Genomic DNA, 57,671 nt, shown 5'->3' with positions numbered 1-57,671 from the left:
TGCGCCGGGCACGCAACGCCGGTCTGTCGTGGGCCGAGATCGGCACTCTGCTGGGTGTGTCCAAGCAGGCAATGCACAAGAAGTATCGGAAGATCGGATGAGCGACGGCACCTCACTGCGTCTCCCGCTGACCGACCTGCACGTGGTCGATCTCATCGGCGCGGATCTGCGCGCCGCGCACTACGATTCGGACGGCGTCGCCGCCCTGCTCGGCGAGCATGCGAATTCGGCTCTCGGCCGCGGCATCTGGTGGCCGGCGCTGCGTGCCACCCGACATGCGCCCCCCGAAGATCGCGCACTGGCGACCCTGATCAGGCTTTTCCTGCTCGGCTCCACCGAGAACCGCGACGCGGTGGCCGACGCGTTCCCGGCCACCGGGGCGCGCACGCTGATCGACAACGGCGTCGTCGAGGAGATCGCCGTCGGCGAGGTTCGCGCCGTCCTCGACATACGGCCCCACGCCGACGATGTCCGCGACTACCTCGTCGTCTCCGACCAGGATGCCGCGATGCGCAGCGGACCGGTTCGCCCCGACCATGTGCTCGGGATCGGCGGCGCGTCGATCTCGTTGGCGCGCGCCATCATTCGTGACCCGGTCGAGTCGGCGTTGGACATCGGCACCGGATGTGGCATCCAGTCGCTGCACCTCGGCACGCATGCGGAGCGCATCGTGGCCACCGACACCAACCCGCGCGCCCTGGCGCTGGCGGCGGCCACCGCCCGACTCAACGGCATGAGCTGGGATCTGCGCGCGGGTAGCCTCTTCGCACCCGTCGGCGACGAGCGTTTCGATCTCGTCGTCTCCAATCCGCCGTTCGTCGTCGGCGCCGGAAGCCAGGACTACGAGTATCGCGATTCGGGCATGGCCGGAGATGCGTTGTGCGCCCAGCTCATCCGGGAATTACCCGACCACCTGCGGCCGGGTGGCACCGCGCAACTACTCGCCAACTGGATCGTGCACGACGGCGCCGACTGGCGTGACCGCGTGGGCGGCTGGGTCGCCGACACCGGCCTCGACGGATGGGTGGTGCAGCGTGAACTCGCCGATCCGGTCGACTACATCTCGCTGTGGCTTTCCGACGCGGGCGAGGACCCCGACCAGGTGGCCGCCCGCGGCGCCGACTGGCTGGACTGGTTCGCCGCCGAGAACATCACCGGAATCGGCATGGGCGTCATCACCCTTCGCGATCGACGCGGCACTCGCAGCGCGCCCGACGTGGTGTGCGAGGAGATCACCGGCGCCGGCGAGGAGATGACCGGTCCGGAGGCCAAGGCATTTCTCGACCGCCGCACCTACCTTCGCGCTGTCAGCGACGCCGAACTGCTCGACGCCCGGCTGAGGACGGCGCCGGTGTTCCTCGAGTCGCAGTCGTTGCCGGGCGACGACGGCTGGCAGGAGATCGGGGCCTCGGTGCGGCGCCCGGGCGGCCCGGGAGCCGTACTCGGCGTCGACGAGGTGTCGCGCGCACTGCTCGCGGGCTGTCGCGGCGAGGTGCCGCTGTTGATGCTGATAGAACTCCTCGCCGGAGTGCATGACGTCGATGCCACCGCACTTTCCGATGCCGCACTGCCGGTGATCCGCGAAGCCATCGGTCGGGGCATCCTCTACGAAGTGCGCTGAGGGTTGGTGCGGTGAGGGGCACACCATCGGTACCACCGATGTCGGCACCAAGAGTTCACTGTGGCGTCGACGCCTCGTCGATCGGGCATGGTCTCGTGGGGAGGTTGCAGTCCACCGGATGCCCGGTTCGAGCCCGCGGCATCGTGCAGAGGGGTAGTTGATGGGTCCAGCGCGCCGCCGACCGATAGCCACGCTCGTCGTCACCCTGCTCGCCGCGATCGGGCTGCTCGTTCCCGGGCACGCCGCTGCGGCGCCGTCCACCTGCGCGTTCGCGCCCACCAAGGTCAGCGCCGACTCCGGCTTCGGTGCTGCGGAGAAGTCCGATCCCTTCGCCACGCCGGCACCGTCGGATCACATCGGCGTCCTGGACGCCTTCAGCACCCTCTCGCCGCTGGTCAAGCAGCAGAACCTGGCCGAGACGGTGATCACCAACAACACCGCGTCGCCGCCGGTCGCCGAGTACGCCGTCGACGACAACTACGCGATCGGGGGACCGGCGATCTTCAATGCGCTGGGCTCCCGACTCTCCCCGGCGTTCTACGACGCCCTGCAGGCCGGTCAGTTGCCGAAGACCTCGCAACTGCTGCTCGGTGAGAATGCGCTCGTGGGTGAGCGGGTCTCCACGTCGAAGGAGAAGAAGCACTTCGACTACAAGCGGCCGTTCGAGGTCGCGCCCGGCCTCATCCGGCATTACGGCGACGGTCGGCCCGACCTCTACGAGTCGGTCCGCGGTAGCGGGTCGTACCCCTCCGGGCACACCACGTGGGGATACACGCAGGCCTTCCTCATCGCCACCATGCTCCCCGAAGTCGGTCCGCAGGTGCTGGCCCGCGGGGCCGAATACGGGTATCACCGCATCGTGCTGGGCGTGCACTACCCGCTCGACGTGATCGGCGGCCGGATGATGGGCGAGGCCATCGCCAGTGAGGTGATCGCCGACCCGCACTTCGCCACTCTCCTCGCGCAGGCCCGCACCGAACTGCGCACCGTGCTCGCCGCCCGCGTCGGCGCGCCGATTGGCCGGATCGTGGCCTGCCAGCAGCCCTACGTCGGCACCGCGGACGCGCTGAGCAGCTACCGGCAGCGCTCGACGTATTCCTTCCTGCCGACCGGGCCGGTGACGCCCGTGCAGGTGCCCGCGGGTGCGGAAAATCTGATCCGCGCCGCCCATCCGGGCTGGTCCACCGCGCAGTTGCGGGACCTGCTCGCCCGCACCGCGCTGCCGGGCGGTTACCCGCTCGACAAGTCCGGTCCGCAGGGCGGCTGGCAGCGCCTCGACATCGCGCGAGCGTGGACCGCGGGCTGAACCGGGCAGGTCACGCGAACGTCAGGTCCAGCGCCCGCCGCAGATCGGCGATGAGATCGACGGCGTCCTCGAGTCCCACCGATAGCCGCAGGTGCCCGAGCCGGCGAAACGGTTCGGGATAGGCGGCCACTCGCGGCCCATCGGTGCCGACATGCACGATCAGCGATTCGTCGTGCCCCAGCGACACCGCCGAGGTGATGATGCGCAGGTGGGAGACGAACCGGTTCTGGGTGGCCGGGTCACCGTTGACCGCAAGGGCCATCATGCCGCCGAAACCACGTCCGCCGAACTGCTTGGTCGCCAGCTCATGTTGTGGATGCGTCGCCAGTCCCGGATAGGCGACGAAGGCGACGCGGGGGTCTGCGTCGAGGAACTCGGCCACCGCCTGCGCCGACGATTGGTGTTGCGCGAGCCGTAGCGGCAGTGTCACCGACCCGCGCTCGATGAGCCAGGCGTTGAAGGGCGAGATCACCCCGCCCACGTCGACCATCGCCTGCGATTTGATGTCAGAGATCAGGGCGCGGCGACCGATCACCGCGCCGCCCATCGCGTCGCCGTGCCCGTTGATGTACTTGGTCAGCGAATGCACCACCAGATCGGCACCGTGACGCAGCGGCCGGTAGAGCGGCGGGGGAGTGTAGGTCGAATCGACCATCAGCAGTGCGCCCGAGGAATGAGCGATGTCGGCGAGTGCACCGATGTCGGCGACCTTGGTGGTCGGATTGGCGATCGCCTCGGTGATCACCAGACGGGTCGTCGGGCGTAGCGCGCGGGCGACCGCCGCGGGATCGGCGACGTCGACGAACGTGGCATCGATGCCGTACTTGCGTGGTAGCAGCTCCGTCCACAGCTTCCAGGTGGCCTCGTAGGTGGTGTCGGAGACCACCACGTGGTCGCCCGATTGCAGCAGCGTGAAGAACACCGCGTGCAACGCGGCCACCCCGGACGCCAGCGCGACGGCATCCTCCCCGCCGTCCATCGTTGCCAGTTTGCGTTGCAGCGCAAGCTGATTGACGCCGGAGTTGCGGGTGTAGAGCAGGCTGTCGGTGCCCGACCAGTCGGCCTTCTCGGGCTCCGCGGACAGGTGATACGAGTTCGCCATCGTGATCGGTGTCCGGATCGACGGGCCGGAGTCGTCGTTGCCGCTGTGTACGGCGACCGTCATGTCGCCCGGTGATCCGGGTTCACTCATCGGCATGTCTCCTCCTCCGTGCGTACAAACGACGAGTGGCCCGGACTGGGTCCGGGCCACTCGCGAGTGTAATGCGCTACCGCGCAGGCGGTTTAACGCCTCAGGTGTACAGGTCGGCGATCGCCTGCTGGTAGGAGGAGTGGATGATGTTGCGCTTGAGCTTCATCGTCGGCGTGAGTTCCCCGGATTCGATGGTGAAGTCGGTGTCGAGCACGGCGAACTTCTTGATCGCCTCGGCCTTGGACACCTTGGAGTTGGCGTCGGCAACGGCGGTGTCGATCTCCGCGCGCAAGTTGTCGTTGGTGGCGAGATCGGCCAGTGACGTGTCCTCGGGCAGGTGATGACGCTCGAGCCATCCGGGCAGCGCCTCGGGGTCCAAGGTGATCAGAGCGGCGATGAACGGCTTGTTGTCGCCCACCACCAGACACTGGCTGACCAGTGGATGCGCCCGGATACTGTCCTCGAGCTGCGCGGGTGAGACGTTCTTGCCGCCGGCGGTGACGATCAGCTCCTTCTTGCGGCCGGTGATGAACAGGAACCCGTCGTCGAGATGGCCGATGTCGCCGGTGTGGAACCAGCCGTCACGAATGGCGTCGGCGGTGGCGTCCGGGTTGTGCCAGTACTCGGTGAACACCACCGGCCCCTTCAGGAGCACTTCGCCATCGTCGCCTATGCCGACGCTCATACCGGGGATCGGTCTGCCCACCGAGCCCACCTTGATGTGTGCCTCGTTGTTGGCGGTGACCGCTGCGGTGGTCTCCGACAGTCCGTACCCCTCGTACACGGGGATGCCGGCACCGCGGAAGAAGTGCCCGAGCCGCGCGCCGAGCGGAGCGCCACCGGAGATCGCGCCTTCGCAATTGCCGCCGAGCGCCTCGCGCAGCTTCTTGTAGACCAGGACATCGAACAGCGCGTGGCGGGCCTTGAGGAGCAGTCCGGGGCCGCCGGTGTCGAGTGACTTGCTGTACTCGATGGCGGTGTCGGAGGCCTTCTCGAAGATCGCTCCCTTGCCGCCGTCGTAGGCCTTCTGCTTGGCGGAGTTGTAGACCTTCTCGAACACCCGCGGTACCGACAGCACATAGTTCGGCTGGAACACCCCCAGGTCGGCGACCAGATTGGGGATGTCGCTGGTGTGTCCGAGCACCACCGAGTTCTCGATGCACGCGACGGCAACGACGCGGGCGAAGACATGCGCGAGCGGCAGGAACAGCAGGGTGGTCTTGCCTTCGGTGAGTCCGGGGCCGACGGCGTCGCGGGTGGCTGCGCATTCGGCCAGGAAATTGGCGTGGGTGAGCACCACGCCCTTGGGGCGCCCGGTGGTCCCCGATGTGTAGATCAGGGTTGCCGCATCCGACGACAACGCGTTCGCATGGCGCTGATCGAGTTCGGTGTCGGACACCTGGGCACCGCGCGCAGCGAGGTCGTCGACGGCGCCGTCGTCGATCACGAACGTGTCGCGCAGTTCGGGTGCGGCGTCGGTGACCTCGCGGAGCCGGTCGCGGTAGGTGTCGTCCTCGACGAACAGGACGGTGGTACCGGAATTCTCGAGGATGTATTGGACCTGGTCGGGCGCGGATGTTTCGTAGACCGCGACCGTCACGGCCCCGGTTCGCCAGATCGCGTAGTCGATGAGACTCCACTCGTAGCGAGTGGCCGACATGATCGCGACGCGATCGCCGGGCACCACACCCGAGGCGATGAGCCCCTTGGCCAGCGCATCCACCTCATCGGCGAACTGCTTGGACGTCACGGTGGTCCACTCTCCGGCCACTCGTCGACGCAGCGCCGGCAACGTCGGCCGCTGTTCTCGGTGCCGCAGGATCGCGTCGACCGTGGTGGCCTTCTCCTCGATCGTGAGGTTCGACGGGGTGGTGTATTCCTGCATGTCGCTCCTGATTCAGAACACGGCAAATGGGGCAAGCGGCAAAGCTTGCGTTTCGGGGGCAAGTGATACGAGACTACCAGCAGTAGTGGCGTGCATCACATTCTGGGGTCGTTGTCGCCTGCGCTCGATGCCACTGTGGGGCACCCCGCGGTTTACAGTTGTCTCGATGAATGCGATACCCACGCCATGACCGACTCACCCGTTGCCGACGCGTCGTCCACCGAGCCCGCCGCAACGCTGACCTTCGACGATCTCGACATCGACCCCCGTGTCCGTAGCGCCATCGCGGAGGTCGGCTACGAGACGCCGTCGCCGATCCAGGCCGCCACCATCCCGCCGCTGTCCGCGGGACGCGACGTGGTGGGGCTCGCGCAGACCGGCACCGGAAAGACCGCGGCCTTCGCGATCCCGATCCTGTCGCGGATCGACCCGTCGCAACGACGCCCGCAGGCCCTGGTGCTCGCGCCCACCCGTGAACTCGCGCTGCAGGTGGCCGAGGCGTTCGGCCGCTATTCCGCGCACATGCCCGAGGTGCGGGTGCTGCCCATCTACGGCGGTCAGAGCTACGGAGTGCAACTCGCCGGCCTCAAGCGCGGCGCGCAGGTGATCGTCGGCACCCCCGGCCGGGTGATCGATCACCTCGACAAGGGGACCCTCGACATCTCCGAACTCGATTTCCTCGTGCTCGACGAGGCCGACGAGATGCTGACCATGGGGTTTGCCGAGGATGTGGAACGGATCCTCGCCGAGACCCCCGACAGCAAGCAGGTGGCCCTGTTCTCGGCCACCATGCCCTCGGCGATCCGGCGCCTGGCTCAGCGCTACCTCCACGACGCGCAAGAGATCACGGTCAAGTCCAAGACCGCCACCGCCCAGAACATCACACAGCGCTATCTGCAGGTCTCCCACCAGCGCAAACTCGACGCCCTGACGCGCTTCCTCGAGGTCGAGACATTCGACGCGATGATCGTGTTCGTGCGCACCAAACAGGCCACCGAGGAACTCGCCGAGAAGTTGCGTGCCCGCGGGTTCTCCGCAGTCGCGATCAACGGCGACATGGTGCAGGCGCAACGCGAACGCACCATCAACCAGCTCAAGGATGGTTCGATCGACATCCTGGTGGCCACCGACGTCGCCGCACGCGGACTCGACGTCGACCGCATCTCGCACGTCGTGAACTACGACATCCCGCACGACACCGAGTCCTACGTCCACCGCATCGGCCGCACGGGCCGTGCCGGCCGTTCGGGAAATGCCCTGCTGTTCGTGTCCCCGCGCGAGCGTCACCTGCTGCGCGCCATCGAGCGGGCGACCCGCCAGCCGCTGACCGAGATCGGGCTGCCGTCGGTCGACGACGTCAACGCGCAGCGGGTGTCGCGCTTCGCCGACTCGATCACCGAGAACCTGGCGTCGGACAATCTCGACATGTTCCGGCAGCTGGTGGAGAACTACGCCCGCGACAACGATGTGGCGATGGCCGACATCGCCGCCGCGCTCGCGCTCGAGACCCGCGACGGCGGCTTCCTGATGGCTCCCGATCCGCCGGAGGGGCGTCGCGAGGAACGCCGTGAGCGCAAGCCGCGGGGCGCGGGAGGCGCTTTTGCGACCTATCGCATCGCGGTCGGCCGTAAACACAAGGTGTCTCCCGGCGCGATCGTCGGCGCCATCGCCAACGAAGGCGGGCTGACGCGGGGTGATTTCGGCAACATCAGCATCCGCGACGACTTCAGTTTGGTGGAGCTGCCCGAGAATCTCGATCGCGAGACGCTCGAGTCGCTGCTACACACCAGGATCGGCAAGAATCCGATCGACATCCGGCGCGACCAGGGCCCGCCGCGCGCTCGCGGCGGTAAACGCGGTGCTCAGGGGCAGCGCGGGTATGGACGCGAAGGCCACGGCAAACGCGGCGACACCTGGGGCAAGCGCAACACTCCCCACGTCGCCGGCCGCAGGCGCGGCTAGCGAACCGCCGCACCTCCGGCGGCGCGGCCACAGCGCGACGTGCGACGTGTGGTGCGGAGCTTTACAGATTGAGATAAATCCGTAACCTCGGTTGAGGGAAGACGGGCCGCGAGGCCGCAATCGGCTTCCCCACAACGTAAGTCGAGAAGCACGATCAGGGAATGGTGAGTCACCAGTGTCAGTGGTGAATTCGATGTCAGCAGCCGAAGTACTGGACCACTACGAGCACGGACGTGCCGTGGTTGTCGACGCGCGACCGCAGGTTGTGCGCCACCAGGGCAGCCTGCCCGGTGCGGTGGTCGTCGAGCCGACCGACGTGTGCGAGCGGCTGGCGCCGACGCCGTCCGGCACTTTTCCGGTGATCCGTGACCGCGACACCGAGATCGCCGTCGTCTCGGTGAACTCGCAGGCGCCGCGGATCGCCGAGCAGATCGCCGACCTCGGCTACACCAACGTGCACTACGTCGACGGCGGGTACCCGGCCCTGCGAGGCAACACCCCGCGGTGAGTCGCCGGCCGGCGACAATCGGCCCGACGGCCCCCTGACCGGTGCCTTGATAGCGTTGAGCATCCGGTATTCACCTCAGGAGGTTGTCCATCGATGTCCGACGACGCTCCTGACCCCTGCGTCACCGATACCCGTCGGGATCAGGTGACCCGGCTGCTGGACTTCCTGCGGGAGCTGGTGCGCTCGCGTTCGGTGTCGGTCAGCGACGTCGACGCGCACCCCGGCGTGCTGTGGGTGGGTCGGGCAACGCCGGTCGGTGTGCGTATGTCCGCTGCGGCCGGCCAGGTGGTCATCGAGCGTGCTGTCGACGACCCGGCATACGACGAGCTGGCCGTCCTGGTCGACGAACTGCACAGTTCTCCCGAAACCTACGAGCTGGTCTTGGCCAACGCCCTGGTGACCGTCGTCGACGCCGAGGACGACACAGACCACCGGGTCCGCGAGCACCTGCTCACCCAGGAACTGGTCGCCGACCGCGACGCCGAGACGGGAACGATCCGGCTCTCCCTCGGCGCCGGGTCGGTGCCGATGATCCACGACATGCACCTGTTGGCCTCACTCGACGGGGTCGACCTCGCCGACACCCTCAAGGTGCGGGGCCGGGTGGCGGGGCTCACCAACGTGCTGATTCCGCAGGCCGGCGAACTCATCGACGACTGGCAGCAGCGGGTCCATCCGGGAGCTCACCGGATCACCGTCGACATGCGCCCCGCGGTGGTGCTGCGCGAACGCGGCAGCATGGCGTCGCTGCGCTTCTACGACACGATCCTCGCCTCGCTGCGCGACACCGACATCCCGGTCCCGATCGGGCTGGCGCAGCTGGTGGCGCCGATCGAGGCCGACGAGCGGCTGGCGGCGTTGGCCGACGGCGACGCGATGCCCGCCGACCGTTTGGTGGCCGACGCGCTCTTCCCACTCCCGTCCAACGTCGAGCAGCGCGACGTGTTCGCCCAGCTCGGCGTCGACAGCGGTGTGGTGGTCGAGGGACCACCCGGAACCGGTAAGACCCAGACCATCGCGAACGTGCTCGCGGCGCTGCTCGCCAAGGGACAACGCGTGCTGGTCACCAGCGAGAAGGCCAATGCACTGCGGGTGCTGCGCGACATCCTGCCCCCGGAGTTGCGGGAACTCACCATCTCGATCGCCGATGTCGCGACCGACCGCCACGAGGCGATCGTCGGCGGGGTGGGGGCGATCGCCGAACGCAAGTCCACGTACTCCGCGCGTGTCGCGGAGGCCGAGATCGACGATCTCGACAGCAGGCGACGGCAGGCGCTCGACCGCAGAGAACGTGCACTGCGTGGCCTGTGGGACCTGCGGGCGGCCGAGACCGAGGTCCACGAATGGGTTGCCGGCGATTACCGGGGCACCGCCGCGCAGGTCGTGCGGCAGTGCAACGCCGACGCCGCCCGGTTCGACTGGCTGCCCGGCCCGCTCGACGGAGCCCTGCCGCCGCTCGACGACGCGGAGTTCGGCCGGCTTCTCGAACTGCTGCGTCGCACCGGCGGCAGCAGTGCCCGGCTCGCGCAACGCCTGCCGGCACTCGACGAATATCTCCCCGACACCGTCGAGATGGACGCGATCTGCGAACGGATCGCCAAGCGTCCCGCCGAACCCATGGTCGGCAGCGGATCGCTGCTGTCGATCCTCGCCGACGTCGACAGCGATCGGCTGCTCCGGATCAAGGCGACGTGCGATCAGCTCGCCATCGCCTGTGCCGAGGTGTCCGGCTTCCCGCCGATGATCGTCGACATGGCCGACCGTCTGCTCTCCGGTCAGGCGGCACACCTGTGGTCCCGGGTCACCGCACTGTCACCACTGATCGCCGACGCCGCGCAGCGTGATCGGTCCATCGGTGTGCACACCGTCGTGACCGAGGGCGGGCGGCCGGGAGTGTCCGCGGTGTTCGCCGCCGCCGCGGAGCATTTCGCCTCGGGCGGACGGTGGCGCGGCAGGCTGCTGCGTTCCGACGAGCAGCGCGCGGTGGAGGAATCCGGGGTCACCGCCACCGTCGACGGCCGTGCCGCCACCGATGCGACGTCGCTGGCGCTGGTCGCCGATCACCTCACCGTCCTCGACGCGGTGCACCAGGTGCACCGGGTGCTCGCCGACCTGCACGTGCAGGTGGACACCTCCGGTTCGCGGTCGGCGCAACTCGATCGCCTCGTCCGGCTCGACAGCCAGCTCGCCTGGGTCTCCGAACTGCTGTTCACCCGGGATCAGCTGGTGCGCGAACTGGAGGCCATCAGCCCCGGCGGACCGCGGCCCCGCACCGTCGGCGAGGTGACCGAGGTGGCGCATCAGGGTGCGGCGATCGCGGCCACCAACGATGCCGTGCTCGCCGAGCACGAACTCGCCGACCACGCCTACCGGCTGGCCACCGAACTCGAGCACGGGCCGTCACCGGAGGGAGACGCGCTGGTGGCGGCGCTGGCCAATGCCGACGCCGACGCGATCCGGACCGCGCGCCGCGCCCTGGTGACCGCCAGATCCGAGTTCGAGGATCAGGCGGGCCTTGACCTGCTGATGCTGCGGCTGCGCAGCAAGGCACCCGACTTCGCGGCACTTCTCGCCGACACCGCCGACAACCCGGAGTGGGGGGCGCGGCTGCGCGAGGTGGGTCCCGCATGGTCGTGGCGCCGGGCCAGGAGTTGGGTGGCGCAACGCAGCGATCCCGAGGCGCAGGCGCGGCTGTCGGCGGCCATCGACGAGGCCGACGTGGACATCGCGCAACTGACCACCAAGCTCGCCGCCGCTCGCGCCTGGCGTGCCTGTCTGGAACGCACCACGGTCGCGCAGGTGCAGGCGCTGCAGTCCTATCGCGACCACATGATCAACCTGGGCAAGGGATCGGGCAAGCACGCCAACAGGTTTCGTGCCGCGGCGCGCGATGCCATGGTGCAGGCGTCCTCGGCGGTACCGGCGTGGATCATGTCCACCGGCCAGGTTGCCGACATGCTTGCGCCGGAACCGAATTCGTTTGACGTGGTGATCGTCGACGAGGCCAGCCAGGCCGACATCACCAGCGCCTTCCTGCTGTGGCTGGCGCCGCGGGTGATCGTGGTCGGCGACGACAAACAGTGCGCACCCAGCGGGGTGACCGGCACCTCGCTCGACGAGGCGTTCGCCAAACTCGATTCCGCGTTGCCTGACCTGCCGCACTATCTGCGCGACGGACTGACGCCGAGGTCGAGCCTGTTCGCGTTGCTGCGCAGCCGATTCGGTCATCTGATCCGTTTGCGCGAACACTTCCGGTCGATGCCCGAGATCATCGAGTATTCGTCGCAACAGTTCTACCGCGGTTCCCCGCTGGTCCCGGTCCGGCAGTTCGGCGCCGACCGGCTCGAGCCGCTGCGCACCGTGCGGGTCGACGGGATCGCGACGGGATCGGGGCAGTCACTGACCAACGATGCCGAGGCCGAGGCGATCGCCGCGACAGTCGCCGACTGTCTCGCCGATCCCGCCTACGACGGCCTCGACGTCGGCGTGATCGCGCTGCAGGGCAGCAAACAGGTCGACGAGATCACGCGCCGACTGCGCGAGCGCGTCGGCGAACAGGTGTGGCGGCAGCGCCGTATCCGGGTTGGCACGCCACCGGACTTCCAGGGCGACGAGCGGCACGTGGTGTTCTTGTCGATGGTGGTGTCCGACCCCGACGCGGTCAACGCCCTCACCCGCGCGGAGTCACAGCGGCGCGTCAATGTCGCCGCGTCGAGGGCGATGGACCAGATGTGGCTGTTCCACTCCATCGCACTCGACGATCTCGGCCACAGCGACCTGCGTTTCTCGCTGCTGGGCTACATGCAGGCCAATCAGGGGCCGACCATCGAACCGATGCCGGTCGATGTGCCCGGCGACCGTCGCGTACCGCCGTTCGACAGCCTCTTCGAACAGCGCGTGTTCAACCATCTCGCCGCGCTCGGCTATCACGTGACACCGAAGGTTGTGGTCAACAATCGGACCATCGACCTCGTGGTGACCGGCTCGGACGGGCGGATGGCCGTCGAATGCGACGGAGACGAATTCACCACCACCGGGGCGCAGGCGCGCTCCGACCTGGAACGCGAACGCGAATTGCGCCGGTGCGGATGGGAATTCGCCCGCGTGCGTGAATCGGAGTTCGAACTCGACGCCGACACCGCGTTGGCCTCGGTGGTCCGCGCGCTCGAATCCCGCGGGGTCAAGCCGGGATCGGTGTCGGCGACGGCGTCGCGCGATGCGGTCGCGTGGGAGCCGATCGACCTGACCGTAGGGGAGTGATCGCGGGATCAGCGCTGCCGCGCGGCGGCGATCAGGGCGGGCAGGCCGACTGCCGCGGTGGTCCGGATGCTGTGTGTGGCCCTGGATGTGAGGACCGTCGGTTCCGGATTGATCTCGATCAACGGCACGCCGCGGTCGGCGGCTTGTTCGGGTAGCGCGGCGGCCGGGTACACCACGCCACTGGTGCCCACCACCACGATCACGTCGGCGAGGTCGAACACCCGTTGGGCCCGTTCCCAGGCATCCGCGGGCAACGGCTCACCGAACCAGACCACGCCGGGGCGCACCGGAGACAAGCACACCGGGCACAGCGGTGGCTCGGCCGGCGACTCGTCGGTGGCGGTGCCCGGATCGGCGTCGGTGCCCTCGTAGGGGAGTCCACAGCGCGAACACCGAGGTTCGAACAGGCTGCCGTGCAGGTGGCTGATCACCGAACTGCCCGCCCGTTCGTGCAGGTCGTCGACGTTCTGGGTGACGATCTGCACCGCGGTGTCGTGGCCGAACTCGGCGAGCGCGCGGTGACCCGCATTGGGGGCGACCTCACGTACCCGGCGGGCGCGCCACTGATACCAGCCCCAGACGAGGGCGGGGTCGGCGCGCCAGGCCGCCGGAGTGGCCAGACTTTCGGCCTCGAAGTTGCGCCACAGGCCGGTCTGGGCGTCACGGAAGGTCGGCACACCGCTTTCGGCGGACATCCCGGCGCCGGTGAACACGGTGACCCACTCGGCGTTCGCGAGGGCCGCGACGGCGCCCTCGGGTACCTCGACCCCGGCCGTCTCGCCGTGCTCGGCGATCACGGCGACTCCGGCGAGTTGGTCAGTGCCGATCGCAGCGCCGCCGCGGTGGCGTCGGGGTCGGGATCGCGTCGTACCACCAGTGTCCTGGCCAGACGCAGTTTGTCGCCCTGCTGGCGGGGGACGACGTGCAGGTGTGTGTGGAACACGGTCTGAAAGGCGGCGCGCCCGTCGTTGACCACGAGGTTGACGCCGTCGGCGGGCCGGTCGGATGCAAGCGGCGCGCGTCGCAGCGCCGCGGCGACACGTTGTCCGGCACGGAAGAGGGCTGCTCCTGTTTCCGGATCCAGGTCGGCCAGGCCCGACGAATGGGTGCGGGGAATCAGCAGCGTGTGGCCGCGCGCGACCGGGCGGATGTCGAGGAAGCCGATCACGGTCTCGTCCTCGTACACCTTCCGTGCCGGCGCCGACCCGTCGACGATCTGACAGAAGATGCATTCGGTCATCCCTGCACCCTATCGGGGGTTGGGGTCGCGCCTTGTCCGGGCCGTCGCTGCCTCGGGCCGACGGTGTCGGCGGGCGGACGACACGACGAGTGCACCAGATCACATCACAATCTGATAACGGTCCCCAGGGGTGTCCCCGCCCATGTCATTTGCGGCCTCGAATTCGGCCCCAGCAGGGCGGATGGCGTGGCGTCGTAGGGCCCTCCCGGTCCGGCGAGAAGTTACCCGTGCGGTTACCCGTGGGTATACCCGAGGGTCACCAACAAACATGAGGAATCCCTCACTTTTGTGTGCCATGATGGGTCCCACGTTCACGTAGGCAGACTCGTCGCCGAGTCGCCAGGTGTCCCCGAGCGAGCGAGAAGTGTTGGGGTGCAAGCGTGTTCGCGTCATCGCGCAACCGAGGCGCCGAACCCCGCCGCGGGTCTCTGGCCGACCTCGCCCATGCGTGCCGACAAGCCAACCGCCACGAGGAGAGTCTGTGACCGTCGATCAATTCCGCCCCGGAGCACATGGCGCCGCGAACATCGGCCAGCCCGCGCAGTCCCTGATCGAGCGAATCGCCGCCGGCGAGCCCTACGCCATCAGCTTCGGCGGGCAGGGAGGGCCGTGGTTGCCCACCCTCGCCGAACTCGTGATCGACGCCGATCTCGAACACCGCATGTCGACGGTCGTCACCGCCGCCGAACGACTCGTGGAGCCGGTCGCCGACTCCCTGGCCGTGGCGCGGCCCGACGGATTCCACCCGATCTCCTGGATACGCTCACACGACTCCGGCGACGACGTGCCCGACGACGCCGCGCTCGCCGACTTCGCGCTCTCGGGACCCGGTGTGCTGCTCTCCCAGCTCGCCGGCATCGAATCGGTCCGCAAACAGGGACTCGACCCCTCGGTGCTGACTCCGCGCGCCGTGATCGGGCATTCTCAGGGGTCGCTGGCCGTCGACGCCATCGGACGTGGCGACGCCGCGGAAACCGGTCCGGGACTGCTGCTGGCGGTGGCGCACCTCATCGGCGCCGCGGGCACCCTCATCGCGCGGCGTCGCGGCCTGGCGGCCGGTCCCGACGGTAGCCCGATGCTCGCGATCGGCGGTGTCGACCCGGCGCGGATCGACACGATCCTCGCCGACTACTGCGCGGACGTCACCGGGCTGGGCGCGGCCGAGGCGGGTTCGAGCACCGTGCCGGTGGTCGCGATCCGCAACAGCCGGCGGTCGGTGGTGCTGTCCGGTGCGCCCCGACACCTCGCCGCGTTCGCCGCCCGGTGCGAGACCATCGCCGCCGCCGAGTCCGACGCCCGCAAGCGCAAGGTCACCGGCGGTGCCCCCTTCGCGCCCATCTTCGACGCGTTGACGGTCAGCGTGGCCTTCCACCATCCCGGCATGGCCGACGCGGTCGAGCTGGTCCGCGAATGGGCGCTCGCCTGCGGCATCGACGCCGAGGTGGCCGCACAGCACGCGGCCGACATCCTGGTGAATCCGGTGGACTGGGTTTCGGCCGTCGACGCCACGGTCGCCGACGGGGCGAAATGGATGATCGACCTGGGGCCCGGTGACCTCGCGACCCGTCTGGCCGCACCGCTGGTGCGTGGGCAGGGGGTGGGCCTGGTTGCCGCCGCATCGCGCGGCGGACAGCGAAACCTGTTCAGCCCCGGCGGAATTCCCGAGGTGTCCCGGCCCTGGTCGGCGTTCGCGCCGACGCTGGCCACCCTGCCCGACGGACGTAGGGTGGTGGAGACCGCCTTCACGCGGCTCACCGGTCGTTCGCCGATGCTGCTCGCCGGCATGACGCCCACCACCGTGGACCCCGGTATCGTCGCGGCGGCCGCCAATGCCGGGCACTGGGCCGAACTCGCCGGTGGCGGGCAGGTCACCGAGGAGATCTTCGCGGGCAACATCGCCCGGCTGACCGACCTCCTCGAACCCGGACGCGAGGCGCAGTTCAACGCACTGTTCCTCGACCCGTACCTGTGGAAACTGCAACTCGGCGGCAAACGCCTGGTGCAGAAGGCCCGCGCGCAGGGCGCTCCCATCGACGGCGTCATCATTTCCGCGGGCATCCCCGAACTCGCCGATGCGGTCGCCCTGGTCGATGAGTTCGTCGACGCCGGCTTGCGGTTCGTGGCATTCAAACCCGGCACCGTGGAGCAGATCCGGTCGGTCGTCCGGATCGCCGCGGAGGTGCCCCACCACCCGGTCATCGTCCAGATCGAGGGTGGACGCGCGGGCGGACACCACTCCTGGGAGGACCTCGACGACCTGCTGCTGGCCACCTACGGCGAACTGCGCGCCCGCCCGAACGTGGTGATCTGCGTCGGTGGCGGCATCGGCACCCCCGAACGCGCCAGCGCCTACCTGACCGGGGCGTGGGCCGCCGACCACGGCTATCCGACGATGCCGCTCGACGGCATCCTGGTGGGCACCGCGGCCATGGCGACCGCCGAGGCCACCACCACACCCGAGGTGAAACAACTGCTGGTCGACACCGCCGGCTGCGACGAATGGATCGGCGCCGGACACGCCGACCACGGAATGGCCTCGGGCCGAAGCCAACTCGGTGCCGACATCCACGAGGTGGACAACACCGCGTCGCGATGCGGCCGACTGCTCGACGAGGTGGCCGGCGACGCCGAGGCCGTCGCCGAGCGCCGTGACGAGATCATCGGCGCGCTCGCCGACACCGCCAAGCCGTACTTCGGCGACGTGTCGGAGATGACCTACCGCGAGTGGCTCGACCGCTACGCGACGCTGGCCGTGGGCGACGATGCGCAACTCGCTCCCGGCACCGATGGCCGCCGAGACCAGCTACCGTGGGCCGACATCACCTGGCAGCAGCGGTTTGTCGAGATGCTGCAGCGCACCGAGGCGCGGCTGCACCCGGCCGACCAAGGCCCGGTGCCCACCATGTTCGCCTCGCCGGCGAGCACCGACGACCCGCACGCCGCGATCGACGCCCTCGCGAGCGTCTACCCCGCAGCCGAGGTCGACATCCTGCACCCCGCCGATGTGGCGTTCTTCCTCGACCTGTGCCGCACCCCGGGCAAGCCGGTCAACTTCGTACCGGTGATCGACAAGGACGTCCGGCGGTGGTGGCGCAGCGATTCGCTGTGGCAGGCCCATGATCCGCGGTATCGCGCCGATCAGGTGTGCATCATTCCCGGTCCCGTCGCCGTGTCGGGCATCACGTGTGTCGACGAGCCGGTGGGCGATCTGCTCGACCGCTTCGAGGCGCAGGTCGTCACCGACCTCGCCGCCACCGGTGTGCGGCCGACTCCGGTCGATGTCCGTAAACGCAATAGCAGCATTGCCGACGGCGGCGTCCTCACCGCGATCCTCGACGCCGACGACGTCTCGTGGGTGGGTCGTATGGTGCCCAGTCCAGTTGTGGCGCTCGGTGACCGGGATCGCTGGGACATCGTCGACGCGCGCCGTGCCGAACACGAGCCCACCGGGTCTCTGCTCGAGCACGTCATCGACGACCGTTTCGACCTCGTGGTGCCGATCTCCGGGACTGCGGTACGCATCCCGCTGCAGGTGGGACCGTCGATCCGCGACGGCGGAAACCCGCGCGTCGACAGCGCCGATGCCGCCGACGCGATGTCGGCGATCCTGCGGGTCGCCGCGGGCGGATCGCTCGCCGAGGTTCACGACGGTACGGCGACCACCACCGTGTCCTGGGACCCCGACCGCATCGCCGACCACGCGCTGGTGACCGCGAACACCCTGCCGCCGCACCTGCACGCCACCACCCCGTCGCAGCCCAACGGCTTCGCCGTCCCCGACACCCTGGTGGGGGCATGCTGGCCGAGCGTGTTCAGCGTGATCGGTGCCGCCCGCACCGACGACGGCGCACCCGTCGTGGAGGGTCTCCTCGACCTCGTGCACCTCGACCACGCGATCGAACTCACCGGTCCCATCCCGATGGCCGGGGCCGAACTCACCGTCACCGCGCGCACCACCGGAGTTCTCGACACCGAGGTCGGCCGCGTCATCGGCGTGAGTGTCGAGGTCGGTGGACCCCAAGGCGAGATCGCACGACTGGCAGAACGTTTCGCCATCCGCGGTCGTCACGGGTCCGCCGAGCTCACCGACCCGGTCCGGGCCGGGGGAGCGACCACCGACGAACAGCAGGCCACCCGCAAACCATTGCGCGCGGCCACCATCGTGGCCCCGGCCCGCATGGGCGCGTTCGCCGCGGTGTCCGGCGACCGCAACCCCATCCACACCGATGCGTCGGCGGCGAAACTGGCCGGACTCGGCGCCCCGATCGTGCACGGCATGTGGTTGTCGGCGGCCGCCCAACACGTGGTCACCGCCACCGATTCGAAGAATCCGACGCCGTCTCCGCGCCGCCTGCTCGGTTGGACGGCGCGGTATCTGGGCATGGTGCGCACCGGTGACCCGATCACGGTGCGTGTCGACCGGGTGGGTCTCGACCACGGACGTGAGGTGGTGGAGGTGTCGTGCCGGATCGGCGACGATCTGGTGATGAGTGCCACCGGCCTGCTGGCCGCCCCGCGCACCGTCTACGCCTTCCCGGGCCAGGGCATTCAGAGCAAGGGTATGGGCCTCGATGCGCGTTCACGCTCGAAAGCCGCACGCGCGGTGTGGGATCGAGCCGACCGGCACACCCGCGACGCGCTCGGCTTCTCGATCCTGGCGGTGGTGCGCGACAACCCCACCACGCTCGTGGCCGGCGGCACCACCTACTCGCATCCCGACGGCGTGCTCTACCTGACCCAGTTCACCCAAGTGGCGATGGCCACCCTGGGTGTCGCGCAGATCGCCGAACTCGAGGAGTCCGGCGGGTTCGTCGAGGGTGCCATCACCTGTGGGCACTCGGTCGGGGAATACAACGCGCTCGCCGCCTGTGCCGGAGTGCTGCCGCTGGAAGCCGTGCTGGAGGTGGTGTTCCAGCGCGGTGAGGCCATGCATCATCTGGTGCCGCGAGACGACCTGGGACGCAGCGACTACCGTATGGCGGCGATCCGGCCCAGCCAGTTCGGGCTGGACGATGCGCAGGTGCCCGCATTTGTGGCCGAGATCGGTTCGGCGTGCAGGGAGTTCCTCGAGGTGGTCAACCTCAACCTGCTGGGTTCGCAGTACGCGATCGCCGGCACGGTACGCGGTCTGGAACACCTCGAGGCCGAGATCGAGCGTCGCCGTATCGAATTCGGCGGGAAACGCTCGTTCATTCTGGTGCCCGGCATCGACGTGCCCTTCCACTCGACGGTGCTGCGTGCCGGGGTCCCCGAGTTCCGCGGCAAGCTCGACGAACTGCTGCCCGCCGACATCGACCCCCAGATCCTGGTGGGCCGCTACATTCCCAACCTGGTGCCGCGGCTGTTCACCCTCGACCGCTCGTTCGTGGAGGAGATCGCAGCGCTGGTGCCCTCCGATCCGCTCGATGCGGTACTGGCCGACTGGGACACATGGTCGGCCGACCCGCACCGCCTGGCCCGCACCATCCTCATCGAGCTGCTGGCCTGGCAGTTCGCCAGCCCCGTCCGCTGGATCGAGACGCAAGACCTGCTCTTCGCCGACGCCGGGCGCGGCGGCCTGGGCGTGCAGCGATTCGTCGAGATCGGGCTCAAGGGCGCCCCGACCCTGACCGGTCTGGCCACCAACACCCTCAAGCTCGAGGACTACGCGTCGGCGACCACCGAGGTGCTCAATCTGGAACGTGATTCCGAGGTGATCCTCGCCCGCGATTCCGCACCCGAGATCGTCGATGACCAGGTCGACGCGGCCGCGGCCGACAATGACGTCGCCGCCGCAGCCGAATCGGCCACCCCCGGAGCCGGGACGGCGAATACCCCCGCCGCCGTCCCGGCGCCGGCAGCCCCGGCCGGTGCTCCCCGCCCCGACGACCTCGCGTTCGGTCCGTCGGATGCGGTGAAGGCCGTGATCGCGCTGTGGACCAAGATCAGGGTCGATCAGATCGGGCCGGCCGACACCATCGAGGCCCTCTGCGATGGCGTGTCGTCGCGGCGCAATCAGCTACTGCTCGACATCGGCGGTGAACTCGGGCTCGGTGCCATCGACGGCGCCGCCGAGGCCGACATGGTGGCGCTGGCATCCACCGTCGACGCACTTGCCCGCGGGTACCGGCCACTGGGTGCGGTGCTCACCGATGCGGTCGCCGACCAGATCCGCAAGATCCTCGGTCCCGTCGGCAAACGTCAGTCCTACATCACCGACCGGGTGAGCGAGGTCTGGCAACTCGGTTCGGGCTGGGGCACGCATACCGTGATCGCACTGGCGCTCGGCACCCGCGACGGCGTGAGCGTACGCGGCGGCGATCTCGGCGATCTGCTCGACGGCCCGCCGTCGACCGTCGGTGCGCTCGATGCCCTCATCGACCGAGCCGTCGGCGCGGTGGGCGCCCAGCGTGGTGTCGCGGTGGCCAAACCGGCCGCCGAATCCGGTGGCGGGGCGACCGTCGACGCTGCCGCGCTCGGCGAGTTCACCGAGCAGATCACCGGCCGCAGCGGAGTGCTGGCCGCGGCCGCCCAGACGATCCTCACCAAACTCGGCCTCGCCGAAGAGGTTTCGGCACCGCAGGCCGCCGACAACGCCGACGCGCTGGTGGCCGAACGGGTCGGCGCCGAACTCGGCACCGACTGGGCGCGCACCGTCGCACCGGCTTTCGACGAGGCGAAGGTGGTGCTGGTGGACGACCGGTGGGCCACGGCCCGCGAGGATCTGGTGCGGCTGTGGCTGAGCGACGAGGAGTCGCTGCACACCGGATTCGACGATGTGGTGGCTCGTTTCGCCGGCGCCGGAGCGGTGGTCGCGCAACACGCCACGTGGTGGCAGGGCAAGGCGCTCTTCGCGGGCAACGGGGTGCACGCCCGCGCGTTCGAGGAGATCGCACACCTCGCCGACCACCCCGCACGCGGTGAGTTCTCCGACGACATCGCGGTGGTCACCGGCGCCAGCAAGGACTCGATCGCCGCATCGGTGGTCGCCGGACTGCTGGCCGGCGGTGCCACGGTGGTGGCCACCACCTCCCGGCTCGACTCGGACCGGCTGGCGTTCTACAAGAACCTCTACCGCACCCATGCGCGCTTCGACGCGGCGTTGTGGGTGGCGCCGGCCAACATGGCGTCCTACACCGACGTCGACGACCTGGTGGGTTGGCTCGGCTCCGAGCAGACCGAGAACCTCGGTGGCACCACCGCCGTGGTGAAGCCGGCGATGAAGCCGACGCTGCTGTTCCCGTTCGCCGCGCCCCGCGTCGCCGGGGACCTCACCGAGGCCGGTGGCCGCGCCGAACTGGAGATGAAGGTGCTGCTCTGGTCGGTGGAGCGTCTCATCGCCGGGCTGTCGGACATCGGTTCCGATCACGACCTCGCCGCCCGACTGCACGTGGTGTTGCCCGGATCCCCCAATCGCGGCATGTTCGGTGGTGACGGCGCCTACGGCGAGAGCAAGGCTGCGCTCGACGCCCTGGTCACCCGGTGGGCGGCCGAGGAATCCTGGGGAGCCAAGACGACACTCGCGCACGCACTGATCGGCTGGGTGCGCGGCACCGGCCTGATGGGGCACAACGACGGAATGGTCACCGCGGTCCAGGCGGCCGGGGTGCGCACGTGGAGCACCGACGAGATGGCGGCCCGGCTGCTGGGACTGTGCTCGGCCGAACAGCGCTCGGCCGCAACCGAGGCCGCCATCGTCGCCGACTTCACCGGTGGGCTCGATCCGTCGATCGATCTGAAGTCGCTGGCCGCGCAGGCAGCCACGGCCGAAACCGACTTGGTCGCTGATGCGGACGACGCCGGCCTCGACGAGGCGGCCACCGTGGCCGCACTGCCGGCGCCCGCACGCGCGGACAGGGCGATGACGCCGGAGTGGCCGTCGCTCGACACCGCCCCCGAGGACCTCGTGGTCATCGTCGGCGCCGGGGAACTCGGCCCGTATGGATCGGCGCGTACCCGCTTCGAGATGGAGGTCGACGAGAAGCTCAGTGCGGCAGGGGTTCTCGAACTGGCCTGGAATACGGGGCTGATCCACTGGGATTCGGTGCCCAAACCCGGCTGGTACGACACCGCGAGCGGCGACCCGGTTCCCGAAGCCGAGATCGCGCAGCGCTACCACGACGAGGTGGTGGCACGGTGCGGAATTCGCCGGTACGGCGACGACGGTGCCATGGTCGACAACTCGTCGCCGCTGCTGACGTCGGTGTTCCTCGACTCCGATCTGTCGTTCACGGTGAGTTCGGAAGCCGAGGCCCGCGCGTTCGCCGCGGCCGATCCCGAGCGGACCCGCGTCGTGGCCGACGCGGAGTCCGGTGACTGGACGGTCACCAGGATGGCCGGTACCGAGATCCGCGTGCCGCGCCGGTTCGAATTGAGCCGCACGGTCGGCGGTCAGATCCCGACCGGGTTCGACCCCACCCGATGGGGCGTCACCCCCGACATGGCCGAGTCGATCGACCGGGTGGCGCTGTGGAACCTGGTGGCGACCGTCGACGCCTTCCTGTCGTCGGGCTTCACCCCGAGCGAACTGATGCGGTGGGTGCATCCGGGACTGGTGGCCAACACCCAGGGCACCGGCATGGGCGGGATGACGTCGATGCGCGAGCTCTACGTCAACACCCTGCTGGGCGAGTCCAAGGCAAACGACATCCTGCAGGAGGCGTTGCCCAATATCGTTGCCGCGCACGTAGTCCAGTCGTATGTCGGCAGTTACGGCGCGATGATCCACCCGGTGGCCGCGTGCGCCACCGCGGCCGTGTCGGTCGAGGAGGGCGTCGACAAGATCCGTCTCGGCAAGGCCCTGTTCGCAGTCGCCGGCGGATTCGACGATCTCGGTATCGAGGGCATCGTCGGGTTCGGTGACATGTCGGCCACCGCGGAATCCGACGCACTGGCCGCGCGTGGCATCGATGAGCGCCGCTTCTCCCGGGCCAACGACCGGCGCCGCGGCGGATTCGTCGAATCCCAGGGCGGCGGAACCATTCTGCTGGCCCGCGGCGACGTGGCAGCGCAGATGGGTCTGCCCGTCCTCGGCGTGGTCGCCTGGGCGCAGAGCTTCGGTGATGGCGTGCACACCTCCATTCCCGCACCGGGTCTGGGTGCGTTGGGAGCGGCACGCGGTGCGCAGGATTCCCCGCTGGCCACCGCGCTCTCGGCACTCGGGGTGAGCGCCGACGATGTGGCGGTGGTCTCCAAGCACGACACCTCCACTCGGGCAAACGATCCCAACGAATCGGAGTTGCATGAACGGCTGGCTGCGGCGATCGGCCGCGGCGACGGGGCACCGTTGTTCGTCGTATCGCAGAAGTCACTCACCGGCCACGCGAAGGGCGGGGCGGCGGCCTTTCAGCTGATCGGGCTGTGCCAGGTACTGCGCGACGGGGTGATCCCGCCCAACCGCAGCCTCGACTGTGTCGACGAGCAGATGCGCGAGTACCCGCACCTGGTGTGGCCCCGCGAACCCCTCGTGCTCGAAGACCGGTTCCCGCTCAAGGCGGGCCTGCTGACCAGCCTCGGTTTCGGGCACGTCTCCGGTCTCATCGCGGTGGTGCATCCGGAAGCGTTTGTGGCAACACTGGATTCGGAGGCGGCGCGCACCTACCGGGAGCGGTCTGCGCGTCGGGAGCGTGACGGTGCGCAACGCCGACTCGTCGCGATGTGTGGCGGCGAACCGGCCTACCGCAGGCCCGCCGACCGCCGATTCGATTCCGTCCGTGACGAACACGACGCGGAGTCGGAGTTGCTGCTCGATCCTGAGGTACGGCTGTCGGCGACGGGCGCCTACGGGCCGACCGCATCCGGCGTGAGCTGACGATGGCGGTCGTGGGAGTCGGTATCGACGTGGTGTCGATACCGGAGTTCGGCGAGCAACTCGCCCAGCCGGGGACCACCTTCGCCGACCGGTTCACGGTTGGGGAGCGGCGCGACTCGGCCACCGGCACCGGCGACGAGGCACGTCATCTGGCGGCCCGGTGGGCGGCGAAGGAGGCCGTGGTCAAGGCGTGGTCGGTGAGCCGGTTCTCGCGATCGCCGCTGTTGCCGTTGATCCGTCACAGCGACATCGAGGTGGTCACCGACACCTGGGGCCGGCCCGCGATCCGGCTGTCGGGCGAGATCGCCGAGCACCTGCGCGGCGCGGCGGTGCACATCTCCCTGACGCACGACGGGCCCACCGCCGCGGCCGTGGCCATTCTGGAGGACCAGCCGGCCGGCGACGGCTAGCCGGCGCCGGTGCGTCGCGTTCGCACCCCAGACGGCCCCAGACTGCTCCCGGCGGCGGGCCGAAAGTAGGGGACGAATGTCCTTCCCCTACTTTCGCATTCGTCCCCCAGATATTCCTAGGGGAACGTCGGAAAGCCCGGGGAAGGTCGGTGGGCCAGGAGCCGACGTAACCCTCGCCGCCTCGGACCACGACTCAGGCGGTGGCTTCCTCGAGCATCAGGTAGCCGGCGAGCATGCGTTTGAGTTCGGTGACGGTTTCGGGGTGGTCGTGGCCGTCCTGGACCGAGAAGCTCAGCAACGAATACGCGGTGTGTACCAGCACCTGGGCCATCATCTCGCGCCGTTCGCGTTGCGACGGTGTCAGCGGCGCCAGAATTCGGGCCACCTGCTCGGCGAGCACCCGCTCGTTGAGCGACGCGGTGGCACGGGTGGCGGGTGTGGACTGCACCGCCAGCCACACGGCGCGGCGCGACGGATCGTCGCGCCAGAGTGCGGCGAGGTGATCGAGAAAGCGTTCGAGCAGGATCGGCCAGTCCAGCGACGGCACCTCCGAGCCGAACGCGGCCAACTCCTCGCGCACCCCGACGGTGTCCTGCCGGTCGAGTTCGCAGACGATGACGTACTTGTTCGCGAAGTACTGGTAGAGGGTGCCGATCGGGACACCCGCCCGCCCGGCGATTTCTTCGCAGGTGAGCGACTCGAAACCCACCTCGGTGAGCAATTCGCGGGCTGCGGTGAGCATCGCGGAGAACTTCCGTTTGCTGCGTTCCTGCGTCGGACGTTTACGCGGGACCAGGGGATCGGGTGCCAGCGAGTGGGCGCTCATCGGTCCGGTGGCGTCAGGCCGACAGGTCGCGGCGCAGCTTGGCCACGTGTCCGGTGGCCCGCACGTTGTACTGCGCGAGCGCGATGGTGCCGTCGGCGTCGACCAGGAATGTCGACCGTATCACCCCGTTGACGATCTTGCCGTAGAGCTTCTTCTCGCCGAACGCGCCCCAGGCTGTCATGACCTCCTTGTCGGGGTCGCTGAGCAGGGGAAAGGTGAGTCCCTGCGCGTCGGCGAACGCCGCCAGCTTCGCGGGTTTGTCCGGCGAGATGCCGACCACCGCGAGGCCTTCACCCTCGAGTTCGGCCAGATTGTCGCGAAAGTCGCAGGCCTGCTTGGTGCAGCCGGGTGTGCCCGCCGCCGGATAGAAGTAGACGATCACCTTGCGTCCGGCGTAGTCGGACAGGGAGATGGGGTTGCCGTGTGCGTCGGAGAGCGTGAACCCGGGGGCCTTGTCGCCGACGGCGAGGCGTGCGGTGCCAGCCATGTGGCCAGGCTAGTCGATCGCCCGGATGAGTCCGACCACACCCGGTAGTCGGACATATGGGTCAAAGTTCCTGGTGTGACGTGCCTCTGCCCGGAAATCGCGTGCCGATGACGTATCCTGGTGCCATCGTTCGACATCGTCGGCGCGCACTCCCGAAGTCGTCGGGGATCAGCGCGCCGATTGTGTCGTGGCCGCAGGTGGTGGGCACCTCGGGCCGAGTGGGTACACAGCAGTGGGAGGACAGAAGTGGCCGGGGATACCGACCGTATCGAACAGGACATCGTGCAGGCCCGGGAGGACCTCGCCAACACGCTCGACACACTCGCCGAGCGGGTGAGCCCGGACCGATTGGCGTCGGACGCGAAGTCGACCGTGAAGGCATTTCTCGGCAAGCCGGCCGTCAAGTACTCGCTGGCCGCAGCCGGCGCGCTCGTCGTGGTCGTGGTGGTCCGGAAGATCGTGGCATGAAGCGTGGGCTGTGCGCGCTGACCGCGGCGGGAGTCGTCGTCGTCGGGGTGGCCGGTTGCTCGCAGCAACCCACCTACTCAGACGCGGTGACCAATGCTCCGGCGTTGCAGTCGCTCGCGCAACCGGACATCTCGGTGACCGGCTGGGGCGACAAGCCGATGATCAATCACGCTGTCGGCGTGATGCCCGGTGCGCCGATCCGCGTGAGCGCGCAGAACGGCAACCTCACCTCGGTGGTCGTGTCCGGCCCGAACGGTCCGGTCCAGGGCGCGCTGTCGGCTGATGGGTCCACCTGGACCTCGGGGCAGGCGCTCGACTTCGGCGGCGACTACACGCTGACCGCGGCGGCGCAGGGCGTCGAGGGCAACGGCGCCCGCAAGATCGGGTTCACCACCGCGTCTGCCGAGTCACTGGCCGACGCATCGTCGGTGGTCGAGGACAACGAGACCGTCGGCATCGGCCAGCCCGTCGCGATCAACTTCGACACCCCGATCGTCAACAAGCTCAACGCGCAGCGGGCGATCACCGTCACCACCGATCCGCCCGTCGAGGGAGCCTTCTACTGGCTCAACGACAGCATGGTGCGGTGGCGTCCGGAACACTTCTGGAAGCCCGGCACCAAAGTGCATGTGGCGGTGCGCACCAAGGGCATCGACCTCGGTGGCGGCGTCTACGGCGACAACGACCTCACCACCGATTTCAAGATCGGCCGGAGCATGGTGTCGGTGGCCGACGACAAGACGCACATGATCACCGTGTCGATCGACGGCAAGGAGGTCAAGACCATGCCGACGTCGATGGGCAAGGACTCCACGCCCACCAACAACGGCATCTACATCACAGCCGAACGCGCGCCGAGCGTCATCATGGACTCGTCCACCTACGGTGTGCCGGTCAGCTCGCCCGGCGGCTACCGCGAGACGGTATACGACGCGACGCGAATCTCGTTCAGCGGCATCTACGTTCACTCGGCGCCGTGGTCGTTGGGCGATCAGGGGGTGGACGACGTCAGCAACGGCTGCCTCAACGTGAGTCCCGCCAACGCGGAGTGGTTCCTCAACAACTCGCTGCGTGGAGATGTGGTGATCGCCAAGAACACCGTGGGTCCTCAGCTGCCCGGCGACGACGGACTCGGTGACTGGAACGTCCCCTGGGCGGTGTGGAAGAAGGGCAACGCCTGACGGGCAGGCCCGTGCGAGAGCCGTCATGGCCACCCGAGCAGGCGATTTCACTTCTGCACCGGTGAGCCTGTAAGGTTTCCTCTCGCACGGCACGCGCCATTAGCTCAATTGGCAGAGCAGCTGACTCTTAATCAGCGGGTTCGGGGTTCGAGTCCCTGATGGCGCACAACACGACCCCCGCCACCTGCACAGGCAGGTGGCGGGGGTTTTTCGTTCTCACCGGTCGATACCGCCGGAGTCGATCCACCGGACGACTCGGGCATTTAGAAGATCTCGTACACTTGGGACATCCACGCGGAGCCCGGGAGAGATCCCTGTGGCCGCGTGCTGTCGGATCGACAGGATCAGTCGGGTGCAGAGGTGGGAGACATATGCGGATCGGTGGTGGCCGGCGTATCGGAGCGATGCTTGCCGTCGGCATGTTGGCGCTCGTCGCGCTGCTGTCGTCGTGCTCGGCGAAGCCGACCTACTCCGAGAACGTGCAGAGTTCGAGCCTCTTCGGCGATCTGCTGATGCCGGGCATGGAGATCACCGAGTGGGCCAACCGGCCGCTGCCCGATCAGGCGGTGGGCATTCAGCCGGGTGCGCCGATCACCGTGCGGTCCACCGAGGGATCGCTGACCGGAGTCCGCATCGGCAAGGCCGACGGCACCACCGTCGCCGGTGCGCTCAACGACGACGGCACCACCTGGACGAGCACCGAGCCCCTCGGATATGGCCGCACCTACACGCTGCAGGCCGACGCGAAGGGAATCGGCGGCGCCAGCACCAAGCGGGTGTCGTTCACCACCCGGTCGCCGAACAATCTCGCCCAGGCCTACCTGACCCCGAGCAACGGTGAGACCGTCGGCGTCGGGCAGCCGGTGGCGGTCAAGTTCGACGAGCCGATCCCCAACCGCACGGCGGCGCAGCAGGCCATCAGCGTCACGGCCAACCCGCCCACCGAGGGCGCCTTCTACTGGATCAGCGATACCGAGGTCCGCTGGCGCCCCAAGGAGTACTGGAAGCCGGGCACCAAGGTGTCGGTGGCCGTCAACACCTACGGAATCGATCTCGGGAACGGGCTCTTCGGCCAGGAGAACGTCAAGTCGAACTTCACCGTCGGTCGGTCGATGATCATCACCGCTGACGACCGCACCAAGCAGGTCACTTTCGAGCGCGACGGCACGGTGATCCGCACCATGCCCACCTCGATGGGTAAGGACGCGACACCAACCGATAACGGCGTGTATCTCGTCTCCGACAAGCACGACAACATCATCATGGACTCGTCCACCTATGGCGTGCCGGTCGGTTCGGCCGACGGCTACCGCACTCCGGTCGACTACGCGACACGAATGTCCTACAGCGGCATCTTCTTCCACTCCGCGCCATGGTCGGTGTGGGCACAAGGCAACACCAACACCAGCCACGGGTGCCTGAATCTGAGTCCGGAGAACGCGCTGTGGGTCATGCAGACCACGCTGCGTGGTGATCCGGTGGTGGTCAAGAACACCGTCGGGGGCACTCTCTCGGGAACCGACGGGCTCGGTGACTGGAACGTCCCCTGGGCGGTGTGGTCGAAGGGCAACGCCTGACACCGCCGAGGCGGCGATGCCCACGCTGCCGCCGCCGGGATCATGTCACCGGCCACTGTTACGATCGCCAGTGATTCAGATCTCCACGACGATCAAGGTGTGTGATTCATGGCCGAGCGACCTTCCTGGGAAACCGACGAACTGACGGCCCTGCGTGATCTCGCCCGCAGTTTCTGCGAGAAGGAGATCGCGCCCAACACCGAGAAGTTCATCGCGCAGCACCACGTCGACCGTGACCTGTGGACCAAGGCCGGCGACCTCGGGCTGCTGTGCATGTCGATCCCGGAGGAGTACGGGGGCGGGGGCGGTACCTTCGCGCACGAGGCGGTACTGATCGAGGAGCAGGCGCGTATCGCCGATTCGTCGTGGGGCGCCAGCCTGCACAACGGGATCATCGCCCACTACCTGCTCGCCTACGGGTCGGAGGAGCAGAAGAACACCTGGCTGCCCAAGATGGCCTCGGGTGAGGTGGTCGGCGCCATCGCCATGACCGAACCGGGCACGGGTTCGGATCTGCAAAGCGTCAAGACCAAGGCGATCCGCGAGGGTGACGAGTACGTGATCGACGGCTCGAAAACCTTCATCACCAACGGCGGCCAGGCCGATCTCATCATCGTCGTGGCGAAGACCGATGTCAGCGAAGGCGCCAAGGGCATCTCGCTGGTGCTCGTCGAAGCCGACCGCCCGGGATTCCGTCGTGGACGGGTGCTCGACAAGGTCGGTCAGCGCGGTCAGGACACCTCGGAACTGTTCTTCGACGGTGTGCGGGTACCCGTGACGAACCTCCTCGGCGCCGAGGAGGGGCAGGGCTTCATCCAGCTCATGCAGCAACTCCCGCAGGAACGGCTGATCATCGCGGTGGCCTCGGTGGCGGGGATGGAGACCGCACTGGCGCAGACGATCGCTTACACCAAGGAGCGCGAAGCCTTCGGCCGGCCGATCTTCGCGTTCCAGAACACCAAATTCAAACTCGCCGAGGCCGCCACCGAAACCCGCATCGCGCGGGTCTTCGTCGACGACTGCCTCACCAAACACCTCAAAGGCGAACTCGACATCCCGACGGTGGCCATGGCCAAGTGGTGGACCAGCGACCGCGCGATGGTCGTCGCCGACGAGTGCCTGCAACTCTTCGGCGGGTACGGCTACATGAACGAGTATCCGATCGCGCGGATGTGGGCGGACAACCGCGTGCAGAAGATCTACGCCGGGACCAACGAGATCATGAAGGAGATCATTGCCCGTTCCCTGTGAGGGTTCGGTACATTCCTTGTGATCGTGCCGACGGGCATGGAGATCACCGAGGAGCAGATCGTGGGTAGCCGCAGACTGGGCAGCGTAGTCCCCGCCGTTGCGGTCACCATGCTGCTGATCGCCGGTTCCGTGGCGCTCGTCGGGCCGGCGCACGCCGCACCGTCCGCCGACGACCTGCCCAGTTCGGGGTGTATCGCTGACGGTGCGCCCCGCCTCAAGCCGGGTCCGGTCGACCCGCGGGACCTCATCCCCACGGTGCCCGACCGGATCGGCATTCCGCTGCCGTATCCCAAGATCGTTCCGGTACCCGAGCCCGAGTCGGCGCCCAAGCCGCCGGTACGGATTCCGTCGGAGTTGCCGCCGAAGAATCCGTGCACCGATCCGTGTCCCGACCTGACCGATCCGCCCAAGCCGAAGCCCGGTGCCGGCGGACCCGCGTTGAGCATCGAGTTCCCGAAGATCACCTTCGATCCGAGTCCGATCGTGATCCCGGTGCCGGTTCCCAACCCGAATCCCGCCCCGATTCCGCCACCGCCGCCCGCGGCGACACCGGGCATCGATCCGGGACCGGTCTCGGCGAAACCAGCGCCGCCGCGGGTGGGGCCCGTGTCCTGGGTGTCGACCGTCACCGGACGGGGATCGACGAGCCGGACCGACAAACGCTGGCAGGTCCAAGGCACCGACCTGGGCATCATGTGGGAATCCAAACCCGGTCAGATCGCCATCGCCTTCGGCGACAGTTTTGGCCGCAACTTCCGTCCGCCGGGCGCAAACGGCGGCGACTGGCGCAGCAATGTGCTGGGATTCAGCTCCGACAAGAAGCTTTCCGACGGCCTGTCCATCGACACGATGGTGCAGGACAGCCGGTGTCACGCCGCGGAGGTGCTCTCGGCACGGCACGTCGAGCGATACGAGATGACGACCATCCCCACCTCGGGTTTCGCGATCGGCGACCGCCAGTACATGAGCTACATGTCGGTGCGCACCTGGGGTCCGATCCCCGGGGTATGGCTGACCAACTACGGCGGCCTGGCCTACTCCGACGACGGCGGTTCGACGTGGACCAAGGACCCCTGGGCGCGATGGGACAACCTCTTCGGCACCAGCCAATTCCAGGTGTCGTCGATGGTCCCGCAGGGTGACTACGTGTACATGTTCGGAACCCCCAACTCGCGGATCGGCTCCGTCGGTCTGGCCCGGGTGCCCAAGGCGGACGTGCTGAACAAGACGGCCTATCAGTACTGGCGGGACGGACAGTGGGTGCCGGCGCGCGACGGCAATGCGGCCTCCGTGCTCTTCGCCGGTCCGACCGGCGAACTGTCGGCGCGCTACGACGAGGCCTCGAAACTCTGGCAGCTGAGCTACCTGGACTCGCTTCGCGGTGCGATCGTGTTACGCACGGCGCGTTCGCCGCAGGGACTGTGGTCCGAACCGGCCGAATTGGCCCAGTCGGGTCGCTACAACCAGCTCTACGGTGGATTCCTGCACCCGTGGTCGACCGACCGTGACCTCTATTTCACGATGTCCACGTGGGCGCAGTACAACGTGTCACTGATGCACGTCCGCCTGTACTGAGACCTCAGCCCCGCAGCGGTTCACGTCCCGCCGAGTTCGGGTGGCGAAGCAGTTTCGGTGGCATTCGCCAGCAGGAGCCCCACGGTTGCCTGCGCGATCCTGTCGCAGATCGCACGATTCCGAATATTCAAGTACGACAGGGTGATTCCGTCGACCGCAGCCACGATGAGCGGTGAGAGTTCTTCGACCGGCGACTGCCATTGCACCTCGCATTGCGCTGCGGCGAGCGCAAGTGCCTCGGCGATCCCCTCGTAGTAGCGGTAGTACATCTCCGCACCGAGCCGGGCCAGACCCGTGGTTTGCCGGGCGTATTGGTTCAGCGAGATCAGGGCCTGCGTGCGTTCGGGGTCGGCGGCGATCCCGTCGATGTAGCCGGCGAACGAGGTTCGCAGGATCCTTTCGACACCGTCGAGTCCGTGTGCGTCGTCGTGACCGGCGACGTCGAAAGCGGCACTCACGGAATCGAACTCACGAGCGATGCCGTACTCGACGAGAGCTGCGAGCAACGCGTCGCGCGACTCGAACACGTAGTGAAACGTCGACAGGGTCATCCCGGCCTCAGCGCAGATGGCCCGGGTGGTGGCACCATCGACGCCGTTGTGCGCGATCACGGTGAACGCGGCGTCGAGGAGGAATTGGCGGCGGTCTGCCACCGGCATTCTGCTCATGGGCCCTTTCATCGATCTCGCCTGTCTCCCAAGGGTACCCGGGAAGCTATTGGGCGACGGCGCTGAGCAGTGCGAGCTTCTCGTGGCTGTCGGTGCCCGGCACGGCGGTGTACACCAGCAGCGAGTGAGCCGACGCCGGATCCTGCAGCAGCTGGCATTGCACCTCGATGACACCCAACTCGGGGTGCAGGATCCGTTTCTCGGTGTCGGTGAGGGCCGTGGCGACGTCGTGGCGCAGCCACAGCCGCCTGAACTCCTCGCTTCGAGTCATCAGCGCCTCGGCGATCTCGGCGGCCCGTGACCCTTGGCCGTCGCGGGTGGCGGCGGCACGCAGGCGCGAGGTGTGGGCCCGCGAGTGCAGGTCGTGATCCTCGGGGAGGAACCTGGCGCGCGTGGTCTCCTCGGTGAACCAGCGGTAGGCGATGCTGCGCCGCAGACCCGTCAGCGAGAGTTCGTCACCGACGAGGGCGACGGCCATGGGCGTTTGCATGAGGGTTTCGCCCGCACCGTTGACGACCATCGCCGGGGTGTCGCGCAGCCGGTCGAGGATACGCATCATGCCGGGGCTGACATGGTCGTCGCGGCCCTTGCGGTCGGGAGTGTTCTGACCGGCCAGCCGGAAGAGGTGATCACGTTCGTCGAGGCCCAGATGCAGCGCCTGCGCGATCGCCGCCAGCATCGACTCGGACGGATGCGGTCCGCGCTGTTGTTCGAGCCGACTGTAGTAGTCGGTCGACATCCCGGCCAGCATCGCCACTTCCTCGCGTCGCAGCCCGCTGGTTCTCCGGCGCGCTCCGGCGGGCAACCCGACGTCCGCGGGCTGCAGTGCCTCGCGACGTCTGCGGAGAAAGTCGGCGAGCCCGGATCGGTCCGCCCTCACCGGCAGCTACAGGAGAGCGGCAACAGCGCTGGGCGCGATGTGTGGGGTGTCATGGCCTCCACTGTGGCCGATGTTGCCCGCACGAACCAGGGATCGCCGGTCCGTGGATAAGGACTGCCTGGTAGACGCCGCGCCGCGGCCGTCTACTGGAAACACAGACAGAAGTCAGCCGACACAGGGAGAACATCATGAACATGAGCGGGAACACCATCTTCATCCCGGGTGCGACGTCGGGCATCGGTCTCGGCCTGGCCCGGAGACTGCACGCGCAGGGCAACACGGTCATCGTCGGTGGTCGGCGTGCGGAGTTGCTCGGTCAGATCGCAGAAGAGAACCCGGGACTCGAGACGGTCCGCATCGACACCACCGACGCCGAGGACGTGGCGCGGGTGAGTCGCTCGGTGATCGAGCGGTTTCCGGAGGTCAACGTGCTGATCGCGATGGCAGGGATCATGCGCGGTGAGGACCTCACCGACCCGGGCTTCCTCGATACGGCGGTCGCGGAGGTCGAGACCAACATCCTGGGGCCGCTGCGACTGATCGCGGCCTTCACCGAACATCTCGCCGCCACGCCGGACGCGACGATCATCACGGTGTCGTCGGGTCTGGCGTTCACACCGATGGCCGGCACCCCGACCTACTGCGCCACCAAGGCGGCGATCCACACGTTCACCGAGAGTCTGCGCATGCAGCTGTCGGGGAGCGGCGTCACCGTTCTCGAACTGGTGCCCCCGGCCGTACAGACCCACCTGATGCCGGGTCAGGCCGAGGCGCAATGGGCGATGCCGCTCGACGACTTCCTCGACGAGGTCATGTCGCTGCTGCCGTCGGCCGACCGGGAAATCCTCGTCGAACGCGTCAAGCCGCTGCGATACTCCGAGGTCTCCGGCGATCACGACGAGCTGATGGGCACTCTCGCGCACCTCGGATGACTGTTACTTGCGGTCCTTGATGATCTTCTTGACCTCGTCCGCATCCACGTTCTTTGCGACGAGTTTGCCGGACTTCGACTTACGGACCGAATACTGGCCCTTCTTCTTACCCGGCGCCACGTGAAGATCCACTTTCTTGGCTGCCTTGTTGAGTTCTTCGAGCACGGCTGCAGATAGTAGAGCATCAAGGTGAACAGCAGTTTTCTGCACGAGCGAGCCCACGGTCGCGGCTACAGCGAGAGGACAAGTCGCCGGATGGGGAGGAAACCCGACGGCTCAAACGGATGGTGCCCCACCTGCTTTTCGCAGGTGGGGCACCATTTCCCTCTCGGGGTGAGCGACGGGACTCGAACCCGCGACAGCCAGGATCACAACCTGGTGCTCTACCAACTGAACTACGCTCACCATCGGCGTCGAAAACCCGGGGTTGTTCACCGGGCTCGCGAGCCAAGGACATACTCTAGCCGGTCTGGACCGTCGAACTCCAATCGATTGTCTGACCGGCGGGTCAGGCGGGTCCGAGCTCTTCGACGATCTTGCCGAGCGCGTCGACGTCGGGGCCGGGGGAGGCGACGAACGCGGCGGCCCGGTAATAACGGAGTTCGCGAATCGACTCACGGATGTCGGCGAGCGCGCGGTGTGAGAGGCCCTTCTCCGGCTGGTTGAAGTAGATGCGCGGATACCAGCGGCGACACAACTCCTTGATGGAACTGACGTCGACCATCCGATAGTGCAGATAGGTATCGAGTTCGGGCATGTCGCGGGCGATGAAACCGCGGTCGGTGGCGATCGAGTTCCCCGCGAGGGGTACCGCGCCCGGAGTGGTGACGTGCGCACGGATGTAGTCGAGCACCATCTTCTCCGCTTCGGCCACCGTGACCGTCGACCGGCGGACCTCCTCGGTCAGGCCAGAGTCGGCGTGCATCTTGGTCACCACATCGGGCATGGAGTCCAAGGCGTCGTCATCGGCATGGATCACCACGTCGACGCCGTCGCCGAGGATGTTCAGGTCACCGTCGGTGACCAGCGCCGCGATCTCGATCAGCTTGTCCTTGTCGAGATCGAGTCCGGTCATCTCGCAGTCGATCCACACCAGTTTGTCTTGCACCCGTCAACCTTAGCCAACGGGTGACGTGGGACTATTCTCTGCTCTGTGACAGATCCCAAGGATGCCGCTGCGACGATTGCCGCCGGCTATGAGTTCACAACACCGTCACTGGAATTGGGCACCGTCTCGGTGGATGGTCAGGTCGATCCATCGGCCAAGGTGCGGATTCCGCTCGCGATGATGAATCGCCACGGATTGGTCGCCGGGGCCACAGGTACCGGTAAGACCAAGACCCTGCAGCTGATCGCCGAACAGCTCTCGGCCAACGGTGTACCGGTGGTGATGGCCGACATCAAGGGTGACGTGTCGGGGATCAGCCGTCCGGGTGAGGTCAACGACAAGATCACCTCGCGCGCGCAGCAGACCGGCGACGACTGGGCGCCCACCGCGTTTCCGGTCGAATTCGTGTCGCTCGGCGACGGCGGGATCGGCGTCCCGGTCCGGGCCACGATCACCTCGTTCGGCCCGATCCTGCTCAGTAAGGTGCTCGGACTCAACGACACCCAGGAGTCGACGCTGGGGCTGATCTTCCACTGGGCCGATTCCAAGGGGTACGCGCTGCTCGACCTCAAGGATCTGCGCCAGGTGATCACCTACCTGACCGGCGACGAGGGAAAACCCGAACTCAAGGGCATCGGCGGGGTGTCGACACAGACCGCCGGGGTCATCCTGCGCGCCGTGACGAATCTCTCCGCCGCCGGCGGCGACACCTTCTTCGGTGAACCCGAACTCGACCCCGCCGACCTGTTGCGGTTGGACTCCGACGGCCGGGGCCGCGTGACACTGTTCGAACTCGGCGCACAGGCGGCCAATCCGGTGCTGTTCTCGACGTTCCTGATGTGGATTCTCGCCGACTTGTTCCAGGTTCTCCCCGAGGTGGGCGACATCGACAAGCCCAAACTGGTGTTCATCTTCGACGAATCGCATCTGCTGTTCAACGACGCCTCCAAGGCGTTCGTCGCCCAGGTGGTGCAGACGGTGAAGTTGATCCGGTCGAAGGGCGTCGGGGTGTTCTTCTGCTCGCAGCTGCCGACCGACATCCCCGACGAGGTGCTCTCCCAGCTCGGCGCGCGCATCCAGCATGCCCTGCGCGCCTTCACCCCCAACGACCAGAAGGCGCTGACCAAGACGGTCAAAACCTATCCGGTCTCCGACGTCTACAAGCTCGACCAGGCCCTCACCTCGCTGGGTACCGGTGAGGCCATCGTGACCGTGCTCTCCGAGAAGGGGGCGCCCACCCCGGTGGCCTGGACGCTGGTGCGTGCGCCCCGGTCGTCGATGGACGCCGTTCCGTCGGCCGACATCACTGACCACGCAAGAGGCAGTGACCTCTACCGCAAGTACGGCGAGCGGATCGATCGTGAATCGGCCTACGAAAAGCTCATCGAGAAAACGCTCGCACCTCAGGAGTCCCCCGACGCGCCGCCCCCGCCGATGCCGGCACCCACACCGCCGCCCCCGCCCGAAGAGCCGGGCATGGTGACCGAGATCCTGACGAGCGAACCCATGCAGCGATTCCTGCGGAACGCGGCGGGTGAGGCGGGCCGCCAGTTCAGCCGGGCGATGTTCGGCACCGGCCGCCGGCGCCGCTGAGTAGAGGCGCTCGTCTTACGAGCCTTCACCCAGCTTCCGGTAGAAGGTGCCGACGATGGGTGCGAGCACCGCGCGCGGGGTGTACCCACCGGCCACCGACATGGCCTTCGACAGCGGACCCGGAACCACGCGCATCTTGTTGTGCTGCAACGCATCCAGGCTCATCTGTGCAACCTTGTCGCTGTCGTGCCACAGAAATCCGGGAACCATCCTGTCCACCACCGAGGCGTCCTCGGCCGACGGCGTCCCGGTGCGGACCGGACCCGGGGCGAGCAGCGTGACGTGCACGCCCTGCCCGCCGACCTCGCCGCGGAGCGACTCGCTGAAGGTGTTGACGAACGCCTTGGTGGCGGCGTACGTGGCGTTGTGGGGGATCGGCATGTTGCCCGCGGCCGAACCGACCATGAGGATGCCGCCCGAGCCGCGCGCCACCATCTGCGGCAACACGGCCAGCGTCAGGTCGTGCACGGCGTTGACGTTCAGTCTCACCTGAGCGCGTTCGTAGTCGGCATCGAGGTCGGCGAGGGGGCCGAAGGTCGCGATGCCCGCGTTGTTGCACAGGATCGAGATCTCGCGCGATTCCAGTTCGGCGGCAAGGACCGCCACCGCCGTCAGGTCGGAGAGGTCGGTGGGCCGCACCTCCGCGGTGACCTGATGTGCGGTACGCAGATCGGCGGCGAGATCCTCGAGGATCTCGCCGCGCCGTGCCACCAGGACCAGCGAGTGACCGCGCCGGGCGAGTTCTGTGGCCAGGGCCATTCCGATGCCGGAGGAGGCGCCCGTGACCACGGCACGGGCAGAGGGCGACGGTGCGGGAACTGCCATGCCAGACATCGTAAACCGGGAGCCGAGCCCGCCCGCCGTGCCGTCAGACGAGGCCGGCGGCCACCTCGGTGCCCTGCCTGATCGCGCGTTTCGCATCCAACTCGGCGGCGAGGTCGGCGCCGCCGATGACATGGGTCCGCACTCCGGCCAGGGTCAGCGGATCGACGAGGTCGCGCACCGACTCCTGCCCCGCGCATAGCACGATGTTGTCGACCTCGAGGAGTCGCGTCTCGGTCACCGCACCGTCGGCATCATGGAAGCTCAGATGCAGCCCGCGGTCGTCGATCAGATCGTAGGTGGCGCCCGAGATCTGGTGGACGCCCTTCATCTTCACGCTGGCCCGATGCACCCAGCCGGTGGTCTTGCCCAGACCCTTACCCTGCCCGCCGGGCTTGCGTTGCACGAGGTAGACCTCGCGCACCGCTGGGAGCGGTCGCGGCTTGGTGACGAAACCGGGCTTGTCCAGATCCTCGCTGACACCCCATTCCTGTTCCCATTCTTTGAGATTCAGGGTCGGCGACTCGTCGACGGTGAGGAATTCGGTGACGTCGAAGCCGATGCCGCCCGCGCCGATCACCGCGACCCGCTTGCCGATCTCGCGGCGACCGAGCACGGCGTCGGCGTAGGTCATGACCATCGGGTGTTCGATCCCGGGGATCACCGGAATGCGGGGGGCCACGCCGGTGGCGATGACCACGTCGTCGTAGCCTGCGTCGACGAGTGTCGCCGCATCGACCCGGGTGTCGGGGTGCACGCGCACGCCGTGGATCTCGAGCTGGCGGGTGTAGTACCGCAGCGTCTCGGCGAACTCCTCCTTGCCGGGAATCCTTGCCGCGATGGAGAATTGGCCGCCGATGCTCGGGCCTGCCTCGTAGAGGTCGACGCGGTGTCCGCGTTGCGCCGCGGCCACCGCCGCCGACAGTCCCGCCGGGCCGGCGCCGACCACCGCCACGGAGCGCGCACGGCGGGTCGCACCGAGGGTGAGGGTGGTTTCGCGACCGGCCCGCGGATTGAGCAGGCACGAGACCTTCTTCCCGACGAAGGCATGGTCGAGGCAGGCCTGATTGCAGCCGATGCACGTGTTGATCTCGTCGGCCCGCCCGGTTTGCGCCTTGGCGGCGAAATCGGGGTCGGAGAGCAGCGGTCGGGCCATCGAGATGGCGTCCACCCGACCACGTTGCAGGATCGTCTCGGCGAGTTCCGGGGTGTTGATGCGGTTGCTGGCGATCAGCGGTATCGACACCTCGTCGCGCAGTCGTTCGGTGAACTTGACGAACGCGCCGCGCGGTACCGATGTGACGATGGTGGGGATCGTGGCCTCGTGCCAGCCGATGTCGGTGTTGATGGCGTTCACACCGAGTTCTTCGGCCTTGCGGGCCATCAGTGCGATCTCGTCAAAGGTCTGGCCGTCCTTGACGAAATCGGCGATCGACTGACGCAGGATCACGGGGTAGTCGCGAGGCACCCGGCGGCGGATCTCGGTGATCACCTCGACGAGGAATCGCTGCCGGTTCTCGGTGCTGCCACCCCAACGGTCGGTGCGGTCGTTGGTGTGTGGGCAGAGGAACTGATTGATCAGATAGCCCTCCCCGCCCATGATCTCGATCGCGTCGTAGCCCGCGCGGCGTGCAAGGTGTGCCGCACGACCATAGGAGGCGATGACGTGCCGGATGACGGGTTCGGTCATCCGCAGGTGTTTGAACGGGTGGATCGGTGAGGGGGCGCTTCCCGGGGCCACCTTGATCGGCGTATAGCCGTAGCGCCCGGCGTGCAGGAGTTGCAGGGCGATCCTGCCGTGCGCCCGGTGGACCGAACGGGTGATGCGCTGATGGCGTTTCACGTCGACGAGATTGGTCATCTTGCCCGCGAAGGGCAGGAGTAGACCGCTGCGGCTGGGTGCGAAGCCGCCGGTCACGATCAGCCCGACACCGCCGCGGGCGCGCTCGGCGTAGTACGCGGCAAGTTTGTCGGTGTCCCAGATCCTGTCTTCGAGACCGGTGTGCATCGACCCCATCACGAGTCGATTCGGCAGCGTCATCCCGCCGATCCGCAGCGGCTCGAAGATGTGGGGGTAGTGCGGATTGGGTTGTGCCGAAGGCGAATGCGCGGATGGGGCTGGCATCGGGGCACTCCTTGCTGATCGAAGGGTTGGTGGTCGGGGTGTCGCAGCGATCCGTGAGGTCGCTGTGGTCTGTTCAGCTCGTGCCTGTCTGGAGTTCGCCGGTCAGGGCGGCGATGACCTCGTCGCACCAGTCGATGAAGCCTTGTTCGATGCGGACTCCACCGCGCAACACGAGGTAGCGGTGCAGGCGGCGACCGGTCAGCGCCTCGGGATCGGGAAAGTCGTCCCGCTCGAAGGATCGATACAGGTCCAGGCGGGCGCGATGGAGGTCGCGGTGTCGGCGCATCTCGGTGATGAGGTCGGGGAGATCGCCGAGCGCCGCGGCGCGGATCTTGACCCCGAGGTCGTCGCGCAATTGCTGAATCGGGGTGGGGGAGTTGACCCAGTGACGCAGTGCGTCGCGACCGGCGGCGGACAGTGTGTAGACCTTTTTGTCGGGTCTGCCCTCCTGAGCGACCGGCTCGTAGCTCACCAAGCCGTCGGCGTGCAGTTTCCCGAGGGTGCGATAGATCTGCTGATGGGTAGCCGACCAGAAGTAGCCGATGGACCTGTCGAACTGACGGCCGATCTCGTAACCGGTGCCGGGACGTTCCGACAACGAGACCATGATCGCGTGCTCCAAAGCCACCACCGGAACCTACAATGCAACCACGCACTATGCAACAGTGTGCATAGTGCGTTGTCGGGTTCTCGGAGGTGCTGGTCAGTAGCTCCAGCCCCATTCCCATCGCCGCAGGCGGGGATTCCAGACACGCCGGCGGCGGCGCCGGCGGGGCGGCTGTGCAGGTCCCTGGGGTGGCTTGGCCCCTTGCTGGCCGTTCGGCTGCTGTCCGGGTTGCATCTGAGTCTCCTTCGGTGATGGCCGACCTCGTTGCCGACACGATGAACGTTAGGGACCGCACCTTGGTGGCGGCTGGACTGAATCTGCGTGCTGCCTGTCAGCGCAAAGGTTCAGGCCAAGAAGAGGTTTCGATCGTCCGGTGAGGTCGCAACCCGGGTCGGCGGCACGCGCGAGCGGCCGACGTATCGCACACTGTGGTGATGGGAACACCAGTCGAGAAGCCTCGCGGTCCGCTGTCGTGGACCTTGGTCGGCGAGAACACGGTGATCGGACCCGGCGAGCGGCTGTCGTGGCCGAAGACCATAGGGATCGGGTTGCAGCACGTGGTCGCGATGTTCGGCGCCACATTCCTCGTTCCGGTGCTGACCGGGTTCCCGCCCGCCACGACGCTGCTGTTCTCCGGCATCGGCACGGTGTTGTTCCTGATCATCACCGGCAACCGGTTACCGAGCTACCTCGGTTCCAGTTTTGCGATCATCGCTCCGGTTCTGGCCGCCACCGCGTCGCACGGCATGTCCTCGGCGCTGGGCGGCATCGTGGTGGTGGGCGCACTGCTCGTCGTGATCGGCGTGATCGTGCACTTTGCCGGTATCGGGTGGATCGAGGCGCTGATGCCGCCCATCGTCACCGGCACGATCGTCGCGCTGATCGGACTCAACCTCGCTCCGACGGCCAAGACGAACTTCGAGAAGCAGCCGGTGATCGCGACCGTGGTGCTGGTGCTCCTCGTTCTCTCGATTGCGCTGTTCCGTGGCCTGCTCGGCCGTCTGGCCATCGTGTTCAGTGTCGTCGTGGGTTATCTGCTGGCGCTCGCGTTGGGCGACGTGGACACCAGCGCGATCGGCTCGGCGGGCTGGGTGGGGCTGCCCACCTTTCACGCGCCGTCGTTTCATCTGTCGGTGATCCCGACGTTTCTCCCGGTGGTGTTGGTGCTGCTGGTGGAGAACATCGGGCACGTGAAATCGGTGAGCATGATGACCGGCGTCGACTACGACAGGCGTATCGGTCGCGCGCTGGCCGCCGATGGCATCGCCACCATGCTCGCCGGTAGCGGCGGCGGGTCGGCGACCACCACCTACGCCGAGAACATCGGCGTGATGGCGGCCACCAAGGTCTACTCCACCGCCGCCTACTGGGTTGCTGCGCTGGCCGCGATCCTGCTCGGGCTGTGTCCGAAGGTCGGTGCGGTGATCGCGGCGGTGCCCGCGGGCGTGCTCGGTGGGGTGACCACCGCGCTGTACGGTCTGGTCGGCATCATCGGCGTGCACATCTGGGTGACCAATCGCGTCGACTTCGCCAAGCCGATCAACCAGTTCACCGCGGCGATACCGCTGGTGATCGGTATCGCCGACTTCTCTTGGACCATAGGCGATCTCAGCTTCGGCGGTATCGCGCTCGGTGCCATCGCGGCATTGCTCATCTACCACTCGATCCGGCTGATCGGCGGGTGGCGCGGTACCGCGGGGGTCAGGGAAGGCTGAGTGGCAGGTCGGGGATCGGAAAGGGATATTTCCGACGTAGCAGTTGATCACGCAACTGTTCGGCTGCCTCCTTGGCGAGTTCCTCGGCGGTTTTCCCCAACTGCTCCGGGGTGAGGTGATCCCTGACGAACTGACCGCCGTTGACCGTCACCGGGTCGTCGCTGATCCGATGGACATACGGTGTCGGCCGATCGCCCTGGATGACCTCGACGATATTCCGGAATGCGGTGGAGTTGCGGTCGTTGAAGTACTCCCCGTGCGAGCCGGCGCCGGCCACGAGTCCGCGGTGTTCGGGCGACTCGCCGCTGTAGAACCCGGTGTCGAGCCGGGTGACCCCGGGTGTGTTGTCGGGATCGCCCCCGTGCGGGTTGTGGGGAAATGACTGCACGCCCTGGATGATGTCGCCGGGAGGCGTCAGCGAGTACCGCTCGACGTTCGGGTTGGCGTCGTTCCAGGGGGCGTCGAAGATGCCGGTACCCGCCGACGATGCGTACACCACGCGGTCGGCTCGCAACCCGAGTTGCTCGGCCGTGCCCAACGCCGATCCGCCGTACGAATGACCGATGTAGGTGGTTTTCGCGTCGGGCGCGTTCTCGTCCAGCTCGGTGTCGAGTTCGTGGCCGAATGCGACGAGTTTCGGTGCGAGGTCGAGGGCGAAGCGCGTGTTGAACGCGGAGTCCGATAGCGCATGCTGTTCGCCGCTCTGGTCTCCGAATGACCGCGGATCAAGCCGCCGCAGCGGTTCTTCCCACCCGATGTTCTGTGGCAAGTCGCCGTCGGCAAAGACGAACACGGGTGCGCCCGACAAATGGGCGAGGTTCCAGCCGGCCTCGTAGTTCTGGTTACTGCGGTCGAGGTTGGTGCCCGTGCCGGGGATGTAGACGGCAGCGTTCTTGGTGTTGCGATCGATCCTGCCGATCATCTCCACCCACCGTCCGTTGGTGGTGTTGCGGAAGCTGATGAAGGTCCGTTCCACCAGAAGGTCGTCGGCGCTGTCGGTGCCAGGGATCTGGCCTGGACGGTCGGCCTGGGGCGTGCGATGGGGATCGCTGCGCTGCCGCAACATGTCTCGCAACACCGCCGCACGTCGGTCGCCCGCAGGCGTGTGTTTGCTCTCCTCGTCGTGCAGCGCGTTGCGGATGTTGATCTCGTTCGCGTCGATGCGCAGCGTGAACGGCACCCCGTCCATATTCCCGATTGCGTCGGGATCGGCCTGCATCACCCGTCGCTGGTCCTGCTCACTGAGTTGCTCGAGATATGCCCGTCGTTCGTCGGGCGTCATGCCCGTCAGCATGCGGACCACGTCGTCGGGATCGGCCTTGCGCCCATCCGGGAGCGTCACGTCGGGCTGGCCGTTGATCATCGCGGCGAGGTCGGTGCGCAGTGCCTCGAGGCGGTCGCCGTAGAGCCGATCGAACTCCTCGATGGTGTCGAGGCCGGCCTGAATCCGCGTCTCCAGTGTGTCGGCGTCCTCGTTCTTGGCGGCGTCGGTGTGGGTCACGGTGCCCGTGTCGGAGACGGTGAATCCAGCGAGTGTGGCCGAATCCACTTCCCGCAGAACATAATCGCGAGCGAACGTGAGGTCGGCGCCGGCATCCTTGGCTTCGTCGGCGATCTGCTGGAGCACATTGCGGACCTCGTCGGCGTGATCGTGTTCCTGCGTGACCTTGAGTTGCGCCGCGCTGTGGGTCTGCCCCTTCCAGGTATCCGGCTGGTCCATCGCCGTGGTGACAGACGTCAGGGCGCTGTCGAGTGTGTTGGCAGCGGTTTGCGCCGTGTCTCCGGCGCCGGACATGGAGTGCGTATCCCAGTCGCGGAGCTGTGTGATGGTGGGGCGCATCAGCGTTCGGCCATCCGGTCGAAGCGGCCCGCGGAGGCGGTGTCACTGTCGACGCTGCTCGAGACGAAGTGGGAGAGCACGGTCGCCATGTCGTCGATGCGGTCGCGGATGGACGTGGTCGCGTCGTGCGCGGGTGTGGCGCACCCGCGCAACGCGGCCATCACATCGCTGGCGTCGCCGTGCACGTCGCGCATCCCGGCGAACTCCAGTGATCCGACAGTTCGCCCCTGCTCACGCCACGTGCGCACCACCTGATCGAGTTCGGACGGGGTGACGTCGAACAGGGTGTTGAACTGAGGGTTCGCGGGTCGGGTGGGACCGGGCACAAAGGGCAGTACGGGGAACGGGAACACTCCCGACAGCGGAAGCGGTAGCGGTGGCGACATGACATCTCCGATGCGTGGATGACGGCCCCGGGCGGGGTGCCGGGTGTAAGTCCGACGCATCGATCGCCATCTGGTTCCGCCGTTTCCCACAGGGCGCGTGCCGCGTCGCACTGCCAGGTCACGCGACACCGCGCCGGTAGGCAGGAGAATGACCGCGCGTGCGTTCCACGGAGTTGGGTGATGCCGGCGAACTTGGGTGCCGCAGCACCCAAGTTCTCCGATTCGACCCAACTTCCGCCGGGTGTGGCATCGGCCGGACGAACCATCACAGTGCCCCCGGCAGGATTCGAACCTGCGACCTAGGGATTAGAAGGCCCTTGCTCTATCCATCTGAGCTACGGAGGCGTGCCCGGCGGTGAGTCCGCCGAGCGTGGCGAGTATAGCCCGCAGCCGTCGAATCCAGTTATCCACAGGCGATCGCGGGCGTCGTGTGCCGCGTCGATTTCGGGTGATGCTGATCTGGTCGCGTACTCGCGCGGCATCAGAGGAGGAGGACCCGCGAATGTATGAAACCTATTCGACCGTCGTCGGGAGGGTGATCTCCGAGCCGCGGCACAACCGAACCGCCGGAGGCGACGAGGTGGTGAGTTTCCGCATGGTGAGCAACGCCCGTCGACGTGACCGCAACACGGGTGAGTGGGTCGACGGCCACACGCTGTATCTGACGGTCAGCTGCTGGCGTCGGCTCGCTGCGGGCGTGTCGGGGGCGATCGAGAAGGGCCGGCCGGTCATCGTCCACGGCCCGATCCGGACGAATGCCTACACCACCGCAGATGGCGAGAACCGTCAGGAGTTGGAGATGGTTGCCGAGTCGGTAGGCCTCGATCTTGCGCGATGCGTGGTCGAGTACCGCGGACGCGACGGGGTGGGCACGGTCGACCCGAATCCGGGCACGGTCGACCCGAATCCGGGCACGGTCGACGCGGATCCGGGCACGCTCGACGGGGGTGCTGCCGCGTGACGCCGACGGGTCCGAGCGCCGGAGGGGAGCGCTCAGACCACGCAGCGGAAGCCGAGGTGCGAGGTCGCCGAGTCGTCGGACTGGGGCGAACGCGCAGCCGGACGGTAGCGGCGGCAGTACTTCGGCGAACACAGATGCGATCCGCCTTTGGTGACCCGCAGGACCTGCGGTGACGTGGTGGGAGCGAGCAGATCGGTACGCCCGTCGGGGGAGACCGTGGTCAGGTCCGGGGGGACATGACGCGGTGTGAAGACGTCCGAGGTTCGCTCCCACACGTTGCCGATCATGTCGACCAGTCCGAACCCGTTGGGCGGATACGATCCGACCGGCGACGTGGAGCCCCATCCTTCGTTGCGGTACGGGAAATCGCCGATCCAGGTGTTGGCCAGCACTTTTCCGTCTGGATGCAGCTCGTCGCCCCAGGCGTATTCGTGACCGTCGGCGCCCCCGCGGGCCGCGTACTCCCACTCGACCTCGGTGGGCAACCGTCGGCCCGCCCAGTCCGCGTAGGCGACGGCGTCGGCGTACGCGATCTGCACCACCGGATGATCGTCGACCCCGGCGAGCGACGACCCCGGTCCCCGCGGATGCCGCCAACTTGCCCCCGGCTGCCACCGCCACCATTGCCTCCAGTCACGCAGATCCACCGGACCATCGGTCGGCGTGAACACCAACGCGCCGGGGACGAGGTCGGCGGGATCGGCTCCGGGGAAGTCGGCCGGGTCGATGGCACGCTCGGCCACGGTCACGTAGCCGGTGTCGGAGACGAAGGCGGCGAACTGCGCGTTGGTCACCGGATGGCGTTCGACGGCGAATGCACCCACCTCGCGATCGTGCTCGGGCCGCTCCTCGGGGTAGAAGCGGTTCGAGCCCATCCGGAATGTGGCCGCCGGCAACCGCACCAATTCGGTCAGTGGCATCGACTCCTCCTCCGGGCCGGTAGTCTCGCTCGGTCCCGCTGCGCGGTACCGGTCCAGTCTGCCCGGCAGCGTGAGGTGGTCTTTCGGTTGTGCCCGGTTGGGGCGACTAGACTGTCAGACCGTTGTGCCATGGGCGCCGAAGCCGTCTCATGCGGCGGGAGCTGTGGCCCTGATCAGCGCACAGGAAGGCAGATGCGTGAGCGAATTCATCTACACCATGAAGAAGGTGCGCAAGGCGCACGGCGACAAGGTCATCCTCGACGATGTCACGATGTCGTTCTTCCCCGGCGCCAAGATCGGCGTCGTGGGACCCAACGGTGCGGGTAAGTCGTCGATCCTCAAGATCATGGCGGGGATCGACCAGCCGTCGAACGGCGAAGCGTTCCTCGACCCCGATGCCACCGTCGGAATCCTTCTGCAGGAGCCGCCCCTCAACGAGGAGAAGACGGTCAAGCAGAACGTCGAAGAGGGCATGGGCGAGATCAAGCAGAAGCTCGATCGCTTCAACGAGATCGCCGAACTGCTGGCCACCGACTACTCCGACGAACTCATGGAGGAGATGGGCAAACTCCAGGAGGATCTCGACAACGCCGACGCCTGGGACCTCGATTCCCAGCTCGATCAGGCGATGGACGCGCTGCGGTGCCCGCCCGGCGACTCCCCGGTCACCCACCTCTCCGGTGGTGAGCGACGCCGTGTCGCCCTGTGCAAACTGCTGCTCTCCAAGCCCGACCTGCTGCTGCTCGACGAGCCCACCAACCACCTCGACGCCGAGAGCGTGCTGTGGCTCGAGCAGTTCCTGGCCGCCTACCCCGGTGCCGTCCTCGCCGTCACTCACGACCGCTACTTCCTCGACCACGTCGCGGAGTGGATCTGCGAGGTCGACCGCGGCAAGCTGATCCCGTACCAGGGAAACTACTCCACTTACCTGGAGAAGAAGGCCGAGCGGCTCGAGGTCCAGGGCAAGAAGGACCAGAAGCTGCAGAAGCGGCTCAAGGAAGAGCTCGCCTGGGTGCGTTCGGGCGCCAAGGCCCGCCAAACGAAGAACAAGGCCCGACTGGCGCGCTATGAGGAGATGGCGACCGAGGCGGAGAAGACGCGCAAGCTCGACTTCGAGGAGATCCAGATCCCCACACCGCCGCGGCTGGGCGATGTGGTGGTGGAGGTCTCCCACCTCGACAAGGGCTTCGACGGCCGGGTACTCATCAAGGACCTCAGCTTTACGCTGCCGCGCAACGGGATCGTCGGTGTGATCGGCCCCAACGGCGTCGGTAAGACCACGCTGTTCAAGACCGTCGTCGGTCTGGAGAAACCGGATTCGGGCACCGTCAAGGTGGGTGAGACGGTCAAGCTCAGCTACGTCGACCAGGGGCGCGCGAACATCGATCCCAAGAAGACGGTGTGGGAGGTCGTCTCCGACGGCAACGACTACATCGAAGTGGGTCAGAACGAAATGCCGTCGCGTGCCTACGTGAGCGCGTTCGGGTTCAAGGGCCCCGACCAGCAGAAGCGTTCGGAGGTGCTCTCCGGTGGTGAACGCAACCGTCTCAACCTGGCGCTCACCCTCAAGGAGGGCGGCAACCTGATCCTGCTCGACGAGCCTACCAACGACCTCGACGTGGAGACCCTGGGTTCGCTGGAGAACGCGCTGGAGCAGTTCCCCGGTTGTGCCGTGGTGATCAGCCACGACCGCTGGTTCCTCGACCGCACCTGTACCCACATCCTGGCCTGGGAGGGCAACGTCGAAGAGGGCAAGTGGTTCTGGTTCGAGGGCAACTTCGAGGCCTACGAGGCCAACAAGGTGGACCGGCTCGGTCCCGACGCCGCCCGCCCGCACCGGGTTACCCACCGGAAACTGACCCGGGACTGACCGCGGTCCGTACCATCGGGTCGGATCTGTTCACGGCCGGTGGCCGTACCCAGGAACGAAGGTGAGTGCGTTGTCTCAGGCGGCATCGTTGCTGTCGCAAGTGGTTCCCTGCTATCTGACGGTGGGGGGTGACGACACCTCGTCGGAGAACTCTGCGGCTGTCGACCCCGCCGATCTCGAGCGGATCAGCAGGCACCTGGAGTTCGCGCAGACCCGAGCAGACGGGCAATCGCTGGTCGACGTCATCGACTCCGACGGTGGCGGCACCGAGATCATCGTCGTCAACGACGACATGCCGCTCCTCGTGGAGGCGGTGCTGACCACCCTGGAAAGCCACGACCTGACGGTCGGTCGCATCGACCACCCGGTGCTCGCGGTGTCGCGCGACGACTCCGGACAGCTCACCGCCGTCGGCCGCGGTCATGACGGCCCGATGGAGTCGTGGATTTACGTGAGCGCACTGTCGGGGCGCACGGGTGTCGATGCCAGCGACCTGCGGGACTCGTTGACACGGGTGATCGGGCGGGTCGGCATCGTCGATGCCGACGCGGTCGCGATGCGGGGGCAGTTGTCGACATGTGCGGCCGATTGTGCGGCGGCACCGACCACCCCCGAGTCGGGTATCCGTGCCACCGAGCGCTATGAGTACTCGCGGCTGCTGGAGTGGTTTGCGGGCAATCATTTTGTGCCGCTGGGGTATACGCGGGTGTCGGGCACCGGTGAGGTCGGCGACAGCCTCGGTGTGTGGCGCGGCGACGCAGTGGACACCGACTTTCCGTCCCTGACCACCGCGCCGCTGCTGCCGCGTGTGTCCCGCGTCTACCTGCCGACGGGCATCCAGCGATCCAACTATCCGATTCTCATTCAGATGCCGGCATTCGACGAGTCCGGATCGCACGCCGGCGAACACCGGTTCCTCGGCACCTTCACCTCGTCGGGGCTGCACCAGACGATCCTCGATGTTCCGGTGCTGCGCACCAAGGTTCACGAGGTGGTGCGCCGGGCAGGTGTGGAGGACGACTCCTTCGCCGGGCAGTCGATGATCGAACTCCTGCAGAACTATCCGCTCGTGGAGATGTTCGCCGACTCCGACGCCGAACTCAGCCGGCGTGTCGAGGAGATGCTCGACGCGGTGGCCACCCGTTCGCTGCGCGCATTTCTGCGGATCAATCCGCCGGGACGCACTGCCACCGCGCTGATCTATCTGCCGCGCGACCGTTACAACACCCAGACGCGACTCGCGTTGCAGCGCACCGTATCCGAGCGCCTCGATGCAACCGATCTGGAGTACTCGGCCCGGGTCAGCGAGATGCCGCTGGCCCAGTTGCAGGTGATGGTCCGCGTCGACGCGGCCGGGGCAGCCGAGTTCGATTCCTTCGATATCGGGACCCCCGCCCTGCAGGAGTTGCAGCAAGCGCTGGCCGGCGTCATCCGTACCTGGGACGAACGCGTCCGGGAGATGGCCGTCAGCGGGCTGCCCGCAGGCGTGACACCGCCACGGGGCGGCACCGACGCGTTGCTCCGGCTCATCGCGGGTGTGCCCGACGATTACAAGGATCAGCGGGCCCCGGCCGCCGCCGTCGCCGATCTCGCCCATGTCGCCGACCTGTCCGACGGCGACATCGCCGTCACCCTCAACCAGAGCGCCACCGAGACAGCGACAGGTGCCGACGAGCCGGCGAGGCCGCTGCGCTGGGCCTTCACGCTGTATCTGTGCGGGGGTTCGGCCACCCTGACCGACGTACTACCCGTGCTGCACAGTCTCGGCCTCGACGTCGTCGACGAACATCCCTACCGCGTGGTGCGCCCCGACGGGCAGGTGTGCCACGTCTACGAGTTCGGGGTGACGCTGGCCGATCAGATGACGGTCGACACCGAGCACATCGACGACCTCGGGGATAGGTTCACCACCGCGTTCACCCAGATCTGGCGGCGCAACGCCGAGGTGGACGCCTACAACGAACTCGTCATCCGCTGCGGCCTGGACTGGCGCGAGGCCGCGGTGTTGCGCGCCTACGGTGCGTATCTGCGTCAGTGCGGCTTCTCCTACAGTCCCGCTCACATCGCGCAGACACTCGGTCAGTACCGCTCGGTGACCCGTGGCCTGGTGGATCTCTTCGAGGCGTCCTTCGATCCCGAACACGCCGACGACACCGCCCGCGACGAGATCCTCGCCCGCCTGCGCGACGACGTCGGCCAGGTTCTCAGTCTCGACGCCGACCGTGTGCTGTCGGCGTTCAGTGCGGTGGTCACCGCCACCGTGCGCACGAATTTCTACGTGCCGGCGTCGGCGCCCGGAACCTTGCCCGACACCCCACCGGCCGGCACGGATTTGCGCCCGGTCATGTCGTTCAAGCTGCGGCCACGCGAGATCCCACAGACTCCCGAACCCCGCCCGGCGCACGAGATCTTCGTCTACTCGCCGCGCATCGAGGGCCTGCATCTGCGCTTCGGCTCGGTGGCCCGTGGCGGGTTGCGCTGGTCGGATCGGCGCGAGGACTTCCGCACCGAGATCCTGGGTCTGGTCAAGGCGCAGGCGGTCAAGAATGCGGTGATCGTCCCGGTGGGTGCCAAGGGCGGGTTCGTGGTGAAACGAACGCCGTCATCCACCGGTGATCCGGCGGCCGACCGAGATGCGTTGCGCGCCGAGGGCATTGCCTGCTACCGGCAGTTCATCTCCGGTCTGCTCGACGTCACCGACAATCTCGACCGTTCCTCCGGTGCGGTCATCCCGGCGGCATCGGTGGTGCGTCGCGACGGCGACGATCCGTACCTCGTGGTGGCCGCCGACAAGGGCACCGCGACCTTCTCCGACATCGCCAACGAGGTGGCGATCGGATACGGGTTCTGGCTCGGCGACGCGTTTGCCTCCGGTGGCTCGGCCGGTTACGACCACAAGGCGATGGGTATCACCGCACGCGGTGCGTGGGAGTCGGTGAAGCGCCATTTCCGCGAGATGGGAATCGACACACAGTCACAGGACTTCACCGTGGTCGGAATCGGCGACATGAGCGGCGACGTGTTCGGCAACGGCATGCTGCTCTCCGAACACATCCGACTCGTCGCGGCCTTCGACCATCGGCACGTGTTCGTCGACCCGGCCCCCGATGCGGCGACGTCGTTCGCCGAACGCCGCCGACTGTTCGACGTACCGCGCTCGTCGTGGGCAGACTACGACACCTCCCTCATCAGTGCCGGTGGTGGCGTGTGGTCACGCGAGCAGAAATCCATCCCGGTCAGTGCGCAGATGCGCGACGCACTCGGTCTCGACGCCGGGGTCACGCAGCTGTCGCCGCCGGAGCTGATCCGGGCGATCCTCGTCGCACCGGTCGACCTGCTGTGGAACGGCGGCATCGGCACCTACATCAAGGCCTCCACCGAATCCGACGCACAGGTCGGCGACAAGGCGAACGACGCCATCCGGGTTGACGGAAACCAAGTGCGCGCCAAGGTGATCGGCGAGGGTGGCAACCTCGGCGCCACCGAACGCGGCCGGATCGAGTTCGATCTCGCGGGTGGCCGGGTGAACACCGACGCGATGGACAATTCGGCCGGCGTCGACTGCTCCGACCACGAGGTCAACATCAAGATTCTGCTCGACGCCGCCGTGTCCGGCGGTGAACTCGAGCCAGCTGCGCGTGACCCGCTGCTGGAATCGATGACCGTCGAGGTCGGTGACCTCGTCCTCGCCGACAACGTCTCGCAGAATTCAGAACTCGGCTTCGCGCGGGCATACGCACTCGACCGGGTGGACGTGGGCTCCCGGCTGCTTCGTGAATTTTCCTCTCGCGGAGTGGATCTGCGCCTCGAGGCGCTCCCATCGCCGCAGGAGCTGCTCAAGCGGGAGCGTTCGGAGTTGCATCGCGGTCTGACGTCGCCCGAACTGGCGACCCTCATGGCACACGTGAAGCTGGCCGCCAAGGACGACCTGCTGGCCACCGACCTGCCCGACAACGATGTATTCGACCCCCGGCTGTCGTCCTATTTCCCTGTGCCGCTGCGGGAACGGTTCCCCGACGCGCTGCACGCACATCGGCTGCGGCGGGAGATCGTCACCACGGTGTTGGTCAACGACGTCGTCGACCGGGCAGGCATCACGCATCTGTTCCGGCTCGGGGAGAGCACCGGGTCGACCACCGAGGAGGGGGTGCGCGCCTACGTGGTGGCCGATCAGGTCTTCGGGATGTCCGACCTGTTCGACCGTATCCGTCACGCTGCGGCACCGGTGACCGCGATCGACGAGATGACCCTCTACGCACGACGGCTGCTGTTCCGGGCGTCGCGGTGGTTGCTGGCGTTCCGCCCCCAGCCGCTGGCGATGGCCGCCGAGGTCACCCGCTACACCGGTCGCATCACCGAACTGTCGGCCCTGGTGGACAGCTGGTTCGGCACGAGTTCGGCCGCCGACGTCGACGAGCGCGTCGCGCACTACCAGGAGCTCGGTGTCGCACCCGATCTGGCCCACGACGTGGCCATCAGCCTGCACCGGTTCTGCCTGCTCGACATCATCGATGCGGCCGAGATCTCCGACCGCGACCCGGTGGAGGTCGGTGAACTCTACTTCGCGGTGATGGAGCACTACGGTCTCGAGGAGTTGCTCACCGCCGTGTCGACCCTCGAGTACGGCGACCGGTGGCACGCGCTGGCGCGGCTGGCCCTTCGCGACGACATGCACGGCGCGCTGCGTGCGTTGACGCTCAAGATCCTGGAGATCACCGAACCCGACGAGTCGGCCGACGACAAGATCTACGAGTGGGAGTCGTCGCACTCCTCGCGGCTGGCGCGGGTGCGCGCGATGCTCACCGACATCGAGCAGTCCGGCAACCTCGACCTGGCCACGTTGTCGGTGGCGGCGCGCCAGCTGCGCAGCGTGATCCGATAGACGTGCCCACCCGACGAAAGGATGAGTGTGCTGTTCGAGGATGAGGGCACGGTGACCGAGAACGGTTACGTCGTCAAGGTTCCCGTGCGGTGGTCGGACATGGATGTGTTCGCCCACATCAACCATGCGCGGATGGTGACCCTCCTGGAGGAGGCGCGCATCCCGTGGCTCTTCTACGACGAGCGTCCCACCGCCTCGCTGCGGGAGGGCTGCGTGGTGGCCGATCTCCATGTGCGTTACCGCGCGCAGGTCCGCCACGACGAGGGTCCGATCGCGGTCACCATGTTCGTCGAAAAGGTTCGCGCGGTCGATTTCGTGGTGGGCTACGAGGTGCGGCCGCGCACGGCGGCGGCCACCGACAAACCGGCGGTCACCGCCACCACCCAACTGGTCGCGTTCGACGTCGACGCCCAGCGGTTGCGACGCCTGGCCCCCGACGAACGCGCCTACCTGGAAAGCTTCCGGCGACCGGTGGCCGCCGACGAGACATGAGTCCGGAGCGGTTTCTGGCGCCGGCAGGCGCCGACGATCGTGCCGATGCGGTGGCGTTTTTGTCCCGTGCGATGCGCCTCGACGAGGCTGCCGTGATCCGCCTGTCGGCGCGCGCCGACGGGCTGGTGGCGCTGTGGGCGCACACCGGATTCGACGTCCTGGTGACCCGGTCGGTGTTCGGGACGCTCGCACCCGACGACGTCGTGTGCGACGCCGCCACCATCCGATCCGCGCTGGCCCGCGGCGACGGCAGCGAGCCCGCCGACCCGGGAATGCCGTTGGACTCCGCATGGCGCGGGGCGCTGCCGGCCCGGGTGGGCTATCGCCACCTCGACGACGTGCCCGCCCGCACCGTCGTCGACGTCACGCGTGAGGGGGCACGCCTGGCGCGCGAGGAGGGCAGCAACTTCGGTCCGGCCACCGGACTGCTCGATCAGGGAATCCTCGAGGTGTCGACGGCCGAGGGTGGGCTGTCGGCGACGGTGTCATTGCGATCGCTGTTTGCGCTCACCGCAATGGGATTCGTGCGTGATGGCGACGGACACGAGGTCACCGAGACGTCGCCGACCGACGCCATTGCAGCGTCCGAGCCGGTGCGAATCCGCCTGTCGGCGGCGTGGATCCGGATCGATGCGCGGTTCGGATCGGTGTATCAGCGCCGCCACCGCGATCTCGGGGTGACGGTGCTCTGACGGTGCCGTGCGTCGGAGGTCGATCGGGTCAGACCAGCCATGCCGACGAGTTCGGTGCGAGGTGGCCGTCGATCAGCGGCGAGCTGGTGAGCAGCAGCTCACCAGCGGGCAGTGCCACCGGTTCGCCGGTGGTGTTCAACGCACAGATCAGCTCACCCTCGGACCGGCGAAACGCCAGGCAACCTTCCGGCGCCCCGTACCACTCGACTGTTTCACCATTGAATTCGGGCCGCGTATAACGCATTTCGAGTGCCTGCCGGTACAGCGACAGCATCGAGCCGACGTCTTCGAGTTCGCTCTCGACGGTGAACCGCACCCACGATGCGGGGATCGGGAGCCATGTGTCGGGGTTGCTGGAGAATCCGAACGGCGGCTCGAATCCCTCCCAGGGCAACGGAACCCGGCATCCGTCGCGGCCACGTTCGGTGTGTCCGGACCGTTTCCACACCGGATCCTGCAGCACTTCGTCGGGGAGGTCGGCGTTGGGTAAGCCGAGTTCGGCGCCGTTGTAGATGAATACCGTTCCGGGAAGCGCCAATTCGACCAGGAGCATCGCCCGCGCGCGCGCCAGGCCCAGGTCGATGTCGACCACGTGTTCGGGGCCGGACTCCGCGTCGGATTCGGATTCGGAGTCGGCTTCGGCGTCGGTGGGAGGCTCTATGGTTCCGTAGCGGGTCACCTCGCGGTCGACATCGTGATTCGACAGGGTCCAGGTGGGTACCCCGCCGACCGAGAGCACAGCGTCCAGAGAGTTCTCGATCGCGTCGCGGATCGCGTCGACCTCGAAGGGCGCCTTGGCCAGACGGAAGTTGAAGCCCATGTGGAGTTCGTCCGGACGCAGGTACTCGGCGAAACGTTCGTTGTCGTCCACCCAGATCTCGCCTACGTTGGCCGCCCCCGGATACTCGTCGATCACCTTGCGGATCTTGCGGTGGATGTCGTGGACCGCATAGTTGTTGAACCGCGGGTCGTCGTCGCTGTTCTGCAGGAGTCCAACGGTTTCGAGGTCCATGTCGGGCAGATCGGCGGGCTTGGCCATGCCGTGCGCGACGTCGATGCGGAAACCGTCGATCCCGCGGTCGAGCCAGAACCGCAAGGTACGTTCGAGGTCGTCGAACACCTCCGGATTCTCCCAGTTCAGATCGGGTTGCTCGGGCGCGAAGATGTGCAGATACCACTGGCCCGGTGAACCGTCGGCCTCGGTGACCCGCCGCCACGCCGAACCGCCGAACACGCTGTGCCAGTTGTTGGGCGGATCGTTTCCGTCCTCCCCGGTGCCGTCGCGGAAGATGTACCGCGCCCGTTCGGGGCTGCCCGGTCCCGCGGCGACGGCCTCGACGAACCACGGATGCTGATCGCTGGTGTGGTTGGGGACCAGGTCCATGGTGATGCGGATGCCGCGGTCGTGGGCTTCGGCCACCAACTCGTCGAACTCGGCGAGATCACCGAAGATCGGATCGATGTCGCGGGGGTCCGAGACGTCGTAGCCGTGATCAGCCATCGGCGAGCGCATGATCGGGCTGAGCCAGACGGCGTCGACGCCGAGGAGTTCGAGGTAGCCGAGCTTGTCGATGACACCGGCCAGATCGCCCACCCCGTCGCCGTTCAGGTCGGAGAACGACCGGGGATAGATCTGGTAGAAGATGGCCGATCGCCACCAGCTGTCGTCACCCGGATCCAACTGCGAGACCACTGGGGCCGCAGTGGTCTCGGCCTCGACGTCGGTCTCATCGAGAGTGTCGGGGTCGACGGGAACAACATCCGGTGTCTCATCGCTCACCGTAGTAATTCTGCCCTACCTGAGTTTTCGCGCAGAAACGCTGGTCGGATCGGCGCGTCGGCTCGGCAGTCAACGGGGGTTGCAGGGCTCAGAAGGGGGAGTTCATCATCGACTGGGCCGCCATCTCCATGTAGTCGATCAGTGCCTGCCGGTGCGGCGGATCGAGCGTGGCGTCGTCGACGGCCGCGATGGCCGTGTGCATGCAGCGCAGCCAGGCGTCCCGCTCGATCGGGCCGATGCGATAGGGATGGTGGCGCATCCGCAGTCGCGGGTGTCCGCGCTCGTCGGAGTAGGTGCGGGGCCCGCCCCAGTACTGCTCGAGAAACATCCTCAGCCGACGTTCGGCGGGCCCGAGGTCCTCCTCCGGATACATCGGCCGCAGCACCTCGTCGCGCGCAACCCCTTCATAGAACACACGGGTGATGGTGTCGAAGGTCGCGGCCCCACCCACCTCGTCGTAGAAGGAACGCGCAGGTTGCGTCTCCGTTTGCCGGCCTGCCGCCGGGATCTCACCACTCACGCATTCCATTGTCCCCGCACGGGGAGGTGGTCTCAACCAAGTGATCGGCAGAGGCGACGGTGCGGCGCGAGTGGTGGTCGGGGTCTGCGGGCAACGGGCCGTTCATCTGGCTGACCTGCATGTACACGCAGTGTTCTCGTGCGTGACGTCGACTTCCGTGATCCACTTGACGGTGTTCGACGTGGGCTTGAGGCGTTCGACGTGGGCGGGAGGCGCGATGACACGCAGTGCACATCACATCGGCGTGCCGCGTGAATCGGCACCTTCCCGGATATCGACACCGTCCCGGGAATCGGCGCCGTCGCGCGACACCACGTTGTGGGGGCGCCGGAGGGTGCTGCTCCTCAACGCCACCTACGAACCGCTGACGGCCATCTCGATCCGACGCGCGATCGTCCTCGTGCTGCGCGAGCGTGCCGACGTCATCGACGCCGACACCACAGGGTCGGCCGTGCACTCGGCCGGGATAGCGGTGCCGATCCCCTCGGTGATCCGGCTCCGCAGCTTTGTGCGGGTGCCCTACCGGGCGTCGATACCGATGACGCGGGCCGCGCTGATGCATCGTGATCGGTTCCGCTGCGGATACTGCGGGGCCAAGGCCAACACGATCGATCACGTGCTCCCACGCAGCCGGGGCGGGGAGCACCGTTGGGAGAACTGCGTCGCCTGCTGTGCGAGCTGCAACCATCGCAAGGCAGATCGTCTACTCAGCGAGCTCGGTTGGGCGCTGCGCGTAAAGCCCGCGATCCCGCGGGGCACGCACTGGCGCCTGTTGGCGTCGGTCAAGGAGATTGATCCGGCGTGGCGCCGGTATATCGACGCCGGAGCTGCCTGAGCCGGTCTACGACGCACTGTAGGGGTCAGTGCCCGAACGGCGGTTCGGTGAGCTAGATTGATCACACCAGCTCTTCGGCAGGCGCGTCCGCGTCGGCGACGAGGAGTGAACGCAAGAGATTGCGGCGAACGAACGAAAGGGTGACATGGACAACCTGATCGTCTACATCGGAGTGCCCGTCACGATCCTGGTGGTCATCGCCGCCTTGGCGTGTGTGGTGTCGATGGCGTTTTCGTCGGGTCTGAAGTATCCGAAGCTGCAGGAATACAGCCTCGATCAGCCGTGGGATCGAGCACCCTTGCTCTTCAGTGCCACGGATATCGAGCCGATGGCGCTGGCGGGTCACGCGGAACCGACTGATGTGGATGGAGGCTCGGCCAGTGCCAAGTGGTGACGTTTCTCATGTGACAGATTCCGGTTCGACCCTGGAGGCCACCACGGCCTCGGCTCTGCCCGTCGGCACGGTCGTCACCAACAGTGGACGCGTCTCGGCGACGCGATTCC

42 protein-coding genes and 3 tRNA genes (2 of these 45 cut by a window edge) are annotated in these 57,671 nt (G+C 67.5%); 25 read left to right on the top strand and 20 right to left on the bottom strand.

Annotated elements, in window-relative coordinates; genetic code table 11:
• From ACWDSI_RS14060 to ACWDSI_RS14050, 3 genes are all read left to right on the top strand, one after another.
• Positions 1 to 101, top strand: the 3' end of a protein-coding gene (locus ACWDSI_RS14060) for a hypothetical protein (protein WP_449756879.1). Its footprint begins 106 nt before the window's first position; only the last 101 of its 207 coding nucleotides appear in the window; the start codon falls outside the window, past its left edge; it ends in the stop codon at positions 99 to 101.
• Positions 98 to 1,621, top strand: a complete 1,524-nt coding sequence (locus ACWDSI_RS14055) for a DUF7782 domain-containing protein (RefSeq protein ID WP_449756878.1) — start codon at positions 98 to 100, stop codon at positions 1,619 to 1,621. Before ACWDSI_RS14060 ends, ACWDSI_RS14055 begins: the two co-directional genes overlap by 4 nt.
• A gap of 160 nt (positions 1,622 to 1,781) precedes the next feature.
• Positions 1,782 to 2,927 (top strand): acid phosphatase, encoded by a 1,146-nt coding sequence (locus tag ACWDSI_RS14050; RefSeq protein WP_449756877.1) that lies wholly within the window; start codon positions 1,782 to 1,784, stop codon positions 2,925 to 2,927.
• 10 nt (positions 2,928 to 2,937) lie between these two features.
• On the opposite strand, the gene ACWDSI_RS14045 is transcribed toward ACWDSI_RS14050, so the two are convergent.
• Positions 2,938 to 4,125 (bottom strand): trans-sulfuration enzyme family protein, encoded by a 1,188-nt coding sequence (locus ACWDSI_RS14045; RefSeq protein WP_449756876.1) that lies wholly within the window; start codon positions 4,123 to 4,125, stop codon positions 2,938 to 2,940.
• A gap of 94 nt (positions 4,126 to 4,219) precedes the next feature.
• Positions 4,220 to 6,004 (bottom strand): AMP-dependent synthetase/ligase, encoded by a 1,785-nt coding sequence (locus tag ACWDSI_RS14040; RefSeq protein ID WP_449756875.1) that lies wholly within the window; start codon positions 6,002 to 6,004, stop codon positions 4,220 to 4,222.
• A 186-nt stretch (positions 6,005 to 6,190) separates the two neighbouring features.
• On the opposite strand from ACWDSI_RS14040, the gene ACWDSI_RS14035 reads away from it, so the two are divergent.
• From ACWDSI_RS14035 to ACWDSI_RS14025, 3 genes are all read left to right on the top strand, one after another.
• Positions 6,191 to 7,966 carry a DEAD/DEAH box helicase gene (locus tag ACWDSI_RS14035; RefSeq protein WP_449756874.1) on the top strand — a complete coding sequence of 592 codons (1,776 nt, stop codon included), beginning with the start codon at positions 6,191 to 6,193 and terminating at the stop codon, positions 7,964 to 7,966.
• A gap of 175 nt (positions 7,967 to 8,141) precedes the next feature.
• Positions 8,142 to 8,474, top strand: a complete 333-nt coding sequence (locus ACWDSI_RS14030; RefSeq protein WP_449748769.1) for a rhodanese-like domain-containing protein — start codon at positions 8,142 to 8,144, stop codon at positions 8,472 to 8,474.
• A gap of 93 nt (positions 8,475 to 8,567) precedes the next feature.
• Complete coding sequence (locus ACWDSI_RS14025; protein ID WP_449756873.1) at positions 8,568 to 12,734, top strand: AAA domain-containing protein; 4,167 nt, start codon at positions 8,568 to 8,570, stop codon at positions 12,732 to 12,734.
• Positions 12,735 to 12,742: 8 nt separating this feature from the next.
• Here ACWDSI_RS14025 and ACWDSI_RS14020 read toward each other — a convergent pair whose 3' ends face one another.
• Positions 12,743 to 13,531, bottom strand: a complete 789-nt coding sequence (locus ACWDSI_RS14020; protein WP_449748771.1) for an SIR2 family NAD-dependent protein deacylase — start codon at positions 13,529 to 13,531, stop codon at positions 12,743 to 12,745.
• Positions 13,528 to 13,974: an HIT family protein gene (locus ACWDSI_RS14015; RefSeq protein ID WP_449748772.1), complete on the bottom strand. Its 447-nt coding sequence runs from the start codon at positions 13,972 to 13,974 to the stop codon at positions 13,528 to 13,530. Before ACWDSI_RS14015 ends, ACWDSI_RS14020 begins: the two co-directional genes overlap by 4 nt.
• Positions 13,975 to 14,455: 481 nt before the next feature.
• Between ACWDSI_RS14015 and ACWDSI_RS14010 the strand changes: the two genes are divergently transcribed.
• Positions 14,456 to 23,764 carry a fatty acid synthase subunit beta domain-containing protein gene (locus ACWDSI_RS14010; protein WP_449756872.1) on the top strand — a complete coding sequence of 3,103 codons (9,309 nt, stop codon included), beginning with the start codon at positions 14,456 to 14,458 and terminating at the stop codon, positions 23,762 to 23,764.
• A gap of 2 nt (positions 23,765 to 23,766) precedes the next feature.
• Positions 23,767 to 24,174: a holo-ACP synthase AcpS gene (gene acpS / locus ACWDSI_RS14005; protein ID WP_449748774.1), complete on the top strand. Its 408-nt coding sequence runs from the start codon at positions 23,767 to 23,769 to the stop codon at positions 24,172 to 24,174.
• 193 nt (positions 24,175 to 24,367) lie between these two features.
• Here acpS and ACWDSI_RS14000 read toward each other — a convergent pair whose 3' ends face one another.
• Both ACWDSI_RS14000 and bcp read right to left on the bottom strand, forming a co-directional pair.
• The gene (locus ACWDSI_RS14000; protein WP_449756871.1) at positions 24,368 to 25,000 is read right to left on the bottom strand and encodes a TetR family transcriptional regulator; all 633 of its coding nucleotides are present in this window, start codon (positions 24,998 to 25,000) and stop codon (positions 24,368 to 24,370) included.
• 13 nt (positions 25,001 to 25,013) lie between these two features.
• Positions 25,014 to 25,487: a thioredoxin-dependent thiol peroxidase gene (gene bcp, locus ACWDSI_RS13995; protein WP_449748776.1), complete on the bottom strand. Its 474-nt coding sequence runs from the start codon at positions 25,485 to 25,487 to the stop codon at positions 25,014 to 25,016.
• Between the two features lie 246 nt (positions 25,488 to 25,733).
• Here bcp and ACWDSI_RS13990 point away from each other — a divergent pair, with 246 nt between their 5' ends.
• The 6 genes from ACWDSI_RS13990 (at position 25,734) to ACWDSI_RS13965 (ending at position 31,539) form a co-directional block, all read left to right on the top strand.
• Positions 25,734 to 25,955, top strand: a complete 222-nt coding sequence (locus ACWDSI_RS13990) for a DUF3618 domain-containing protein (RefSeq protein WP_449748777.1) — start codon at positions 25,734 to 25,736, stop codon at positions 25,953 to 25,955.
• A complete protein-coding gene (locus tag ACWDSI_RS13985; RefSeq protein ID WP_449748778.1) occupies positions 25,952 to 27,136 on the top strand; it encodes a L,D-transpeptidase in 1,185 nt (394 codons plus the stop codon). Before ACWDSI_RS13990 ends, ACWDSI_RS13985 begins: the two co-directional genes overlap by 4 nt.
• A gap of 93 nt (positions 27,137 to 27,229) precedes the next feature.
• Positions 27,230 to 27,302, top strand: a tRNA-Lys gene (locus ACWDSI_RS13980).
• A 205-nt stretch (positions 27,303 to 27,507) separates the two neighbouring features.
• Positions 27,508 to 28,713, top strand: a complete 1,206-nt coding sequence (locus ACWDSI_RS13975) for a L,D-transpeptidase (RefSeq protein WP_449747547.1) — start codon at positions 27,508 to 27,510, stop codon at positions 28,711 to 28,713.
• 108 nt (positions 28,714 to 28,821) lie between these two features.
• Positions 28,822 to 29,964, top strand: a complete 1,143-nt coding sequence (locus tag ACWDSI_RS13970) for an acyl-CoA dehydrogenase family protein (RefSeq protein WP_449747546.1) — start codon at positions 28,822 to 28,824, stop codon at positions 29,962 to 29,964.
• 108 nt (positions 29,965 to 30,072) lie between these two features.
• A complete protein-coding gene (locus ACWDSI_RS13965) occupies positions 30,073 to 31,539 on the top strand; it encodes a DUF4185 domain-containing protein (protein ID WP_449747575.1) in 1,467 nt (488 codons plus the stop codon).
• Positions 31,540 to 31,559: 20 nt separating this feature from the next.
• Here ACWDSI_RS13965 and ACWDSI_RS13960 read toward each other — a convergent pair whose 3' ends face one another.
• Both ACWDSI_RS13960 and ACWDSI_RS13955 read right to left on the bottom strand, forming a co-directional pair.
• Positions 31,560 to 32,207, bottom strand: coding sequence for a TetR/AcrR family transcriptional regulator (locus ACWDSI_RS13960; RefSeq protein ID WP_449756870.1), 648 nt, complete (start codon positions 32,205 to 32,207; stop codon positions 31,560 to 31,562).
• Between the two features lie 46 nt (positions 32,208 to 32,253).
• Positions 32,254 to 33,087 carry a helix-turn-helix transcriptional regulator gene (locus ACWDSI_RS13955; protein WP_449747544.1) on the bottom strand — a complete coding sequence of 278 codons (834 nt, stop codon included), beginning with the start codon at positions 33,085 to 33,087 and terminating at the stop codon, positions 32,254 to 32,256.
• Positions 33,088 to 33,275: 188 nt separating this feature from the next.
• Here ACWDSI_RS13955 and ACWDSI_RS13950 point away from each other — a divergent pair, with 188 nt between their 5' ends.
• The gene (locus ACWDSI_RS13950; protein ID WP_449756869.1) at positions 33,276 to 34,019 is read left to right on the top strand and encodes an SDR family oxidoreductase; all 744 of its coding nucleotides are present in this window, start codon (positions 33,276 to 33,278) and stop codon (positions 34,017 to 34,019) included.
• A 3-nt stretch (positions 34,020 to 34,022) separates the two neighbouring features.
• Here the strand turns inward: ACWDSI_RS13950 and ACWDSI_RS13945 are convergent, their stop codons facing one another.
• From ACWDSI_RS13945 to orn, 3 genes are all read right to left on the bottom strand, one after another.
• Positions 34,023 to 34,184: a hypothetical protein gene (locus ACWDSI_RS13945; protein ID WP_449747542.1), complete on the bottom strand. Its 162-nt coding sequence runs from the start codon at positions 34,182 to 34,184 to the stop codon at positions 34,023 to 34,025.
• Between the two features lie 167 nt (positions 34,185 to 34,351).
• Positions 34,352 to 34,424, bottom strand: a tRNA-His gene (locus ACWDSI_RS13940).
• Between the two features lie 103 nt (positions 34,425 to 34,527).
• Positions 34,528 to 35,127, bottom strand: a complete 600-nt coding sequence (orn, locus tag ACWDSI_RS13935; RefSeq protein WP_449747541.1) for an oligoribonuclease — start codon at positions 35,125 to 35,127, stop codon at positions 34,528 to 34,530.
• A 45-nt stretch (positions 35,128 to 35,172) separates the two neighbouring features.
• Between orn and ACWDSI_RS13930 the strand changes: the two genes are divergently transcribed.
• The gene (locus ACWDSI_RS13930) at positions 35,173 to 36,720 is read left to right on the top strand and encodes a helicase HerA-like domain-containing protein (protein WP_449756868.1); all 1,548 of its coding nucleotides are present in this window, start codon (positions 35,173 to 35,175) and stop codon (positions 36,718 to 36,720) included.
• Positions 36,721 to 36,735: 15 nt separating this feature from the next.
• Here ACWDSI_RS13930 and cmrA read toward each other — a convergent pair whose 3' ends face one another.
• The 3 genes from cmrA to ACWDSI_RS13915 all read right to left on the bottom strand — a co-directional run bounded on the left by cmrA (position 36,736) and on the right by ACWDSI_RS13915 (position 40,295).
• Complete coding sequence (gene cmrA, locus ACWDSI_RS13925; protein ID WP_449756867.1) at positions 36,736 to 37,545, bottom strand: mycolate reductase; 810 nt, start codon at positions 37,543 to 37,545, stop codon at positions 36,736 to 36,738.
• 43 nt (positions 37,546 to 37,588) lie between these two features.
• Positions 37,589 to 39,667 (bottom strand): oxidoreductase, encoded by a 2,079-nt coding sequence (locus ACWDSI_RS13920; protein ID WP_449756866.1) that lies wholly within the window; start codon positions 39,665 to 39,667, stop codon positions 37,589 to 37,591.
• Positions 39,668 to 39,740: 73 nt separating this feature from the next.
• The gene (locus tag ACWDSI_RS13915; RefSeq protein WP_449747537.1) at positions 39,741 to 40,295 is read right to left on the bottom strand and encodes a PadR family transcriptional regulator; all 555 of its coding nucleotides are present in this window, start codon (positions 40,293 to 40,295) and stop codon (positions 39,741 to 39,743) included.
• Between the two features lie 413 nt (positions 40,296 to 40,708).
• On the opposite strand from ACWDSI_RS13915, the gene ACWDSI_RS13910 reads away from it, so the two are divergent.
• Positions 40,709 to 41,989, top strand: a complete 1,281-nt coding sequence (locus ACWDSI_RS13910) for a uracil-xanthine permease family protein (protein WP_449756865.1) — start codon at positions 40,709 to 40,711, stop codon at positions 41,987 to 41,989.
• Here the strand turns inward: ACWDSI_RS13910 and ACWDSI_RS13905 are convergent.
• From ACWDSI_RS13905 to ACWDSI_RS13895, 3 genes are all read right to left on the bottom strand, one after another.
• On the bottom strand, positions 41,976 to 43,829 hold the full coding sequence (locus tag ACWDSI_RS13905; RefSeq protein WP_449756864.1) for a WXG100 family type VII secretion target: 1,854 nt from the start codon (positions 43,827 to 43,829) through the stop codon (positions 41,976 to 41,978). The genes ACWDSI_RS13910 and ACWDSI_RS13905 overlap by 14 nt on opposite strands.
• The gene (locus tag ACWDSI_RS13900) at positions 43,829 to 44,215 is read right to left on the bottom strand and encodes a hypothetical protein (RefSeq protein WP_449756863.1); all 387 of its coding nucleotides are present in this window, start codon (positions 44,213 to 44,215) and stop codon (positions 43,829 to 43,831) included. The genes ACWDSI_RS13905 and ACWDSI_RS13900 overlap by 1 nt, the downstream gene beginning before the upstream one ends.
• A 271-nt stretch (positions 44,216 to 44,486) precedes the next feature.
• A tRNA-Arg gene (locus ACWDSI_RS13895) sits at positions 44,487 to 44,560 on the bottom strand.
• A 157-nt stretch (positions 44,561 to 44,717) separates the two neighbouring features.
• Between ACWDSI_RS13895 and ACWDSI_RS13890 the strand changes: the two genes are divergently transcribed.
• Positions 44,718 to 45,176, top strand: coding sequence for a single-stranded DNA-binding protein (locus tag ACWDSI_RS13890; protein ID WP_449756862.1), 459 nt, complete (start codon positions 44,718 to 44,720; stop codon positions 45,174 to 45,176).
• A 32-nt stretch (positions 45,177 to 45,208) separates the two neighbouring features.
• Here the strand turns inward: ACWDSI_RS13890 and ACWDSI_RS13885 are convergent, their stop codons facing one another.
• Positions 45,209 to 46,096 (bottom strand): formylglycine-generating enzyme family protein, encoded by an 888-nt coding sequence (locus ACWDSI_RS13885; protein ID WP_449756861.1) that lies wholly within the window; start codon positions 46,094 to 46,096, stop codon positions 45,209 to 45,211.
• 196 nt (positions 46,097 to 46,292) lie between these two features.
• Between ACWDSI_RS13885 and ettA the strand changes: the two genes are divergently transcribed.
• From ettA to ACWDSI_RS13865, 4 genes are all read left to right on the top strand, one after another.
• Positions 46,293 to 47,966, top strand: coding sequence for an energy-dependent translational throttle protein EttA (ettA, locus tag ACWDSI_RS13880; protein WP_449747531.1), 1,674 nt, complete (start codon positions 46,293 to 46,295; stop codon positions 47,964 to 47,966).
• Between the two features lie 121 nt (positions 47,967 to 48,087).
• A complete protein-coding gene (locus ACWDSI_RS13875) occupies positions 48,088 to 52,848 on the top strand; it encodes an NAD-glutamate dehydrogenase (protein ID WP_449756906.1) in 4,761 nt (1,586 codons plus the stop codon).
• 27 nt (positions 52,849 to 52,875) lie between these two features.
• Complete coding sequence (locus tag ACWDSI_RS13870) at positions 52,876 to 53,340, top strand: acyl-CoA thioesterase (protein ID WP_449756860.1); 465 nt, start codon at positions 52,876 to 52,878, stop codon at positions 53,338 to 53,340.
• Positions 53,337 to 54,032 (top strand): hypothetical protein, encoded by a 696-nt coding sequence (locus ACWDSI_RS13865; protein ID WP_449747530.1) that lies wholly within the window; start codon positions 53,337 to 53,339, stop codon positions 54,030 to 54,032. The genes ACWDSI_RS13870 and ACWDSI_RS13865 overlap by 4 nt, the downstream gene beginning before the upstream one ends.
• A gap of 28 nt (positions 54,033 to 54,060) precedes the next feature.
• Here the strand turns inward: ACWDSI_RS13865 and ACWDSI_RS13860 are convergent, their stop codons facing one another.
• Together ACWDSI_RS13860 and ACWDSI_RS13855 are read right to left on the bottom strand one after the other, a co-directional pair.
• Positions 54,061 to 55,821 (bottom strand): glycoside hydrolase family 13 protein, encoded by a 1,761-nt coding sequence (locus ACWDSI_RS13860; RefSeq protein WP_449756905.1) that lies wholly within the window; start codon positions 55,819 to 55,821, stop codon positions 54,061 to 54,063.
• Between the two features lie 79 nt (positions 55,822 to 55,900).
• On the bottom strand, positions 55,901 to 56,341 hold the full coding sequence (locus tag ACWDSI_RS13855; RefSeq protein WP_449756859.1) for a globin: 441 nt from the start codon (positions 56,339 to 56,341) through the stop codon (positions 55,901 to 55,903).
• Positions 56,342 to 56,549: 208 nt separating this feature from the next.
• Between ACWDSI_RS13855 and ACWDSI_RS13850 the strand changes: the two genes are divergently transcribed.
• The 3 genes from ACWDSI_RS13850 to ACWDSI_RS13840 form a co-directional block, all read left to right on the top strand.
• Positions 56,550 to 57,167, top strand: a complete 618-nt coding sequence (locus tag ACWDSI_RS13850) for an HNH endonuclease (protein ID WP_449756858.1) — start codon at positions 56,550 to 56,552, stop codon at positions 57,165 to 57,167.
• A gap of 145 nt (positions 57,168 to 57,312) precedes the next feature.
• Positions 57,313 to 57,561, top strand: coding sequence for an aa3-type cytochrome oxidase subunit CtaJ (gene ctaJ / locus ACWDSI_RS13845; protein WP_449747527.1), 249 nt, complete (start codon positions 57,313 to 57,315; stop codon positions 57,559 to 57,561).
• Positions 57,548 to 57,671, top strand: the start of a protein-coding gene (locus ACWDSI_RS13840; RefSeq protein ID WP_449747526.1) for a DUF5130 family protein. The gene runs 374 nt beyond the window's last position; only the first 124 of its 498 coding nucleotides appear in the window; its start codon is at positions 57,548 to 57,550; its stop codon lies beyond the right edge, outside the window. The genes ctaJ and ACWDSI_RS13840 overlap by 14 nt, the downstream gene beginning before the upstream one ends.

The organism is Gordonia sp. NPDC003429 (assembly GCF_053588575.1).
The sequence above is the reverse complement of the archived record's forward strand: the minus strand, read 5'-3'. Positions and strand labels throughout refer to the sequence as shown.

Excerpts from the sequence above, each read along its gene's own strand:
- ACWDSI_RS14055 (WP_449756878.1), top strand. The coding sequence starts at position 98 with ATGAGCGACGGCACCTCACTGCGTCTCCCGCTGACCGACCTGCACGTG.
- ACWDSI_RS14050 (WP_449756877.1), top strand. The coding sequence starts at position 1,782 with ATGGGTCCAGCGCGCCGCCGACCGATAGCCACGCTCGTCGTCACCCTG.
- ACWDSI_RS14045 (WP_449756876.1), bottom strand. The coding sequence starts at position 4,125 with ATGCCGATGAGTGAACCCGGATCACCGGGCGACATGACGGTCGCCGTA.
- ACWDSI_RS14040 (WP_449756875.1), bottom strand. The coding sequence starts at position 6,004 with ATGCAGGAATACACCACCCCGTCGAACCTCACGATCGAGGAGAAGGCC.
- ACWDSI_RS14035 (WP_449756874.1), top strand. The coding sequence starts at position 6,191 with ATGACCGACTCACCCGTTGCCGACGCGTCGTCCACCGAGCCCGCCGCA.
- ACWDSI_RS14025 (WP_449756873.1), top strand. The coding sequence starts at position 8,568 with ATGTCCGACGACGCTCCTGACCCCTGCGTCACCGATACCCGTCGGGAT.
- ACWDSI_RS14015 (WP_449748772.1), bottom strand. The coding sequence starts at position 13,974 with ATGACCGAATGCATCTTCTGTCAGATCGTCGACGGGTCGGCGCCGGCA.
- acpS (WP_449748774.1), top strand. The coding sequence starts at position 23,767 with ATGGCGGTCGTGGGAGTCGGTATCGACGTGGTGTCGATACCGGAGTTC.
- ACWDSI_RS14000 (WP_449756871.1), bottom strand. The coding sequence starts at position 25,000 with ATGAGCGCCCACTCGCTGGCACCCGATCCCCTGGTCCCGCGTAAACGT.
- bcp (WP_449748776.1), bottom strand. The coding sequence starts at position 25,487 with ATGGCTGGCACCGCACGCCTCGCCGTCGGCGACAAGGCCCCCGGGTTC.
- ACWDSI_RS13985 (WP_449748778.1), top strand. The coding sequence starts at position 25,952 with ATGAAGCGTGGGCTGTGCGCGCTGACCGCGGCGGGAGTCGTCGTCGTC.
- ACWDSI_RS13975 (WP_449747547.1), top strand. The coding sequence starts at position 27,508 with ATGCGGATCGGTGGTGGCCGGCGTATCGGAGCGATGCTTGCCGTCGGC.
- ACWDSI_RS13970 (WP_449747546.1), top strand. The coding sequence starts at position 28,822 with ATGGCCGAGCGACCTTCCTGGGAAACCGACGAACTGACGGCCCTGCGT.
- ACWDSI_RS13965 (WP_449747575.1), top strand. The coding sequence starts at position 30,073 with ATGCTGCTGATCGCCGGTTCCGTGGCGCTCGTCGGGCCGGCGCACGCC.
- ACWDSI_RS13960 (WP_449756870.1), bottom strand. The coding sequence starts at position 32,207 with ATGAGCAGAATGCCGGTGGCAGACCGCCGCCAATTCCTCCTCGACGCC.
- ACWDSI_RS13950 (WP_449756869.1), top strand. The coding sequence starts at position 33,276 with ATGAACATGAGCGGGAACACCATCTTCATCCCGGGTGCGACGTCGGGC.
- cmrA (WP_449756867.1), bottom strand. The coding sequence starts at position 37,545 with ATGGCAGTTCCCGCACCGTCGCCCTCTGCCCGTGCCGTGGTCACGGGC.
- ACWDSI_RS13920 (WP_449756866.1), bottom strand. The coding sequence starts at position 39,667 with ATGCCAGCCCCATCCGCGCATTCGCCTTCGGCACAACCCAATCCGCAC.
- ACWDSI_RS13910 (WP_449756865.1), top strand. The coding sequence starts at position 40,709 with ATGGGAACACCAGTCGAGAAGCCTCGCGGTCCGCTGTCGTGGACCTTG.
- ACWDSI_RS13905 (WP_449756864.1), bottom strand. The coding sequence starts at position 43,829 with ATGCGCCCCACCATCACACAGCTCCGCGACTGGGATACGCACTCCATG.
- ACWDSI_RS13900 (WP_449756863.1), bottom strand. The coding sequence starts at position 44,215 with ATGTCGCCACCGCTACCGCTTCCGCTGTCGGGAGTGTTCCCGTTCCCC.
- ACWDSI_RS13890 (WP_449756862.1), top strand. The coding sequence starts at position 44,718 with ATGTATGAAACCTATTCGACCGTCGTCGGGAGGGTGATCTCCGAGCCG.
- ACWDSI_RS13885 (WP_449756861.1), bottom strand. The coding sequence starts at position 46,096 with ATGCCACTGACCGAATTGGTGCGGTTGCCGGCGGCCACATTCCGGATG.
- ACWDSI_RS13865 (WP_449747530.1), top strand. The coding sequence starts at position 53,337 with ATGAGTCCGGAGCGGTTTCTGGCGCCGGCAGGCGCCGACGATCGTGCC.
- ACWDSI_RS13855 (WP_449756859.1), bottom strand. The coding sequence starts at position 56,341 with ATGGAATGCGTGAGTGGTGAGATCCCGGCGGCAGGCCGGCAAACGGAG.
- ACWDSI_RS13850 (WP_449756858.1), top strand. The coding sequence starts at position 56,550 with ATGACACGCAGTGCACATCACATCGGCGTGCCGCGTGAATCGGCACCT.
- ctaJ (WP_449747527.1), top strand. The coding sequence starts at position 57,313 with ATGGACAACCTGATCGTCTACATCGGAGTGCCCGTCACGATCCTGGTG.